The organism is Oribacterium sp. WCC10, assembly GCF_900113415.1.
GTDB lineage: Bacteria > Bacillota > Clostridia > Lachnospirales > Lachnospiraceae > Oribacterium.
On record NZ_FOPH01000012.1, the window covers coordinates 57672 to 115342 of the forward strand.

Genomic DNA, 57671 nt, shown 5'->3' on the forward strand with positions numbered 1-57671 from the left:
ATCATATGCAGCATTGACGTTTGGCTTATTTGAAAATGATGCCCCAGGACCGTAGTTTCTGTATTCGTAAAATCGCACGGTGGATTCTGCGTCTTTCTTATTCCAGTTATGGAAACCTTCCTTATTTATTTGTGAACCTATGAAACTGTTCATTATAACTACAGATGCGTAATTACGCCATGGACGTCCAAGATAGCAGGTTCCGTCAGGACAATCAGAATCAAAATGGCAATCATCAAATACATATCCATAGTCCTGTCCTTCCGGGGTCGAGGATGCTGTTACGTAGCTTTTGATGACTCTTGTTTCATCTGAATCAAAAATACTATTTAAATCTTTCTGAGAAAAACTTTTATCGGATGAGACTATGGTGGTGTCTGAACCGCAATATGAAGTATAAGAATGCTTTCTGTAGAGAAATGCTTCTCTGTTTTTTTGGAATATTACACATTTTTCAAAATAGGCAGTTGCGGATCCGAAAATGAAGTCAATATCACCTTCTATATAGCAATTATTGTAGTATTGATGTCCGTTGATCCTTGGCGAGAATTGCTTGGGACCGATAAAACCGTTTTTTTCTATCTCCTTTGGAGGAAGAGGGCCTGTAAACAATGTATCCTGCCAGCCGAGAAGACGGATATTTTCGAATCTGAGCTTATCGCCATCTGCATAAAGCGCTATGGCTTGTCCTATATCAGGGCCTGCACCGGCAGAATTTTCAATGGTCATATTTTTTAGAGTTACGTCATCTGCATCTATGATCATAGTGTAGGTTCTGAATGTTCCGAGTTTACCTATATCGCTGGATGGCATTTTAGCATAATTACCATAGGAAATAATTGTATTATCGGAGGACAGGAATACGTTTGCTGATTCATTGGCGGCACAACATGATGTGCCTGAATCACATAACTCGGATTCATTTGATGAGATTCGGGATCTGAGATACTCGGCATTAAAATCTGTGTTGCTTCCTATGATAGTGAGATGGGGGGTCTTTACGGTAACTACTTCTTTATATATACCCGGTGCAATGGAAATGGTGTCTCCGGGTAAGGCATGGTCTATAGCCTCCTGTATACTTGTGAAATCACCGGTGCCGGATTTTGAAACTGTAATCATAGGTATGAATTCCTTTCAACTTTATATAGTTAGTGCTTAACAAGTGTAAATTAACAGCATATGTCAAAAGCGGTGCGACCCGTTAATGACACATGGCACACATCTGTGTGCAATAATTACATATTATAATGTAATAACTGAGGAACTGAATTATATAATCGGCTACATTTATACTATCGGCTACGTCCAATTTTCCTGTTTTTGAAGTTTGAATGTTGTTTTGGTGAAATTGTTTATTCAAAACAATGAGAAAAGAAATGGATGTTAAATATGGCATCATTAAGCGCTTACAAATCCTGCGTGATTATATAATATGACGATGACAAATGCACGAAAATGCATAAGACTCGAACTGATTCAGATGCACCTCTTATCATAACGGATATTTAAATACGTATAATATGGGCTAAAAAAGGAAAAATCAGCGCTAAAAAGTATCCGATAAGATAATAATCCGATAAATAGGGTCGGAATTTGTAAGTTTTTTGCTTTTTATACTGATATAATCACTAATGTCAGTAAGAGAGAGGGAAAAATCAACAAAAAAGATTTGATTTCGAAAAGAGGAATTATGGATTTTGTAATAAGATCCGTTTTTAAGCGGAGTGTAACGATTGAACTGGAAAATGATACTATATGCTACACACCGGAAGAGTATATCATTTCAATAGATGGAAAAGAAATACTGAAAACAAATCTTAATGTAGTGTCTGTTGAAGGACTTAGTCCTGATAAAGAATATACCATTACACTTACAGATTCAAAGGGAAGCACAGAAAAGACTTTTCAAACAGAAAAAGAGTCGGTGCTTTTGGATGTTAAGGCATTTGGGGCTGTTGGAGACGGACTTCATGATGACACAGGATTTTTACAGGCTGCGATAAGCGCCTGTCCCAAGGATGGAACAGTATATATACCGGAAGGAAAGTACCTGACGAGACCTTTATTTCTGAAAAGCGACATGACCTTTTGGGTTTCTGAAGGAGCTGTCATTCTCGGAGATACAGACAGAAGTCATTATCCTGTATTGCCAGGTATGACGGAAACAAGTGATGGTAAAGGTGAATATAACCTGGCAAGCTGGGAGGGAAATCCTGAAACATCCTTTGCATCACTGATAACCGCGATTCATGCAGAAAATCTTGATATTGTAGGAAAAGGAATCATAGACGGAAACAGTGACAAGAGTAACTGGTGGGTTGATCCAAAGGTCAAAAGGACAGCCTGGAGACCGAATGCGATATTCCTTAACGGATGCAAACACGTAAGGATGCAATCGCTGACAGTGAAGAATTCCCCTTGTTGGGCGATACATCCATACTATACGGATGATATCGGAGTATTTAACCTCAATATATGGAATCCTTCCGATTCGCCTAATACTGACGGATTTGATCCTGAAAGCTGCGACGGTGTGCTGATACTCGGAACCAAAATATCAGTCGGAGATGATTGCATAGCCATTAAGTCCGGAAAGTATTACATGAGCGAGAGACATCATAAGCCTGCGGATCATGTGACTGTACGAAATTCCTTCCTTGAAAGAGGTCATGGAAGTGTTACAGTAGGTTCCGAAGCTGCGGCGGGTGCAAAAAACGTTGAAGTTTCAAGATGCATTTTCAAGGAAACAGATAGAGGACTGCGCATAAAGACAAGAAGAGGAAGAGGTCCTCACGCGGTTTATGACAATATTTTCTTCCATGACATCATCATGAAGGATGTTCATATGCCGTTCACGCTGAATATGTTTTATTTCTGCGATCCGGATGGCCACAGTGATTATGTGCAGGATCAGAACGAAAGACCTGTTGATGACAGGACGCCGTTTATCGGAACTATCAGGGCTGAGAACATCGAGGCCACCGGGGCGGATGAATGTATGTTTGTGGCTTACGGACTTCCGGAGAGATACATAGACAACATCATCATGAGAAACATCAATGTATCATTCCTTCCGAAAGAGATCAGAAAACCCGGGCAGACCATCATGATGGACAACTTCCCTGAAATGACCGGAAAGAGTGTATATGCCAGAAATGTAAGGCATTTTGTGATGGAAAACATCAGGATAAAGGGATGCGACGATTCGGATACAGAACTGATAAATGTTACAGATTTTGACAGATGTAACGTTATTTACACATAAGTATATTACGGGCGCGAGCCCGATTAAATCAGGAACACAAAAGTTCCTAAGGAGGCAAAAAATGAGAAAAATGGTTACTAAGATTCTTTCAGGAAGCTTGGCTGCATCCATGGTTATGGGTCTTGCAGCATGTGGCGGATCATCAACCGCTCCTACAGAGGCGGCAAAGGCTGAGGCTACTACAGCAGCAACTACTGCTGCTGAGACAGTTGCAAATGCAGCAGCTGAAAACGGTGGTGATGTAAACCTCAGAATTTCATGGTGGGGCGGCGATTCAAGACACAACGCAACACTCAAGATGCTTGATGAGTATATGGCAGCAAATCCAAACGTTAAGGTCGAGTCTGAGTATGGTGCATGGTCAGGCTGGCAGGATAAGATCGCTACACAGATCGCCGGTAACTCAGAGCCTGATCTTTTCCAAATCAACTGGAACTGGTTATGGCAGTTCAGTGCAGACGGAACAAGATTTGCAGATCTTAAGGATCTCACAGATTTTGATCTTTCACAGTATGATCAGTCACTTCTTGATCTCATGACAATCGACGGACATGTACTCGGCGTTCCTGTATCTTCAACAGGTAGAGTATTCTACTGGAACAAGGCAACATTCGAGAAGGCGGGCCTTGAAGTTCCTACAAGCTTTGCTGATATCCTTGCAGCAGGTCCTGTATTCAAGGAGAAGCTTGGTGATGATTATTATCCGCTTGCAGCAGGAACTTATGACCTTGTAATTCTTCTTACATACTATATGCAGGAGAAGTACAACAAGCAGTGGGTTGTTGACGGACAGCTTAACTACACAGTAGACGAGCTTGCAGACGGCTTTGATTTCCTTAAGAGCCTTGAGGAGAATCACGTTATCCCTACACAGGAAAAGCTCACAGGCGACGGTGCTGATTCTCTTGATAAGAACCCTAACTTCATCGACGGACATTATGCAGGTCTTGTTGAGTGGGACAGCTCTATCAAGAAACTTGTTGATGCACTTGACAGTGATCAGGAACTTGTAATCGGAGAGTATCCTGCAGACTACGGCACACCTGCTACAGTTTATAAGGTATCTATGGGATTCGCGATTTCACCTAACTCAGCAAACAAGGAAGAGGCTGCCAAGCTCCTTCAGTACATGTTCAATGGTGATGGTGTAGAGACTCTTGCTCTTGAGAGAGGCGTTCCTGCTTCTAAGGCAGCTCAGGAGAAGCTTTCTGCTTCAGGCGCTCTTTCAGGTCTTACATATGAGGCTAATCAGGCTGCATCAGCCAATGCACCATTCCAGCTTTCTCCATACTATGAGGATGCTGCTCTTAAGGACAGTGCAGAGGGCGCATATCAGGAAATCATGAATGATATGTCTTATGATGGAGTAGATTCCAAGGAACTTGCCCAGTCACTTATCGATGCGGTTAATGAGGTTGAGAGCAAGTAATCTGTAGTAACAGATTGAAAGTGATTTAATCCCTGATCCTCCTAATGTTAAGGGTTTAAATATTGTTTGTACGATTCGGGCCTTCGGTTCGGGGGCCCGATTCATATGCAGAAATTTACAAGGAGTAGACAAATGTCAAATACAACAACAAAAAGCGCTCCGAACAATTTTTGGAAAGAGAATAAAGGCTTTATTTTCATCATTCCTTGGTTGGTAGGATTTCTTGTATTCAAAGGATATCCATTCCTTTCTTCACTGGTATACAGCTTCAGTGATTATTCACTTTTTGAAGGAATATCCAAGTGGGGTATCTTCAACTATCTTGATGTATTCACTAACAAAAAGATTCAGACAGGTTTCATCATTACATTTAAGTATGCGTTTATGACTGTACCACTCAAGCTGGTATTTGCATTATTCGTAGCTTACATTCTTAACTTCAAGATCAAGGGAGTTAAGATGTTCAGAACAGTCTATTACATTCCTTCGATTCTTGGCTCATCAGTTGCCATCGCTGTACTTTGGAAGGCGATCTTTAAAGATGACGGAATCATCAATATGCTTCTTGGATTATTCGGCATAGCAGGACCACACTGGTTATCAAATAAGTCAGCAGCACTTTTTATTATCTGTCTGCTTCGTGTATGGCAGTTCGGTTCTACCATGGTTATCTTCCTTGCAGCATTAAAGGGCGTTTCACCTGATCTTTATGAAGCGGCATCTCTTGATGGAGCAGGAAAGTGGAGACAGTTCTTCACAATTACTGTACCAATGATAACACCGGTTATTTTCTATAACCTTGTTACACAGCTCGTTCAGGCATTCCAGGAATTTAATGGACCATACATTATCACAGCAGGCGGACCACGTGGAGCAACAACACTTGTTTCACTGCTTATCTATAACAACGCATTTAAGAAGTATGCTATGGGACTTGCAAGTTCACAGGCCTGGGTACTGTTTATTATCCTTATGATCTTCACTGCAATCTTACAGTACAGCCAGAAGCACTGGGTATACTATTCTGATGAGGAGGCTTAAACAATGACACTTGAGAGAAGAAGGCAGATAGCGACAGTTTGCAAATATGTCGTACTGGTTCTGGTAGGTATCCTCATGATCTACCCGCTGGTCTGGATGATAGGTGCTTCATTTAAAACAAATTCAGAGATATTCTCCAGCATAGGATTCATTCCGAAACAGCCTACATTTGACGGTTATAAGGCGGCCATGAACGGATACGGCGGAGATATTGATATCTGGAAGTCAATGCTTAATACATACAAGATAGTTATTCCTAAGGTTATTCTTACGATAGCATCATGTACAATTACAGCCTACGGTTTTGCAAGATTCAAGTTCAAGGGACATGATTTTCTCTTTGCACTTCTTATGGCAACACTGTTCCTTCCAAACGTAGTACTTAATGTGCCTCAGTTCATAATGTACAACGGCTGGGGCTGGGTGGATTCACCTTTGTATCTGCCTCTTATTGTTCCGACAATGTTTGCCCAGGATACATATTTTGTATTCATGCTTATACAGTTCCTGAGAAACATTCCTAAGGAGCTTGATGAGGCAGCAAAGATTGACGGATGTACAGCCCTTGGAACGCTCTGGCACGTAATCGTACCTGTTCTCAAGCCGGCAATGACATCAGCAGCACTGTTCCAGTTCATGTGGTCATCCAATGACTTCATGGGTCCATTGCTCTATGTTTCAACACCAAAGCGTTATCCTGCAGCCATCTTTGTAAAGATGTCAATGGATGCAGATACAGGATTCTCATGGAATAGAATCCTTGCACTTTCACTTATATCTATTATCCCGTCACTGGTAGTGTTCTTCATTGCACAGGATCAGTTTATCGATGGTGTAACAGCCGGATCGGTTAAGGGATAAAAGAATTTTTCTGAGGAGCAGTGACTATAAATGAGTAAATTAAACCACCTTGAAGGTGGAAGAGAGTCTACTGAAAAACTGCTGAACGAATATATCGATTATCTCATGGAAAACTCGGATTCCGCGCATCCTGCGTGGAATCTTGAGATAATCAGAAGTGGTAAAGAGAATAAATGGAATTATATCGACGGCTGTATGATAAGAGGTATCCTCAGTCTGTACGATATCACGGGGGATGAAAAGTATCTGAACTTTGCATCGGATTTCGTGAGCGGATTTATAAGTGACGATGGTACCATCAGAACATATGATGTTGAAGAGAAGAATCTTGATAATATAAATCCTGCCAAAAATCTTTTTACTCTTTATGATAAAACCGGTAAAGAAAAGTATCTTAAAGCAATTAAAACAGTACGTTCGCAGGTAGATAAAATGCCGAGAACCAATGCCGGAAACTTTTGGCATAAAAATATTTATCCATATCAGGTCTGGTTGGATGGATTGTATATGGCACAGCCGTTTTATATTGAGTATGAGAAACGGTTCAATGATTGCAGGAATGCAGAAGACATTTACAACCAGTTCTGTAACGTGGAAAAGTATATGCGTGACAGTAAGACCGGACTTTACTATCACGGGTATGATGAGACAAAATCCATGTACTGGGCAGATCCTGATACAGGCTGTAGCAGAAATTTCTGGTTGAGAGCGGAAGGATGGTTCATAATGAGCCTGGTTGATGTTCTTGAGATAATGCAGGGCATGGATATGAAAACTGAATTTGAACATCTGAAGAATATGCTTATCGATCTTTCGGAAGCACTTTTGAAGTATCAGGATGAAAGTGGTCTTTGGTATCAGCTCATAGCTTTACCTGACCTTGAGGGGAATTATCTTGAAACTTCAGGTACTGCACTTATCAGTGCAGCAATGCTGAAGGGTGTCAGACTCGGTTTTCTTCCGGGAAAATTCAGGAGTATAGGACAGAAGGCTTTTTATGGAATAATAGATCATCGACTGTCTAAAAATGAAGATGGTTCGCCATGTGTCACAGGTATATGTCTTGTTGCAGGACTGGGCGGACAAAATCACAGAGATGGTTCGGTTTCTTATTATTTATCAGAGCCTATAGTGAAAAATGATGCCAAGGGTGTCGGCCCGTTATTTCTTGCTTATACTGAGATGATACGATAAAATATGGGATGTGTGTCCAATCTGATAAGTTCTGATATGGCACACATCCTGTTTTTTATATTGAAGGTTACATGTGAGGATGCTGTATGCCTGATGGTAACAGGATTTAACTGAATTAACCGTGTTGATGATCATCATTTATGTTTATGATCATTGTTATACTATTAGATATTAGAGGGCCTTATGTCAGAGAAAGATATACACAATTCCAGGCTGGAACTTGTTTTTGAAAAGCGTATACCGGGATTAAGGGTTTCGGAAGCCGTAAGACACCAGAAGTTCATCATGAGAAACAGACATTTACATGAGACTATAGAGCTTCATATCATCATATACGGTCAGAGACTAATGTTTGTTGACCAGGAAACCTACAGACTTGTACCGCATACCGCAATAGCTGTCAATCATCATCTTATACATAAGACTTCTACGGCACCAAACATGCCTCCTGATCATCACAATTTTATTCTGCAGCTTGACAAGGCTGTATTTGATGAAAAGTTCAGAGAATTCGGACTAAAGGGTTTTGATGAATTCGGTGATTTGTACGGGGGACTCGCAAAGTTCAATGATACAGAGTGGAGTCTTATCATGTCGGTGATAGAAGAATTCAAGGCGGCCTGTGATGATGAAAGAAGAGGTATGACTTCTTCAATGGAGGATCTTCATTCATTTCTGTATCTTCAGGCCATTGAGCTTGCCGGCATTTTTGCAAAGAGCAGAAGACGCGATATGCAGAGTAAGCTTCAGGAGCAGGGCATAGAGACGGCTGAACAACAGTCGGTTGTTAAAACAGGTGTACATCAGAAAGTGAGAGATATCGCCATATACCTTCAGGGACATACAGGTGAAAATGTCACTCTTGATGATCTTGCCGGGAAGTTTTATATGAGCAAATCGTATCTTACAAGAGTATTCAGAAATGTAACAGGTTTTTCTGTTGTTGAATATATGACCTATGTAAGAGTTCGTAAGGCGCAGCAGCTGCTGAGAGACTCTGATACAAGCATCACTGAAATCGCAGCTATATGTGGTTTTGGAAATATAACTTATTTTGAGAAAGTATTTAAACAAATGACAGGGCATTCGCCCGGAAAATATCGTAAGAATCCTGAAAAGGATATTATGATCAGACTAAAAAATGTGGAGAGATAACTATGATACAGTTTGGAATGAGAGTTCATGACATATGTAAAAAAGGCACTGTGACGGAGGTTCTTGATAAAGTCAAGGAACTTGATATACATTATGTTCAGCTTGCCATGTCCAAGAGTTTTTCGGATGTGGATACTTCGGTGGGGCACTACAGCGCAGGACTTGGTGATTATGTCGGAGAGGAACTTAAGAAAAGAAATATTCATGTGTCTATACTCGGATGCTATATAAATCCGGCACATCCGGATGAGGAAAAGAGATTGCTTGAGGTGAAAAGATTTATTGAGCATCTTAAGTATAGTAAAAGGATGGGCGCGGATATGGTCGGAACAGAAACAGGACGGGCTGATCCTTATATGAAGATAGTTCCTGAGACGTATACTGAGGAGAACTATCAAAGAGTACTTGATTCCTTTAAGCGTATCAGGGATGCTGCAGAAAAGCTTGGTGTGATGGTTGGTGTAGAAGGTGTGTTCAATCATACCATTCATTCGCCGGAGATCATGAGAAGATTTCTTGATGATATAGACTCTGTGAATTTTGATGTAATTCTGGATTCCGTAAACCTGATCACACCGGATCTCGAGAATGATCCAAAGGGGCAGAATGCGGTTATTAAGAAGGCATTTGACTTATACGGAGACAGGATAACGACACTGCACCTGAAAGACGGTGTTTTTGAAGGAAATGATCAGAGATTCAGACATCCCGGAGAGGGTTTCTTCTGCTATGAGGAGTTGATGAGACAGGTAAGCATGTATAAGCCGTATATCGTTGGTACACTTGAGAATTCTACTCCTGAAAAGTACCGGGAGGACTGTGAGTATTTACAGGCTCAGTATGACAGATACAAGGTATAAAGAACACTTTGACCGGTATTTGGTTATGATATGATACTACAGGAAAGAAAAGATCACATTATGGATGAACGCAAAATTTGACAAAACACTGCAGTTCAGATAAACTTGAGTCATTGTCTGATAGATGGCATATGCATGTACGGCTGTGTGACCACAGGCCGGTACGTATTTAAGCGTTTGAAACACATATTTTTAAGGGAGATTTTAACTCATGGATGACGGAGGGGCGGCGGATAGCATGACCTCACTTTATATATGGTTAAATTAAAGGCGTAGTTGGCAGAGTGGCTGCTGATTAGGCCTTTTTCTCGTGTTTTGCGGATGTTCCGCGTTTACCGCTTTGGAGGGCGGCTTTTGGATTTATGGTTGAACGACTTGTTCTGCTCATTGTGTTGATATTGATAAATGGTTTCTTTTCCTGTGCGGAGATAGCAGTGCTCCAGGTAGGAGACACCAAATTGAGAAAACTTGCTGATGAAGGAAACGGGAATGCATTAAAGCTTCTTAAACTTACGGAGGATCCGTCCAGATTCCTGTCTACCATACAGGTAGCCATCACTTTGGCAGGTTTTCTGTCATCTGCATTTGCTGCAGACAGTTTCGCGGTACCTGCCACAGAACTTCTTTTAAAGATAGGAGTTCCGATAAGTCAGGCAGTATTGAGCCCGGTTGTCATCGTAGTGATCACACTTATTCTTTCATATGTCAATATAGTTTTCGGAGAACTTGTTCCGAAACGTCTTGCCCAGGCATATACAGAGAAGCTTGCCCTTGGCATGGCCGGAATACTGCAGTTTGCATCCATGGTATTCAGACCTTTCGTATGGCTTCTGACTATCTCAACCAATACTGTTATGCGTCTCATAGGCATTGATCCTTCGGATGTGGAGGATGTGGTCTCCGAAGAGGATATCAAGATGATGCTGGATGAAGGTACTGAGAACGGAACTATAGAATCTCAGGAAAATGAGATGATTCAGAATGTGTTTGAGTTTAATGATCTGACAGTTGAAGATGTCTGCACACACCGTACTGATGTAGCCATGCTTTATAAAGAGGATAGTGACGAAGAGTGGCGTAAGATAATCTATAACAACAGATTTGCAAACTATCCTATATGTGATGAAGACGATGATGATGTCATCGGAATCCTTGATACAAAGGATTATTTCCGCTTGGAGGATCAGTCCCGCGACAATGTCATGAAGAATGCTGTAGATAAGCCGTTCTTCGTGTCGCAGAACATGAAGGTTTCAGATCTTTTCCAGACTATGAAGCGCGAACGTAAGTACTATGCTGTAGTCATTGATGAATACGGCGGAATGACAGGTATTGTCAGTCTACACGATATCATTGAAGCCCTGGTTGGAGATCTGCAGGAGGAAGATGCAATGCCTGAGCCTGAACCTATTGAAGCAATAGGTGAAAATGAGTGGATTGTACTCGGTATCGCTGATCTTGAAGATGTTAATGAAGCCCTTAAGGTGGATATCCCGACAGAGGATGCGGATACATTTGGCGGATATATCATGGGGATAATCGGTGCAGTGCCGGATGACGGAAGTTCATTCCATGTAGAGACCGATGAACTCAATATCGATGTAGCCTATATCAAGAATCATCGTATAGGAAAAACTATCGTACGAAAGAAGATGAATGAGGATAATACGTAGGGAAACGCTGATATAATCGGCATTGCCCCGGAAATCAGCATTAAACTGCCCTTGCATAACCGGATTCAATATAGTAAATTATAGGTCTTTGACACCGGGCAGATGAAATATGGTATAATGCTGTTTTGCGTGAGAAGCACGCAGGAGGATGATTTATGTTAAATCAGGATAATGCAGAAAAACCGGTCAGGCTTATAGAAAGAAAGCTTGCATATAAAGGTAAAGTAATCACAGTTTATGACGATTATGTTGATGTGGGAGGTCATAAGACTCATTGGGACTTCATTCATCATATGGGAGCTGCCGCAGTTCTTCCGGTTCTTCCGGACGGACGTATACTTATGGTCAGACAGTACAGACATGCTCTCGGACGTTATACACTGGAACTTCCGGCAGGAAAAAGAGACGCAGAGGATGAATCCTTTGAAGTATGTGCCATGAGAGAACTTGAAGAGGAGACCGGATACAAGACCGATCATCTTGATTTTCTTCTTTATGTAAACACTACTATAGCGTTTCTTGATGAAAAAATAGGAATATATGTTGCGGATAAACTTACAAAAGGAAAAGCACACTGGGATGAGGATGAAGAACTTGGTGTTGAGCCGTGGAAACTGGAAGATCTTAAACAGCTTATCTATGAAGGAAAAATGACCGATGGTAAGACTGTGGCCGCTATCATGACATATGCTGCAAAGTATGGAAAGTGATGCCCGGCGTTTATAGAATCAGTAAATATGGCGACATTTCTTTTGGAAAAGGAATGAAGCTTAAGTATCTTATTTAAGAGGATTTTATATGAAGAGAGAAAGATTAGAAGATTATGTATTGACTATTCCTGATTTTCCGGAGCCGGGTATCATGTTCCGTGATATCACATCACTTATTCAGGATCCGGATGGGCTTAAGGATGCCATTGACGGGCTAATAGATGCACTTAAGGATGTGGAATTCGATACTGTTATGGGACTTGAATCAAGAGGATTCATTTTCGGAACGCCTGTAGCCTATGCATTAAAGAAGGGATTCGTTCCGGTACGTAAGAAAGGCAAGCTTCCGAGAGAAACCGTATCGGCAAAGTATGATCTTGAATATGGTCAGGCAGAGATTGAGATTCATAAGGATTCTGTCAAGCCGGGAGATAAGGTGGTTATCATTGATGATCTTATCGCAACAGGAGGAACTCTTGAAGCTGCATGCAAGCTTGTAGAAGAGCTTGGAGGAGAGGTTGCGGAGATCGCGGTTGTGATGGAACTTGCAGGTCTTGAGGGTCGTAAGAAGCTTGAGAAGTACAATGTGAAGTCACTTATCACTTACGAGGGAAAATAAGAGTTTAAGAGCGTCAGCCTAATGTGAAGTAAACACATTGGCTGACGTTTTATAGTAATGTATCGAATAATACGTATCGGACACATGATGTGATTTATGCATCACGTTAAATACGATCAGAGAAACGCAGTGTTTTAATGAAAATATGAGTGTAATATAAGGTGAATAGAATGGGACAGGAATTAACTAAGTCGGATGTTAAGAGAATTCAGGAAGAGATAGATCATCGCAAGCTGGTTCTGAGACCGCAGATAACAAGAGAAATCGCTGAGGCAGCTGCTCAGGGAGATCGTTCGGAAAACTTTGAGTATTATGCTGCGAAAAAGGCAAATCGTGAGAATAACGGAAGAATCAATTATCTTGAGAGAGTTCTTCGCTTTGCACGCATCATAGACGATTCTTCCAGAGAAGATGAAGTTGGTCTTAACAATACGGTTACACTGTATTTTGAAGATGATGACGAGGAAGAGGTTTATCGTATTGTTACATCTATTCGAGGCCACAGTCTTGAAGGACTGATATCAAACGAGTCACCGATCGGACGTGCCGTGATGGGACACAAAGTAGGAGACAGATGTGAAGTTACAACAGAAAACGGTGCAAGCTATTATGTTGTTATCAGAAAGATAGAGAATACAGGTGAATCAGAGGACGACTACATCAAGTCTTTCTAAAAGATGTTATAAGCATAACTAAAATGCCAAATTATGAGCGTTGCAGGAGATAGTAAGTGTAGACACTTATAAGTGGCAGGAGGATGTTGATGATTTATTCATCGGACAATAAATGTGTGCTGAATAGTCTTTGCATCTGTTGTGTTATCGCATGTTGAAATTAATCCGGCCGGTTACAGTATGAAAATACTGAACCGGCCGGATTTAAAATGGAAAGATTGATGTTTATTTAAGCGAGTTCACGAAGATCTGGCAAAAGCGCTTCATAAGCCTGTCGTTCGTTTGACACCTCATTCATTGATAGAGATGAATGAGCATAAAGGTAATTTATAAGTTCCTTTCTTCGTATGATACCGATAAAATGTCCCATATCATCAACAACAGGTACAAAATTCTGCTTGGATGCCCGTTCCATAAGATCTTCCATAGATGCTTTGACATCTACAGGATCGTAATGATTCTTCATAGGTACATCTGAAACTCTGACCTTCTCGATGTAGTTGAGATCCATGTTGAGATTGTTTTTGATCTCCCAGAGAAGATCCCCTTCTGTCATGGTTCCGAAATACTTTCCGTCCTTTGTGAGAATCGGAATAGTAGAGTAGCGATGGTACTCCATTTTCTCAAGAGCCTGTCGCAGTGTAAAGTCTTCCTCAAGATAAGCAACATCACATTTGGGCGTAAGGAAGAATAAAATATTCATGAAATGCCTCCAATATTTGGGTATATCAGCCCGTTAGGATTTTGTTTTCAATGGGCTGAAGCCGCAAATTGTTAATCGTGTCCGACCGAACATATAATAGCACATTTTGCATAAAAGGTCTTTACAAACAGGTGATTTGATTATTAAATTTCGCTAAATAATATTATGGTGAAAATTAAGAATTATTTTTCTTGATGCATTTTTACGAAGAAAACTCAAGTGCTTATTTTTGACAATCCGGACAGGGGATAGTAAAATTAAGTTTTGTTTAATAAAAATAAGAAATCAACCGATTTTAAAGTTAGGGGAATTTTTTTATTTAAAGAACCATGTGGACGAAACCACCGGAGATAATGATATGACAGAAGAAGTAGTATTGGAAAGACCAAAGGATAATACACCGCCGGAAGAACTTTATAAGAGTCTCATAAAGACAATAAAGGATTATCATCCATCAGATGATCTCAGTATGATAGATAAAGCATATAAGGTGGCGACACTGCAGCATAAGGATCAGAAACGCAAGTCGGGTGAACCATATATCATTCATCCTATTTGTGTTGCCATCATACTTGCTGACCTTCAGATGGACAAGGAGACTATAGTGGCAGGTCTTCTGCATGATGTAGTCGAAGATACCGGAATGACACTTCAGCAGGTTTCAGATGAATTTAATCCTGATGTAGCGCTTCTGGTAGACGGTGTAACAAAGTTGACTCAGTTGAATCTCAATACCGATAAAGTTGAGATGCAGGCAGAGAATCTTCGAAAGATGTTCGTATCCATGGCCAAGGATATACGTGTCATCATCATTAAGCTTGCCGATCGTTTACACAATCTTCGTACACTCGAGTATCAGACACCCGAAAAGCAGCGAGAGAAGGCGAGAGAGTCTCTTGAGATTTATTCTCCTCTTGCAGAGCGACTCGGTATCAGTAAGATAAAGATCGAGATGGATGACCTTTCTCTTAAGTATCTTGAGCCTGATGTATACTATGATCTGGCTGAAAAGGTCAATTTAAAGAAGGAAGCCAGAGAAGAGCGTATCAGAAACATTGTAAAAGAGGTATACACTCATATCACAGAAGCCGGAATCGATGCAGATATTAATGGACGAGTTAAGCATTTCTTCTCAATATATAAGAAGATGGTTAACCAAAACAAAACCATCGACCAGATATACGATCTTTTTGCTATCAGAATAATCGTTGATACAGTGAGAGACTGTTATGCATCATTAGGTGTGATACATAAGATGTATACGCCTATACCCGGTCGTTTCAAGGATTATATCGCTATGCCCAAACCCAATATGTATCAGTCACTTCATACGACTGTCATAGGACGAGACGGTATTCCTTTCGAGATTCAGATAAGAACCTTTGAGATGCATCGTACCGCAGAGTTTGGTATCGCAGCGCACTGGAAGTATAAGGAATCAGGCGGGTCAAAGGAGAGCATCACTCAGGGTGAGGATGTAAAGATGAACTGGCTTCATGAGATTCTGGAATGGCAGAAAGACGAGTCTGACTCCAAGGAATTCATGAATATGGTCAAGTCTGACCTTAACCTGTTCAATGAAAATGTTTACTGCTTTACGCCGTCAGGAGATGTAAAGAATCTTCCTGCCGGTTCATGTCCGATTGATTTTGCTTACGCAATTCATTCAGCAGTAGGAAATAAGATGGTTGGAGCCAAAGTAAACTCCAAACTTGTTCCGGTAACTTACAAGCTTCAGAACGGCGACAGAGTAGAGGTTATCACTTCACAGAACTCTCACGGACCCAGTCGTGACTGGCTAAAGATATGTAAGTCCACACAGGCTAAAAACAAGATAAATCAGTGGTTTAAGCATGAGCAGAAGGATGAGAATATAGATCACGGTAAGGAACTTCTTTCAAGCTATGCCAAATCAAGAGGATATAATCTCAGCGAACTTACAAAGCCGGAATATATAGAAGGTGTTATCCGAAGATACAGCTATGTAGACTGGGAGGCAATACTTGCATCAGTCGGTCGTGGCGGTATCAAGGAGTCACAGGTCATTGCCAAGCTCATTGAACTTAAGAATAAAACCGAGGAAACCAATCTTTCCGACGAGGACGTTCTTCAGAATCTCGAAGGCATGACAAAGAAACCGGAAGTTATACGTAAGTCAAAGTCCGGTATCGTTGTTAAGGGAATCCATGACCTTGCGGTTAGATATGCAAAGTGCTGTTCACCGGTGCCGGGAGATGAAATCGTTGGATTCGTCACACGAGGGAGAGGCATTACCATTCATCGTACTGACTGTATCAATATGATGAACCTTCCTGAGGATGAAAAGCTTCGTCTCATCGAAGCGGAGTGGCAGAAGGATCATGTTGGTGAGACATACGCAACGGAACTTGAGATATTCACAAATAATCGTGTCGGACTACTTGTTGATATATCAAAGGTGCTTTCTGACTCCAACATCGATATAAAGGCTCTAACTTCACGTGTGGGAAAGAATGACAAGGCAACCATTACTGTATCATTTGATATTCACAATAAGACAGAACTTCAGACACTTGTGAGTAAGATTCACAAGATCAGCGGCGTAGTGGATATCGTAAGAGCACAGGGATAAAAGAAACTCTGGGGTGGATGATCATAGTTGAAACATAGACTATTGATTTGAAGAGGGACATACAGTTATCTGTATGTCCTGATTAAAGCAGATAGTTTTTATGAGCGGATTGGACTGACGTCTGTATTATGAGATAAAAGCTCTTAAGCTGTATCACAGAGCCGGTTGGATATGCATCATTGTGCCAGAAATTGCGGCATAAGGTCGTTAACAGATGGGGAGAATAAATGCTTAGAATATCTAAATATGCAACTGGAATGCTAGAGACCAATGTTTACTTCTGTTTTGATACAGATACGCGTGAATGCGTCATCATTGATCCTGCAGACAATGCAGATCATATCATCAATATCATTGATAATGAATTGGAAGTTCAACCTGTGGTTATCCTTCTTACACACGCTCACTTTGATCATATGACTGCAGCAGGGGAGGTTGCAAAGCACTACGGTATAAGGATTTATGTTAATGCTTTGGATTCAGAGTTTATGGCTGATGCAAACAGGAATCTTAGTAATCGCTTTACATTTCCTGTCACCTACTCCCGGGATGATTATGATACCTTTAATGATGGAGATACACTGGAGCTTATCGATAGAGAATGGAAGGTACTGGGGACCCCGGGACATACGCCGGGTTCCACATGCTTCTATATAGAAGACGGTTTAAAATATATACCAAACGGCGCATCTGAAGAGCATGTCTGCCCGGTGCTTTTTTCAGGAGATACTCTCTTCAGAGGATCACATGGAAGAACAGATTTTCCGGGTGGCTCGCAACGTGCCATATCCGAAAGTATCAGAGAAAAGCTACTGGTACTTCCTGAGGAAACATCCGTATTTTCAGGTCATGGGCCACAGACAAGCATTGGCATAGAGAAGAGATACAATCCTGTTGCAAGAGGTATATTATGATGTATTCATCGGAAGTATTACTAATGCGTTGTCAGTATTAATGCACATACATTCGTATCAGGTACAGTCACATTTTCAAGTCATTTCAGAAAGGCATGATTAGGAAATTTTGACTGTTAAATCGCTAATGGTAGATTTCAGTCAGGGGTATCACTCCTGACTTTTGTAATAATGAAAGATTTGAGGTAATGAATTGATTCGACTGATTTTGGATAATAAAGCCGAGAGCTTTGAGGCTGATATAAGAGAACTTGTTCAAGAGTTCTATCCAGGTGAGGATTTCGAAATACATACGTCAAATGGCGTACATTTCACTAATACTACACAGGAAGAGAAGAATGCTTTAAAACAGGCCAAGGCGACAGGTGAAGTTGCAGAGGTCAATAAAAAGTCCACAAAGAACAGAGCCCGGATGGCATCAGAGATAACCCCTGAGGGTGTCGAAGAAGCAAAGATAAGACTTTCTTTTGAGGTTTCAGCTTCAGAGATGCCGCTTACAGGCGTAAGGAAAGAGGACAAGTCCGTTATCAAAGCTGAACTATACGACACACTTGTCGGCATGACGGGAAAAGAGCTTCCATGGGGTGATCTGACCGGTATCCGTCCGGTCTCACTGGTTAGTCCAATGGTTGAGCGTGCTATTGAGAAAAAACTGTTGAATGATTCAGATGCAGATAGAAAAGATGGGAAGCAAAGAGGCTTGAGAAAAAAAGATCAGTTTTCTGATTTAGGTACAGAGTGTGGTGCATCATCAGAAAACTCTTCTTTGCCATCATTTTGTGAATTGACAGATGATGAAATACAGGATATCAAGGATGACCTTACAAAAGAATACTGCATTAAGGGCGAGAAGCTTGATCTTATGACTGATATTGCTTTAAGAGAGCATCGTATACTTAATCGTATATCAGATATTACCGGAAGAAACTATAAAGAAGGTTGGAGTCTGTATATCGGAATACCATTCTGCCCGACGAGATGTCTTTACTGTTCATTTTTAAGCAACACAATAAATGTCTGGGAGAAGCGGCTGGGTGAATATATGGAGAATCTCCGCAAAGAAATCAGATATACAGTTTCTGAGATGTGCGGAAGATTCAGAAAACCTCTGCAGACCATATATATTGGTGGTGGTACACCTACGGCTCTTGATAAAAAATGGCTTAAAGTTCTTATGGATATGGTTCATGAAGAGTGTGGCAGTGCAAATGTGCCGATTCTCTGTGAAGGAAGATCTGCAGCATTTGACTGGAGGAATACACTTACAGGGATGCCGGGTATAGTTGAGTTTACTGTTGAAGCCGGGCGTCCCGATTCCATAACAAAAGAGAAACTCAAGATACTGAAGGATGCGGGAGTTGACAGAATATCCGTAAATCCACAGACTTTCAATCAGAAAACACTTGATCTCATAGGGCGTAAGCATAGTGTTGAATCTGTTATTGAAAAATATCTTCTTGCAAGGGAAGTGGGGTTTGATAACATAAATATGGATATAATTCTCGGTCTTCCGGGAGAAAAGCTTCCTGAGGTTACCCACACACTTTGCATGATTGCAAAGTACAGACCCGACAGTATGACAGTTCACAGTCTGGCTATAAAGCGTGCTGCCAGACTTACACTTGAGAGGGACTTTTGGGCAGGAATCTACCGCGCAGGTGATGAAAATGAAATCGTGGCAGAAACAAGACTTCAGGAGGAGGCGGAGAAGTGTACAGTAAAAACAGACGGAACACATGGCGATGTGTCCGGCGATTCTGAAAGCCTCGATAAAAAAACCGAGTTCAGATATCCTGAGATAACACGTATGATGATGGCATCTTCCTACACTGCAGATCTCCTTGGACTTAAGCCTTATTATCTGTACAGACAGAAAAATATGGCAGGCAATCTTGAAAATGTAGGTTACTGTGTGGAGGGAAAAGAGTGTCTATATAATATCCTTATGATGGAGGAGAAACATACGGTCATCGGATGCGGAGCAGGGTGTTCAAGCAAGGTGGTTCTTCCTTCAAAGGATGGTGATCCAACTCATAAGAGAGTTGAAAGATGTGATAATGGTAAGGATATCAGATCCTATATCGAAGATGTTGATAAATTTATTCAAAGAAAAGCGGTTTTATTTGAACTGATATGATGACGTGAGTGTCAAAAGTATTTGTCACTCACTTATTAGCGCTAACGTACACATACGTGTTCGGACGGCGCATTAAGTCTCAAGTCAACGTGAAGGCACGTGATTTGAGACTTTTGACCCGCTCATTATATGATTATTACCGGTGGCCTTAGGCCACCGTTTTTTGTTTGGATATTATTTATGATATCACTACTTTTCAACGAAATAAAAGGTAGTAAGTGATATATAGAACCGGCACATTTGATACAGCAAAACATTTGTGCTATAATATTTAAGATTTAAAAAAATGAAGGAAGAGAGGTATTGTTTGAAGTACGAATATTGGAGAATTGCATTTGCATTTATAGGAGTTATAGTTGGCGCAGGACTTTCAAGCGGACAGGATCTGCTTCAGTACTTTTTGTGTTTCGGAACGATCGGTCTATTAGGAGTTGTACTTCTGGGAGTACTTAATGTTATCTTTGGGAAAATCATGGTGACATTGGGATGCTATTACAGAGCTGACAATCATGAAGAGGTATTTTCACAGATTACCAATCCTCTATTCACCCGGATTCTTGATATAGTTCTGGTTGTGGGAAGTTTCGTTATGGGCTTTGTTATGGTTGCCGGTGCGGGTTCTAATCTGAATCAGCAGTTCGGCATTCCGTCGTCTGTTGGTGCATTGCTCTGTTCATTTCTTATCGTAGCTGTATCTTTTATGGATTTTGATAAGATCACCAATGTGCTTGGAATATTTACTCCTGTGATCATAGTTATGATACTTTTTATCACAGCCTATACATTTATCGGAAAGTCATATGATTTCAGATATCTTGATATCTCGGCCAAAACCATAAAACCTGCAATGAATAATGTGTTTCTGTCGGTTATCAATTATTATGCACTATGTGCCATGACAGGCGTCTCAATGGCATTTATTCTGGGAGGTGCCATAGTAAGGATTGGTGTAGCCGAAAAGGGCGGTACATACGGAGGGGTTATGGTAGGAGTCATAGTTCTTGCTGCATCCTTATCGATATTTGCCAATATTGATAAGGTTAAGGACGCCGATATGCCTATGCTTGCCATAGTAAACAATATTCATCCGGTGTTTGCCCTTATGTATGCATTTACAGTATTTGCACTTATATTCAATACAGCATTCTCGCTTTATTATTCAATTGCAAGGCGTTTTTCGAACGGAGATACCAAAAAGATGCGTGTGTTAATGATCGCTGTTGCAACGGTAGGATACGTATGCAGCTTTGGCGGTTTCAAGACACTTATAGGAGTTATGTATCCTGTTCTCGGATATATGGGCGTAGTACTCCTGGTCATCCTATTTGTGGCCTGGACTCAGAAACGAAGAGATATCATCATGGAGAAGTTCTTCAGGAGAAAGATGCTTCGTATCTCATTGAAAAAGCATTATCCTGAAACGGACATCACAAAAAAGGAAAAAGAACTGTTTCATAATTTAGGTGAGATAAGTCCGGCGGATACTGAGACTTTAAAACAGGATATACATGAAACTGCAAAGAAGATCATCGAGGATACTGATGATGTTGAGAAATATCTTGATGAACATCTATTGGTGGATGATGACAAATTACATAAAAATGTATCCGAAATGATGGACAATCAGTAGTTGGAGCAAAACTATTTGCAAAGAGTAAATGAAAACATGAAAAAAATATATGACAAGAGATTTATAATGATTGGTAAATAATACGAGTTTACTAGTATAATGATTTGTGAAAGCCGTAAGTGTACTTTTGATTCTGATAATTGATAAGTAGAGGGGATAAAAACTATCTTTTTTTAGGAGAAGGCACATGGCTTTGTACAGTTCAATATCTAAATGATGTAAATTCTATTGAGGAAAGGATCTTGCTTTATGAGGAAGATACTAAGACTCATATTGATCATAGCGGTATTTGTCGGTGCTATAGGAATTGGTACATATTATTTCAAAAAAAACGGTATGTTTATCAAAGTACTTGATAAAAAAACTCTTGAAAGTATGGCATCAATGTCGGAGCTTCCTGATGAATCAGGACAACAAAAGCAGTCATTCAACGGACTTGTGGAAACAGACAGTGTCTACAGTGTTTCATCTTCTGTTACCGGAAAAGCGTTTGAGATATATGTTAAGAATGGACAGACCATCCATAAAGGTGATTCTATCATACTTATAGATAACAAAGAAGAAATAGAGCAGTGCGGGAAGCTTTGGGATGATACTGTATCGGAAGTATCTGCTGCGAAAGAAATGGCAAAAGAAGCGATAGATGAACTTGAAAGTATGACACCTTCGTTTGAGTCCGGAAGCCTTGATGCAAAGGTTTATCAGCAGGCGGTGGATAAAGCGGACAGGGCCAGGGAAGCCCTTGATATTGCTATTAACAAATCAAAATCAGCAAAGCTAAAATATGATATTGCCTTAAATAACAGTATGGTTACAGCTCCTTTGGACGGCAATATCAGAAACTTGAGCATCAAAAGAAATAAGGACATCAAGGCAGGAGACAAGCTTTGTGACATTACAGACAGTTCCTTCACCTCTGTATTGTTCCGAACAGACAGAATTTCGGAAACACGGATATATCCGGGTGAAAATGTCACAATCACAGCATATGACAAAACATTTAAAGGTTTTATAATCGATATAGCAGATATGCCTGATGAAAATTCTAGGTACGTTATCAAAGCGTACGTTGAAGATGCGTCTGATTTGAAAGATGGAAGCGATGTCAGTGTTATGCTTCAGGAGGATTAAACATGTCCAATGTCTTTATCGGGAAAAGGTACCAGGATGCCATGCAGTTTGCGGCTCATGCTCATAGAAAGCAGATGAGGAAGGGAGCCGACATCCCCTATATCGTTCATCCGATAGAATGTTCAATGATCGTATCATCAATCACGGATGATGAAGATGTGATCATAGCAGCTCTTTTGCATGATGTAATCGAGGATACCGAATACGGATATGACGATATATGCGAGCGTTTCGGAGTACGGGTGGCCAATCTGGTACAGAATGAAACAGAGGACAAGAGGAATGAACTGTCGAGAAAGCATACCTGGTCTGTGAGGAAAAAAGAAACCATAGATCACCTCAGCCGGTCTGACAGAGATTCCAAGATCATCTGTCTCGGGGATAAGCTTTCAAATATCAGAGCATCCATAAGGGATTATGAGAGCAACAGAGAAGAATTCTGGCAAAGATTTAATCAGACTGATCCAGATCTGCAGGGATGGTACTATGAAAGTATCAGAGATATCCTTTCAGAGGAACTGTCAGAAACTGATGCCTGGAGAGAATATGACAGGCTTTGTACTCAAATGTTTGGAAAACTGGATTTACAGGCTATTGAATCAAGACTTGATCTGATGCCATAGGTAATCGCTGATTAAAGCATTTTTCTGGTGGGATATTCGATGTGAAGCATCAATTTCCTTTGAAAATCAGTGTTTCCTCAGATATACCGTTTTCAGGTTATGATGAAAAGGCTAAAAAGCAGTTATTCACTTAATCAGTGGATGGCTGCTTTTTTCTGTATCGTATAGGAATTATAAGAACGTAAGTTGAGAAGTGTTTAGTTATTTGAATCGTGATATAGATTTCTAGATATATGATGAATATTTTAGGGTTGCCGGAGGCTTAGGGAACCTCCGGCGGAGTAGTATGAAAAAACTTCATTTGCCAAGGCAATGAACACCTGACAGCGCATATAATACAATCCCAAACTGAAATGAAACTGAAACAGATTCAATAATCAATGTACTCGAAAAATCAGGTTAAGTAATTCTAAAAACGGTCGTTAAAATATATAGTGATATAAGATACTGTCTGCCCTGCGTCATGTTTGAATTCATAGGAGATATTTCCATGAAGGATTGTATATATTCAATTAAAAAGAAGAATTTGACGATAACTTTAATACTTATGTTTTTCATAGCAATTGTTATGGCAGGTGATGTTTTTGCTGAAGAAAACGTAATCTCAAATAACGAGTGCGGTACCATTAACAGAACGTTGTCAGTCGATCCTACGGTAGACGAAGGCGGATTTTCTGCCGTGATGTACAATAATACAAACGGACTGCCCACATCTGAAGCTAATGCCATCACTGAGACAAATGAGGGATTCATATGGATAGGGAGCTACAGTGGTCTCGTTCGATATGATGGAAATACTTTTGTGCGCATCAATTCATCAACAGGTATATCCAATGTCATTAGTCTCTTTGTTGATAAGAGAAACAGACTCTGGATAGGTACAAATGACGCCGGACTTGCCATGATGGAAAATGATGAATTCCGCCAGTGGGGTGAAAAGGAAGGTCTGGATGTACTGCGTGTTAATGCCATAGCAGAGGATTCCAATGGAAACATTTATGCGGCTACAGGTTCGGGAATATTCATGGTGGATTCCGATATGAAGATGCATTTTCTTGATGACTCCCGTATTTCAGATATCGCCATACAGCATCTCAGGAACGGGTATGAGGGCCTGCTTTACGGTGTCACTGATTCCGGAGATATATTCACCATTAGAGACGGTGCTGTAGTCAGTTTTCTGAGTCATGAAAAATTACACATCAAAGGATTGAAATATGTACTTCCTGATCCTGAGAAGCCGGGATACGTTTATCTTAGTACTGACGGATCCTCGATATATTATGGAAATCTTCGTAATAACCTCAATGATGTGGTCTCCTATGATATTTTTCCTCTTTCAAGTACATCAAGCATGGAGTATATAGGTGGACATATATGGCTCTGCACTCAGCATGGAATAGGCATGTTGGATGACAGCGGTATTCATATTCCGCAGCATCTCCCCATGAACAACTCTATTGAAACATTAATGACTGACTACTCCGGTAATTTGTGGTTTACGTCTTCACGACAGGGCGTAATGAAGATAGTTCCAAATCATTTTTCGGACCTTTTCGCACGTTATGACATTCAACAGGAAGTTGTTAATTCTACCTGTTTATATGATGATAAGCTTTTTGTTGGAACGGATAACGGCCTTATAGTGTTGGATAAAAACGGATTAGTACCATCTGTTCATCTGAAAAAGGCGGAAAGTGCATCGGGAAACAGGATTGATGCAGATGACCTGATTGAACTGCTGGATACAAAGCGGGTCAGATCGATAATTAGAGACAGTAAAGGAAGACTTTGGATATCAACATGGTTTAGTGACGGGCTTCTTTGCTATGATAAAGGAACACTTCTTTCTTTTACAGAAGAAGACGGACTCATGTCCAGCCGTATCCGTACAGTCTATGAAAAGAAGGACGGATCAATACTGGTTGTCAATACCGGCGGAGTGAGTGTCATAAAGGATGACAAAGTCATAAAGAACTATGACAAGGATTCAGGTATCTCTATGGCTGAAAATCTCACAGTGACGGAAGGACCTCATGGGGAGATAGTATTAGGTTCAAACGGTTCGGGAATCTTCATCATTAAAGATGATGGAGTCAAGCACATAACTACCCGCGACGGTCTTTCATCCGGCATTATCATGAGGATAAAGCGTGATGAAAAGAGAAAACTGTACTGGCTTGTCACAGGAAATTCCATCTCCTATATGACCGATGACTATACAGTACATACCATTAATGGTTTTCCGTATTCAAATAACTATGATCTCTATGAAAACAGCAGTGGAGACATGTGGATACTTGCCAGCAACGGAATATATGTCATTCCTGCAGATGATCTAGTTAAAAATGAAAATATAGATCCGGTGTTCTATGGTTTGGATAATGGTCTTCCATGTATCGCAACAGCCAACTCCTACAGTGAGCTGACTTCAAATGGTGATCTGTATATTGCGTCCAGTGTGAGTGTGGCTAAGGTAAACATTGAAACACCTCTTCAAAATGTCAGTGATTTGAAAGTGGCGGTTCCCTTCATAGATGCGGATGGAAAACGTATATACCCGAATGCAGACGGAAATTTCACTTTGTCGCCGGATACATATAAGGTTACAGTGAACAGTTTTGTTTACAATTATTCTCTTATCAATCCGCAGGTAACCTATTATCTTGACGGATTTGACAGAAATGGAAAAACCGTTGACAGAAGTGATCTGGTGCCTGTTGATTATACAAATCTAAGAGGCGGAACCTATAACTTTGTCATGCAGATAAAGGACTCAATGGGAAGAGGTGACAAAGAGGTATCCATAACCATAACCAAGAAAAAAGCATTTTATGAAGAGCCCTGGTTCTATGTTGTGGCAGCACTTGCTTTCATCCTGATGGCTTTCCTGTGTGTAAGACTTTATATCCGTGGAAAACTTCGCGCTCTTGAAAAGAAGAATAGAGAAACCATGACACTTGTTAAGGAGATAACGGAAGCATTTGCCAAAATGATCGATATGAAGGACCGCTACACAAACGGTCATTCAACAAGAGTTGCGAACTATACAACGATGCTTGCTAAGGAACTTGGATATGATGATGAAACAGTGGAAAAGTATTACAGTATCGCATTGCTTCATGATATAGGAAAGATAGGTGTCCCTTCAAGCGTACTTAATAAAGACGGAAAACTGACAGACGACGAGTTTGAACTGATAAAATCCCACACCATAAAAGGTTATGAGGCTCTGAAAGACATCAGTATCATGCCGGAGCTTGCGGTAGGAGCTCAGGCACATCATGAACGGCCTGACGGAAAAGGGTATCCATATCATCTTAAGGGACAAGAGATACCGAGAGTGGCGCAGATTATTGCAGTAGCGGATTGTTTTGATGCCATGTATTCCAAACGTCCATACAGGAACAGGATGAACTTTGAAAAAGTTGTGTCCATCATAAAAGACGGTGCAGGTACTCAGCTTGAAGCGGATGTTGTGGATGCTTTCCTCAGGCTTGTGGCAAAAGGAGAGTTTCGTGCTCCGGATGATGATGGCGGCGGAAGCATGGAGAATATTGAAAATGTCAAAAACTAAGATACGAAAAATCCGTTCTTAAGATGGCATCAAAAAGAAAGTGAGTTTTCTGTAAGCCGGCATTCTGCAGGAAAGAGAGGAGGGAGCAATGAAAAAAACAGCAGTATTGACACACGCCCTATGCATTACCATGCTGATGATCTCTTTGGTTTATTTTGAATCAAATGCATATGAAGTAGTGGGTAAGGGATATATACAGCCGGATGAGGTTTCCACGTTCAATGGAAGGCAGAGTACTGAGGTGACGGGTGTAGATGCTTCAACTCTGACTCTCCAGCAGATTGAGGATTCAAAAGGTAACTGGGCATGGATAGATACGGATGGTGATGGTCTGGCAGAAAGATATTATTTACTGAATTCACATTCATATCTTACAAATGGAATAACTCCGGACGGACTGACTGTTAATGCCTCAGGTCAGTGGACTGTTGACGGAAAGATACAGTATCGCCAGGGTAATGATACAAATGCAGTCTCTCTTGCGATGCTAAGAGCAAAGGAACTTCATGGCAACAGTTATACCGGGATATATGCCGGAACAGTACAGTTTAAAGGGGATAAAAAGAAATCCTATGGCATAGAGGTGACAGAGGATACCAATGCTTCACTAACGGTTACCATCGGAGATGATTCCTGGGCCACAAGTTCAAAGTATGAGTACAGCGGTCTGAGTGAAGCCCATCCGGGAGTGACCATTTGGAAATCAAATGGTAAGAGAACCGATGAGGATCTGTTATTCTATGGATATGATGCCATAGTTTTCTATAATTATGACGGAAGCATTGCCGGACAGCTGACAAAGATCGGATGATAGGGTCCATGTCAAGGGATTTTTAATGGACTTATGTTTCCAGAGGGAGAGAAAAGATATGAGAGCTTTGACAATATTTATCGACGAACAGTGGCTTGCTGCAATATCTGAAAAGGATATGAGTGTTCCGTCAGAGATGATAGCTCAGGATATGGTGGAACAGCTTCCGGTGAAGGTGCAATATCTCGGTGTGACCAAGACAACGTATCTGTATGATGAAGCCGAACTAGATGAAGAAAAAGCTGTTTACTATCTAAGGCAGATCCTCCAGAACAGATTTGATATGAGTTATGATGTTCAGGAAGCTATAGTGAATTACAGAATCAGCAGTGTGCCAACGGAAGAAGCTGAAGATGAAGAGGATGCTGACACTGATGATGAAAAGACTGATAATAAGCCTGCCGTTAACGAGTCTGAAAAGAAACGTCCAACACATAAAAGAATGCGTACAGCACCCGATACTTCTTCCAAGGATGATGAAGAACCTGATACAGAGCCGATAACTGTAGGAGAAGAGGGCGGTAATGCAGGTGGAAAGCAGTCAAAGAAGGGAAAGGAAACAGATACATCAAAACAGAAAAAGAAGGATAAAAAACTTGGTCAGGATCCTATTTCCTTTGGTAATAAGCGTGATGACAGTAAGGATGTTGCCCCGACTCTTCAGAAGATAAAGCAGTTGAAGGGCAGCGACAGCCTCATAGGACTCTGCGAACGTCTGAATCGCATGGCACCCGCACTTCAGTCAGAAGAATTCATAGATGTTCTTGAAGACAGGGCATATCTTTTCTCGGTTGAGCAGGATATAGGTATAAATGCAAGAGTATCCATGTTCTTTGACTTTCTGCAGGATGAACAGTTGCTGCCGTCAGAGTATGGCGGCTGTGAGATACAACTTGCCTGCGGACGTTCGGTAGGATTGCCGCTTGCGATGGCAAAGCAGTTCATAGCTCAGACTGAGGCCAGTATGTTCTGTATGGACATAAGTTCCTGGATAGGGCAGATCGATGATCCTGAATTCAGGGATTTTCTCCTCTTTCTTTACAGTCAGAAGGATATGTACAGATTCGTGTTCAGAATTCCCTATGTGGAGAAGAAAGTGCTGAATCAGGTGGCAGATGTAATAGGTGATATTTTTACTGTGGAAATAGTGACATTACCTCCTTTGAATCAGAAACTTCTCGAGGAAACGGCCATTTCACAGCTTGAGAACTATGGATATACCATAACAGAAGGTGCATTAAAGCTTTTCAGAGATCGTATAGCGGAAGAGAAATCCGACGGTCGATTCTACGGTATGAATACCATTGGAAAGATTGTTAAGGAAATGGTTCTTAAAAAGCTTGAGAAGAGTATAGACACAGGAGAAAAAGTCGGGGAAACCAAAGAAAAAAGAAAGGGCAGGTCTTCGTCGAAAGAAACTGACAGTGATGAATGCAGGACATATGAAAAGATAACTGAAAGAGACATTTCCGACCTTGGTTTCAGACATGATCATGATACTTCACCTGAGGATGAACTTTCTGACATGATAGGAGTGACTGAGGTCAGAAGTCAGATGAAGAAGCTGGTTGAAGAAATGATAAGCTCCGGAAAACCGAAAAATATCAGATTTATCGGTAATCCCGGAACAGGAAGAACTGTCATAGCAAGAATACTCGGTGAAATACTGAGGGAAAAAGGAATCCTGAAAAAAGGTGAGATAATAGAGCACAGTATGAAGGATCTCATGGGGACTGTGCCCGGTGAGACGGTTCCGAAAACGCTTAGTATATGCAGAGATGCAACGGATTCTGTTCTTTTCATCGATGAACCATATCCGGAGATAAAGGAAATGGTAGCTGAACCGGAGGATACAGGTGAGGATTACGATGACCATGATGATGAAAATGTACCTGATTATGATTTTCATAAGGAAGCATTGGAGACACTTGTGTCCGAGATGGAGGCCAATAAAAATATCCTGGTTGTATTTGCACTGACCGAGGAAGAACTTGAGAAGGTCAGAATGGATGCACCGGATATAGACAGCGCAATGCCGTGTGAAGTTGAATTCAAGGATTTTTCAAGAACTGAGCTCGGTGAAATATTTCTCAGGATGGTACGGAGAAACAAGTTCCAACTGGAAGACGGACTTGATAAGGAGATAATGAACTACTTCGATGAACTTCCGGAAAAAGTCACAAAATCCGGAAAGTTTACCAATGCAAGATACGTCAGAAATCTCTTCGACAGAACCTGGTCAAAGACACTTCTTCGTTCTGAAATCGACCATGACAACGGAAGAAAGATCACAAGGCAGGACTTCAGATTGGCAGCAGCTGAGAGTGCTGAGATATTGAACAAGAAGGAACCACGTAAGTATCCTTTGGGATTCAGACTTCAGTCTGATGATTAATGTAAATCTTTATCATTTATTCATATCTGAAAAGTCACAGAATATGTGCTATAATTTTCTGACAATTAAAAGATGTGAGTGTCAAATGCCTTTGATACTTACAGACCGGCACAATAGCGCACAATCGTGTGCAACGTGCATTTGAATATTTGAGATAAAGGATTATTTATGGCAGACAAAGATTTAAAAAAACTTATAGAAAAGGCGCTGGATATGCGTGAGCTTTCATATGCACCTTATTCACACTATAGAGTAGGGGCTGCCCTTGAGTCAGAAGACGGACAGATCTTCGGTGGCTGCAATGTGGAAAATTCAAGTTATGGTGCGGCCAACTGTGCCGAAAGAACAGCGTTTTACAAGGCAGTAAGTGAGGGTATAAGCAGGTTTAGACGTATTGTTATAACAGGCGGCACGGATAATGAAGAACTTCAGTACTGCTCTCCATGCGGCATTTGCCGACAGGTTATGAGAGAGTTTTGTGATCCAAAGACATTTGAGATCATTCTAGCCAGAACACCTGACGATTACAGGATTTATACCTTGGAGCAGTTGCTTCCCGAGAGCTTCGGACCTGAAAATCTGCTCTAAAGGAACTCCGTGTATGTAGTCTGTATAGACCCGGTTATCATGAAGTGCATATGCACAAAACTGTGCAGCTTTCTGAAAATCCACGGAAGCCGGCAGCATTTTATCGTATACAAATGGATTGTGTCAGCCCGTTAGTGAAGCGAAATATAAATGGGCTGATATTATAAGAATGGAGGAAAATATATGTCAACACCACACAACAAAGCGGAATTAGGAGAAATCGCAAAGACAGTACTTATGCCGGGAGATCCTCTTCGCGCCAAGTACATTGCAGAAACATATCTTGAGAATCCGGTATGTTTCAACACTGTAAGAAACATGCTTGGATACACCGGAACCTATAAAGGCAGGAAGGTTTCTGTTATGGGAGGCGGTATGGGTATCCCGTCAGTAGGTATCTATACTTATGAACTGTTCAATTTCTACGGAGTTGAGAACATCATCCGTATAGGTTCAGCCGGAGGATTACAGGAGGATGTCAATGTTAATGACGTAATCATCGCCATGGGTGCCTGCACTGATTCAAACTATGCAGCACAGTTTGAACTTCCGGGAACATTTGCACCTATTGCGGATTACGGACTTCTTTCAAAGGCTGTTTCTGCAGCAGATGACCTTGGAGTGGATGTACGTGTAGGAAATATTGTTTCATCAGACGTTTTCTATGACGGACGTAAGGAAAGAAATGTAAAGTGGAGAGATATGGGATGTCTTGCATGTGAGATGGAAGCTGCGGGACTTTATATGAATGCTGCAGCTGCACATAAGCGTGCTCTTTGCATCCTAACCATCTCTGATCATCTGTTCAAGGAAGCTGCACTTACTGCTGAAGAAAGAGAGAAGACATTCAATAATATGATGCGTATAGCATTGGAGCTGGCATAATATGATCAATTACAGTGAAGATAAAAGAATGTATCATATCGGCGTGGCACCCGGACAGGTGGGAAGATATGTCATCCTTCCGGGAGATCCAAAGCGATGTGAGAAAATTGCGGCATACTTTGATGAGCCGGTCTTTGTAGCGGATAACAGAGAGTACGTGACATATACAGGAAAAATCGATGGAATACCGGTATCAGTCACTTCCACAGGTATAGGCGGACCTTCAGCTTCCATAGCCATGGAGGAACTGTGTATGTGCGGTGCGGATACATTTATCCGTGTAGGAACAGCAGGTGGTATGGATCTTTCGGTTGAGGCCGGAGATGTAGTCATAGCCAACGGAGCTATCCGTATGGAGGGGACTTCAAAAGAGTATGCTCCCATAGAGTGGCCTGCAGTAGCTGACTACGGGATCACAAAGGCTCTGGATCAGGCTGCTGAGAATCTCGGATTCCGACATCATGTGGGAGTGGTTGAGTGTAAGGATGCATTCTACGGACAGCATAAGCCGGAAGATCTGCCTGTAAGCTATGAACTTTTGAACAAGTGGAACTCATGGCTTAAACTTGGCTGTAAGGCATCAGAAATGGAGTCGGCGGCACTTTTTACAGTTGCGGCATATCTCAAGGTGAGAGTAGGTTCTGTTCTATTTATCATGTCCAATCAGGAACGCGTAAAGCAGGGACTCAGTAATGTTATCGAACATGACACAGACAAGGCAATACGAACAGCCATCGAAGCATTGAGGCTGCTTATCAGACAGGACAATGCGGTTAAGTGAAGAGCGGAACTCTATGATAATGTTAACTCAGGAAGAAAAATATATGAAACTGGCCATACGTGAGGCTCGTAAGGCCGGAAAAAACGGTGATGTACCCATTGGGTGCATCATCGTTTATGATGGGACAAATCCGGACAGTAAAGCGGATAAAAATGCCGAGGCTCACGGAATAAAACCGGGAACCATAATAGGTCGCGGATACAACCAGAGAAATAAAAAGCATAATTCACTTATGCATGCAGAAATCATAGCGATAAAAAAGGCGTGCAAAGCCTTTGAAGACTGGAGACTTGAGGATTGCACCATGTATGTCACACTGGAACCTTGCCCGATGTGTGCAGGTGCCATAGTTCAGGCCAGACTACCGAGAGTCATCATGGGTTCAATGAATCAAAAGGCGGGCTGCTGCGGATCGGTACTTGATATGATCCATGAAAGCAGATTCAATCATCAGTGTGAATCGAAAAAGGACATTTTGCAGGAAGAATGCACGGCCCTGATGACTGATTTTTTTAAAAATCTGAGAAAACACTGATTATATAAGTGTTTCCTCTTTTACTAATTGTTGACGGAGACCAGATGGATACCCATAAGATGAATACTAATGAAAAAAAACGTACCGGAAGATGCATAATAACAGGTGCCGGTGACTTTTTTGGAATGCCGGTTAAACCACAGGAAGGAGATTATGTTATCGCCGCAGATGGCGGATATGAAAATCTGAAACAATGTGGCATTGTACCTGATCTTTTAGTAGGGGATTTTGATTCCATGCATATAGATGGTGTGAAAGGTACCACCGGGCCGGTCAAAGATCTGGATATATATGCGGATGCCGAAAAAGCAGAGTATATACATCATCTTACGAAGATGAAGCATGAAGGAGTGGAAACCCGGGTTATAGATCCTGTGAAAAATGATCCTGATATGATGGCATGCGTGAGGATAGGACTTGAAATGGGCTATAGTGATTTCAGAATTATAGGCGGAACCGGAAAAAGGATGGATCACAGCATTGCCAATCTTCAAATTCTCGGCTTTCTTGCAGAACATGGTTGTCAGGGATATATGTACAATGAGAAACAGGTGGTAACTGCAATAAAGAACAGAACCGTACGTTTTTCTTCTTCCATGAAGGGATATTTTTCGGCAATGTCTCTCACAGATTATTCTTATGGTGTAACCGAAAAAGGCTTCAAGTATATCGTTAATGATGTCACTATGAATAATCATACTCCTACGGGCCTAAGTAACGAATTTGTAGGGACAGAAGCGGAGATAAGTGTTAAAGACGGTATTCTGCTTTTGATTTATGATATTGTTGCTGAATTATGATAAAAAAGTGGAAATTTTTTTGTTTATAAATTTTCTATGACGGGAAGATACTTTGCTTGAATAGATAAAGATGCTTTGATATAATCCGATTAGAAGTAAATAGCTGGAACGTTCGAGGCCGCACAAATTGAACCTACAAATAAGACCTACGGGATTCCAACATTTGAATACATAATATAATGCCTTCCTTCGGGTTAAGGACTATAGTGGTATTCGTGAGGTCTCCCACCTAGCATACAGGCTAGGAGTCAAGCGTGTGGTACGGCGTTTTGGTGTTACTCCAAAAATCGTATGATTTTAGACCGGTGATTTTTTCACCGGTTTTTTTAATGTTTGAGTCCGGTAGCATTCATCAGTTCAGACCTGAAGCAGGAGGGTAAAGATAAACAGGCACTTTATGTCTTATTTTCAGTTTTTCATTATTTCTTGAAGATATTATGGTATTATTTTAAGTATATAAACAAGAAACAGACAGCATATCTTACGCGCGTGGCATATGATGGTTTACAGGAGGATAGTTTTGAAAAAAGATAAATGGGACATTCAGATACGCTGGGGTGTTACAGTGTTTTTGACTCTTAGCTGTACGGCACTCGTTATTATGGCAGTGCATAATTTTTCCACAGTCAGGGAAGGTTTTTCTAAACTGTTTGATATACTGACACCTATTATATACGGAATAGTGATGGCTTATCTTCTTAATCCGGTCTATGATTTCATATTCAGATATACAAAGAAAATTCTGGATAAGATTCTGGATAAAACCAAATTAGAAAAGATGTCAGACAGGATGGCAAAAACAGCCGGATCCATAGCAGCAGTTCTTCTTCTGCTTTTATTGATCATTGGTTTGGTGGCTATGATCATCCCTGAGCTTCATAAATCACTGTTGACACTGTCATATTCACTTCCTTCCAACCTGAATAAAATATATGCCAACATCATGAAGATACTTGATGACAATCCGGAGATTGCAGGTTATCTCAGTCAGTCGTTCAGTGATGCCTATAAGTTTATTAATAACTTTTCTTTTGAACAGCTGATGCCGAATTTCAGAAATCTTGCATCATTACTTGCATCCCTTGCACCTCTGGGATCCGGAATCTGGTCCATGGTTAACTGGGTGAAGAATATCATAATTGGTGTCATCGTAATGATATATCTTTTAAATACCAAGGGAACTCTGGCTGTAGGGGCCAAGCATATTATCTATTCGGTTTTTTCGAAAAAAATGGGAAAGACCATGCTTGATACCTTTCATGAAATAGACAAAATGTTCGGTGGCTTTATACTTGGAAAGATCATAGATTCTCTTATTATCGGTGTGATATGTTTCATAGCTCTTTCCATCATGAACATGCCGTACACCATGCTTGTATCCGTGATTGTAGGTATCACCAATATCATTCCGTTTTTCGGACCTTTCATCGGAGCGATACCGTCCATTATACTTATTCTGATATCAAGCCCTATACAGGCGCTGTATTTTGCTGTTTTTATCCTGATACTTCAGCAGGTAGACGGTAATATCATTGGCCCGAATATTCTTCGTGAGTCCACTGGTATCAGCAGCTTTTGGGTACTGTTTTCAATCCTGCTCTTTGGCGGACTATTCGGTTTCATCGGAATGATAGTCGGTGTTCCTATATGGGGGATTATCCTGAAGATGACAGAACGTCTCACCGATTTTCTTCTTTCCAAAAGACATTTGAAGCTTGATGAAAATGGAGATCCGATAGTGGAAAATACTCAAGGGGAATCTGTTTGTGAAAAAGATGCGCAAGAAGAAATTTCTTGTGAAGCAAATGTTCATGAAGAAAGCATTAATGAAGAGAGCAATCATGAAGCAAATGCTTATGAAGAAAACAGTCAAGAAGAATCAGTCCCAAAAACTAAAAGTTCATGAAGCCAAAAGTATTGTACCGGTGATTGGATAAGGAATTTCAAAGAGGATTGATGCATCATGTCGAAATACGGCTGCTGAAATGTTTTAGTCAGTGTTTTTCAAAGATTTTCGACAGGAATACAAGACTTGTCGTCACGTTTGCATCTTTCTTCTCATATGCGTAAGAATACTCACAATTGGTATAGTCATATTTATAAAATGTCTTCAACTCAGCCATTTGCCTTAAGATATGTATGGCTGAGTTTTCTTGTATGACAGTTATATAGGTTTCACAGACTTCATGTCACCTGTTTCATCATGTTGCAAATCATTGATTCTCATGTATAATGAATAAGGTTGTTTTGATAGATCCAGGAGGATTTATGGATATTCGTTATAGTGCTAATCAGCGTGATGTCAAGAGATATACAACAGAGGAGCTTCGCAATGAGTTTCTGATCACAGGACTCTACAAGCCGGATGAAGTAGTGGCAGTTTATTCTCATGTTGACCGTATGGTTACATTTGGATGTATGCCTGTACATGAGACGGTTCCGCTGGACAAAGGAATCGATTGCTGGCATAATTTTGGTACTCATTACGTACTTGAGAGACGTGAGATAGGTATCTTCAATATCGGTGAAGGATCCGGAAAGATCACTGTTGACGGAACAGAGTACAGACTTGGATATAAGGATTGTCTCTATATCACAATGGGAGCAAAAGAGGTATTTTTCGCTTCTGATGATGCAGAGAAGCCTGCAAAGTTCTATATGGTATCTGCACCTGCACATGTAAGCTATGAAACAAAGCTTATAACCATGGCAGAGGCAAATCACAGACCTTGCGGAGAGCCTGAGCTTGCAAATCAGCGTGTTATCAATCAGTTCATACACCCTGATGTTTTGAAGACAGCACAGCTAAGCATGGGTATGACAGAACTAAAGCCTGGTTCAGTATGGAATACCATGCCATGTCACACTCATGAGAGACGCATGGAGATATATACATACTTTGAGGTTCCTGAGGATCAGGTTGTATTCCATTTTATGGGAGAACCCCAGGAAACAAGACATATCGTTATGAAGAACTATGATGCGGTTATTTCACCTTCATGGTCTATACATTGTGCCTCTGCAACACATAACTACACATTTATATGGGCTATGGGCGGAGAAAATCAGGAATTTGATGATATGGACAATATCTATACGCCTGATTTAAAATAAACAAACATCATGGACATAAGAGCACTTTGCTGCTCTTATAAACATATAATTAAGAAAGAGCCTTTTATTGAGGCAAGGAGAAATTTATGGCAACATTACTTGAAACCTGGAGAACCCAGGCTTACGGAAACGGCCTTTCCAAGGCAGATCAGGAGAAGCTTTGGCAAGAGTATTTTGCACTTGAGAAGGGATTCTATGAGGAAGTTCTCAAGGATCCGTCACATGTGTTTGAAGGAACAGTAAAAGAACTTGCTGACCACTTCCATATCGATGTTTTCCACTTTACAGGTGTTCTCGATGGTATTGATGAGTCACTCAAGGGATATCACAACCCTATCGATTCAATGGATGAGAATACACAGGTTAAGATTGAGATCGATCCTGAGAAGCTTTACTACAACATGGTAGAGGCAAAGGCAAGCTGGCTCTATGGACTTCCTGAGTGGAACAGCATCCTTACAGAGGATAAGCGCAATGAGCTTTATCGTAAGCAGAAGGCTTCAGGAACTATCCGTCGCGAGGGCAAGAAGATTTATCCTAATGACCAGTGCCCATGCGGATCAGGAAAGAAGTACAAGAAGTGCCATATGCGTATAGACCAGGAAAATGAGCTCAAGGCAATGGCTGCCGAGGCACAGCAGTAATGGCTGAAAAGATACGTTCAAATACAGGTGCCGGTGTGAAGGAAACTTCCGCCGGCACCTATCATGATTATGTGGTCAGAGCTACCGCTGCAAACGGTCTTATACGTGCATTTGCATGTACAACAAAGGATCTTGTTGAAGAGTGTAGGAAAACCCACAATACTTTTCCTATATGCACAGCAGCTATCGGAAGGCTTATGAGCTCAGCACTGATGATGGGTGTGGATTTAAAGGGCGCAAGATCTGTGATCACATTAACTGTTAAGGGTGATGGTCCTATAAAGGGAATTACAGCAACTGCTGATAACCTTGGTAATGTTAAAGGCTTTGTATCCAATCCAAATGTGCTTTTACCTCCAAATGAGGCAGGTCATCTCAATGTTGGCGGTGCTCTTGGACACGGAAAGTTAAGTGTCATCAAGGATATCGGACTCAGAGAGCCTTATATCGGCTCTGTAGACCTTCGGACAGGTGAGATAGCAGAGGATCTTACGTATTATTTCGCTGTATCTGAGCAGATTCCTTCGTCTGTCGGTCTTGGTGTTCTTATGAACAGGAATAATACTGTCAGACAATCCGGTGGATTTATCATTCAGCTTATGCCTGATGCTACTGAGGAAGTTATTTCAAAACTTGAGCAGAAGCTTTCCAATGTTAAGCCTGTTACTCATATGCTTGACGAGGGTATGACTCCGGAGGAGATGCTGCGGTTCATCCTGGGAGATATGGAACTGGAGATAAATGACCATATACCGGTTCGGTTCAAGTGCAACTGTAGTCGTGATAAGGTGTCTCAGGCTCTTATATCTTTGGGCAAAAAAGAACTTGAACAGCTCATAGATGAAGGTAAGCCACAGGATGTATTCTGTGATTACTGTGAGAAGCATTACAGCTTTTCGACTGCCGAACTGCAGAAGCTTTATGATGAAGCCAGGTAATATTATCGGATATTAATTTTAATTATAACTAAATCAATAAAAAATGTATGACAACCCTGATGACATTTGATTGACCTTGATTTTGCTTTATGCTAAGATTTACCATGTTGCAGAAATAATTCTGCGGGGACTTTATGGAGGTATACACAATGAAGGGTACAGTTAAGTGGTTCAACAATCAGAAGGGTTATGGTTTCATTTCTGATGAGTCAGGAAAGGACGTTTTCGTTCACTATTCAGGTCTTACAGGTGATGGTTTCAAGTCACTTGAAGAGGGCCAGAATGTAGAGTTCAACGTTCAGGACGGCGCTAAGGGACCTCAGGCAGTAAACGTAATTAAGCTTTAATTTTTAGATTTCCGTGTACCTTAATTGTAATTAATATATTATTTGCAAGAAGAGTATAGAGAACTAAACAGAAAAGCAAAGCGGTATCCGGTTGGATACCGCTTTTACTTTTTTATTGCATCAGATCAAACTGTTGCTTATAATAGCGGTTATGAAAATGACAACAAAGAAAACAAGTTTATATGGCATGCTTCTTGCGTTGGCTATGATACTCAGCTATATAGAAGCAATTATACCTATCAATATAGGAGTTCCGGGAGTTAAACTCGGCCTACCCAATATAGTTACAGTTATCGGACTTTATTCACTTGGTCCGGTACCGACGTTAATCATCAGCTTTTTGAGAATTATACTTATCAGTATATTGTTCGGCAACACCATGACACTTGCATACTCATTTGCAGGTTTTGTGCTTAGCTTTCTATGCATGGTGGTTCTTATGAAGATCGGCGGATTTCATATGACTGTGGTCAGCGTCACCGGCGGAGTTATGCACAATGTAGGACAGCTTATTGCAGCTGTTTTGCTGTTGCACAGTGATGTTCTTTTCTACTATCTGCCTGTTCTTATGGTAGCCGGAGTTGTAGCAGGAACAGTTATAGGATTTGTGTCGGGACTTGTGACAAGACGTATACAGCTGTATCTCAGGGGTGTCGGTTAATGAAATTTTTATATATTAAAAATCGAAACATACATTCGTGTTATTGATTTTAAAATATGGTCATGTTACAATTACTCAGCAAACATTTGTTTGCTGAGTTTTTTATATCAGTTTTTATCATCTTAGTTATTGATTGTAGTCACACTTCTTACATAAGTGGTTATGATTTTATCCTTGTTTATATGGAGTCGTCATGGGAAAGAATTATATAAAGATTCGAGGTGCAAGTGAGCATAATCTTAAACATATTGATCTTGACATACCAAGGGAAGAACTGGTTGTTATGACAGGTCTTTCGGGATCAGGTAAGTCATCTCTTGCATTTGATACTATTTATGCAGAGGGACAGCGCAGATACATGCAGTCCCTTTCTTCATATGCCAGACAGTTCCTTGGACAGATGGAAAAGCCCAAGGTGGATATGATAGAGGGACTCAGTCCTGCCATATCTATAGATCAGAAGTCTACAAACAGGAATCCTCGTTCGACTGTAGGTACAGTTACTGAGATATATGACTATATGAGACTTTTGTATGCCCGTGCAGGTATTCCCCACTGCCCGAATTGCGGTAAGGAGATACGACGTCAGACTGTTGATGAGATTGTAGATCAGTTGCTTCTTATGAATGAAGGAACGCGAATACAGCTGCTTGCGCCTATAGTAAAGGGCAAGAAGGGTATGCATGAGAAGGTCCTGGACAGTGCCAGACGTTCAGGATATGTACGTGTACGTATTGATGGGAATATGTATGAGCTTTCCGAAGAGATCAAGCTTGAAAAGAACATACGTCACAATATCGAGATAGTGGTAGATCGTCTGGTTATTCGTGAGGGTATAGAAAAGCGTCTTGCAGATTCTATCGAGCAGGTCATGCAGCTCAGTGACGGTCAGCTTACTGTTGACATTATAGGTGGCGATCCGGTCAATTTTTCAACCAGCTTTGCCTGTCCCGATTGTGGCATTTCGATAGAAGAGATAGAGCCGAGAAGCTTTTCGTTTAACAATCCTTTCGGTGCATGTCCGGAGTGCTCAGGAATAGGTTATAAGATGGAATTTGACGTTGCACTCATGATTCCTGATGAAACTCTTAGTATCAATGATGGAGCTATCTCAGTTATGGGGTGGATGAACTCAAAGGATGAGGGAAGTTACACTCACGCTATGCTTAAGTCGCTTTCCGAAGCATATGATTTCAGTCTGGACACTCCCTTCAATGAGCTTAGTGATGAGGCGAGAGATGTTATTATCAATGGAACTAAAGGACAGAAGGTAACGGTATACTATGAGTCACAGTTCGGAAAAGGAAATGTTCATCATGTAGAGTTTGAAGGTCTTCTTGCCAATGTAAACCGTCGTTACAGAGAATGCTTTTCAGATAAGATGAAGGCTGAATATGAACAGTTTATGCGTATTACACCTTGTGTCAGCTGCCATGGGGCAAGATTAAAGCCTTCAAGTCTTGCAGTGACTATAGGTGACCTTAATATTTATGAAGCCACTACACTATCAGTAGAAAAGTTCTATAACTGGATAGAATCACTTGAACTAACACCTATGCAGCATAAAATTGGAGATGAGATAGTAAAGGAGATAAGAAACCGTATCAAATTTATGCTGGATGTAGGACTTGATTATCTTACACTGGCCCGTGCTGCAGGAACACTGTCCGGAGGTGAAGCTCAGAGAATACGACTTGCTACACAGATAGGTTCCGGACTCGTAGGTGTTGCCTATATATTGGATGAACCTAGTATAGGTCTTCATCAGAGAGACAACGACAGACTTATAGCTACACTTAAGCGTCTCAGGGATCTTGGTAATTCGGTACTTGTGGTAGAACATGATGAGGATACTATGAGAGCAGCTGACTATATCGTTGATATAGGTCCGGGAGCAGGATCACTTGGAGGTGAAGTAGTCGCAACAGGTAATGTGGATGAAATCATGGAAAATCCTCGAAGTATCACAGGTCAGTACCTTAGCGGTAAATTGAAGATAGCTGTTCCGAAGACCAGACGTAAGCCTAACGGATGGATAAAGGTAGTGGGAGCGGAGGAAAACAATCTTAAGAATGTCGATGTGAAGTTCCCATTGGGAGTATTTACCTGTGTGACCGGAGTATCAGGGTCGGGTAAATCATCGCTTGTTAATGAAATACTGTATAAGTCTCTGGCTAAACAGCTAAACAGGGCAAGAACCATCGCCGGCAAGCATAAAAAGATAGAAGGGATGGATCAGCTTGATAAAATCATAGCTATAGATCAGTCACCTATCGGGCGAACTCCGCGATCTAATCCTGCAACATATACTGGTGTGTTTGATCTTATTCGCGACCTTTTCGCGGGAACAACCGATGCAAAGGCTCATGGCTACAGTAAAGGACGTTTCTCGTTTAATGTCAAAGGTGGAAGATGTGAGGCTTGTCAGGGAGATGGAATCGTAAAGATAGAGATGAACTTCCTTCCGGATGTATATGTGCCCTGTGAAGTTTGTAACGGGAAGAGGTTCAACAGAGAAACGCTGGATGTAAAGTACAAGGATAAGAACATTTATGATGTACTGGAGATGACGGTTGAAGAGGCACTTGAATTCTTCAAAAACGTGCCTACTATAACCCGTAAGATACAAACGCTTTATGATGTCGGACTTGGTTATGTGAAGCTTGGTCAGCCAAGTACAGAGTTAAGTGGAGGAGAGGCACAACGTATAAAACTTGCTACAGAGCTCAGTCGTCGCCCGACAGGAAAGACGATTTATGTTTTGGACGAGCCAACTACAGGACTTCATTTTGCTGATGTACATAAGCTTGTAGTGATGCTGGATAAACTTGCTGAAACTGGTAATACAGTCATCGTTATAGAACATAACCTGGATGTTATCAAGTGTGCAGACTATATCATTGATATGGGTCCTGAAGGAGGAGACAAGGGAGGCGTGGTTATCGCTCAGGGAACTCCTGAAGAGGTGGCAAAGGTAAAGGAATCATATACAGGCTATTATATTAAGAGATATCTGAAGAAGTAACGGATTTATATGAAGACCAAAATAGGAGGGAGTGATCTCCCTCCTATAGTTTTAAGTATAGTTGTTATTGTCTTCAGCGATGTTACGCTTGGGACTGTTATAACCGATATGTTTTAGTCCGAGAGGCTTAGGTGTATTTCTTCTGTCATTTTCCTGAGCACCCTTATAAAGCTCAGACTTATAGATTTCTGCACGTATGTTATCAATAAGTTCAAGCAGGTTTCTGTCGGTTTTAGTCATTGTAGCAGTATCAATATTGCCGTTATATATTGCATTGGCATCCATCTTAAGCGCATGCATCAATATAACCAGCTGACTGTTGTTTGGATGTTTGCCGCTGAGATTATTCTCAAACTGCGATATCATAACAGATGGAATACCAGTGATATCAGAAAGATCCTGCTGTGTATATCCAAGCTCAAGTCGACGTCTTGCAATATTCTTTCCTACGATTTTCCAATCAAATCTATAACTGAGGTTGTTATATATAGGATCTTCTGTGTAAGTTTGTTTATGTTTAGCTCGTCTCTTTATGATTCCCATAGTCAATCTCCTTTTATGTAGGAAATTGTAATAGTAAAAGTAAAGATTAAACATTCCTATATTAGTTTACATATATACCGATTAGTTAAAGTTAAGATAATTTTATTTATAAACAAAGTTAAAGAAAACGTGTCTATATTTACTGAAACAGTATACATGTTCGAAACATAGATTATATTGCGTACAAAATATATATTTCCGGAAAATATCATCGTCAAGGTCAATATAAAAAGGCGGAAACCTCTAGGGATTTAGTCATCCTTTGAGGCGTTCCGCCAATTTTTATAAAATGGACCAGACGGGAGTCGAACCCGTGTCCGAAAACGAATTCCCTCTCCTTCTACTATCATAGTACACTTCTAAGATTCCCCATCATAACTAAGATGTGTACGTCTTGTTAAGACCGGTATCCTCTGATACGCCCTTTAGGAGGAGGAACTCCTAAAGTCGTTTCTCACATAGATGAGGCCAGGTTCTCAAAGTGTGAGTGCAATGAGGCTGACCACGCAGCGCTTAGGCTGCGTATGCGTAACTTGTATCGTTAGCGTTTATATTTAGGTTTGAAGTTTAACGCAACTGTCTTTCGGATAGCTTCTAAAGCTGCATCGTCCCCGTCGAAACCGGTACTAGCCCTTATTCCTAGATATAATAACGGATAGATAAGGTTTTGTAAATAAACTCATAGTTTAATTACTATATTTTTGGGTGTTTATTATTTTGTGCAATTATATTAGAGATAAAAATAACCTATATTTAATTATAATATAATATGCTTTTATAAATAGTTTACAAAGTTGTAAGAAGTGAACGTTTTAATAAGACTTCTAAAATTCAATGTGTTAGAATCAATAGTGTTTTCGAACAGAGAGTATGCATTGTTTTAATTGCCAAACTACCAATGCATATCAGTACCATCTCTCAAAACAAGGAGGCTAATTTTTATATGGAAAAGTTTTTCAAACTTAAGGAACACGGTACCAATGTAAAGACCGAAGTTATCGCAGGTATCACAACATTTTTGACCATGGCGTATATACTTGCGGTTAATCCTAATATCCTCGGATCAGTAATGGATAGGAGCGGTGTATTTGTTGCAACAGCTATCGCATCAGCTTTGGCAACATTTATTATGGCATTCTTTGCAAATTATCCTATAGCTCTTTCAGCCGGTCTTGGACTTAATGCATACTTTGCATACACTGTATGTCTCGGAGAACTTCAGGGTGAAGAAAATCCATTCACTATAGCACTTACAGCAGTATTGGTTGAAGGTCTTATTTTTATCATTCTTTCTATTTTTAAGGCAAGAGAACAGATGATTAACGGAATACCACAGAATCTTAAAAATGGTATTTCAGCCGGTATCGGACTTTTCGTAGCATATATTGGTCTTCAGGGCGCAAGTATCATCACTTTCACAGCAGGTGACAGTGGTGTTAGCATTGGACTTGGAAGCTTTGCAAAGCCTGAAGTTGCTCTTGCACTTATCGGTTTCCTTCTCATCATTGTTCTTGTGAATTACAATGTAAAGGGTGCTGTACTGATTGGTATTCTTTCTACATGGATACTTGGTATAGTTGCTGAGATGACAGGATGGTACAAGGTTGATATAGATGCAGGTGTATACAGTCTGTTACCAAACTTCTCACAGGGCTTACAGCTTGGTGGAATCGCAAATACAGCATTTAAGTTCAACTTTGGATGGGTAGCAACTCATTTTGTTCAGTTTGTAGCTATTGTTTTCTCATTCCTCTATGTAGACCTTTTCGATACTGTTGGAACAGTAGTTGGTGTAGCTGATAAGGCGGGTCTTCTTGATAAGGATGGTAAACTTCCACGTGTCGGTAAGGTTCTTATGGCAGATGCAGTCGGAACAGTTGCAGGCGCTTGTCTTGGTACATCAACCGTAACATCATTTGTAGAGTCTTCTGCAGGTGTAGCTGCGGGCGGAAGAACAGGACTTACAGCGTTTACTACAGGTTGCATGTTCCTTATTTCAATACTTCTTTCACCTATTTTCCTTGCTATTCCGGGATTCGCTACAGCTCCTGCACTTCTTTATGTAGGTATGCTTATGGTATCATCAGCAAAGAAGATAACATTTGACGGCGATATCGCGGATACAGTTGGTGCATATATGGCTATGCTTATGATGCCTCTTTCATATTCAATTGCTACAGGTATCATGTTCGCAATCCTTGCCTGGGTTATCATCAAGACATTTGAAGGTAAGTCAAAGGACGTTAGCCCTATCATGTGGGTAGTGTTTGTTCTTTTCTGTCTGAGAATAGTTACTCTCATTACCAATTTCCAGTAAGATAAATGGGTGATCATGCTTGATAAAGCATGTCGATATTATACTGACATTAGGTGATAATGTTTCTACTAAGACATTATCATGAATATCAAGGCCCCGAAGATAAGTACATAAGTGTACTGCTTCGGGGTTTGATTTATAATATGGTGTAAATACTAAATGAATTTGCCATGCACGGAGTAAGTGTAAAGAATCGGTTTGTGTTTGACAGGTCTTAGATTAGACTATTTATTCTTTTAGCAGAAAACCAAGGAATTAAATCAAATAATTATGTTATATGCATATTGATTTATTTTCGCTTTTTTTATAAATTGATTTAAAGTATCATATTGTATTAATGATTTGGAGGAAAAATGGCAAAAGAACTTGTTGTGGTACTGGACTTCGGTGGTCAGTACAACCAGTTGATTGCAAGACGAGTACGTGATCTCGGTGTTTATGCCGAAGTTTACGCTTCATCCATCGGTCTTGACAAGATCAAAGAGTTAAATCCAAAGGGTATTATCTTTACAGGCGGACCTCAGTCTGTATATAAGGAGGAGTCCCAGCATATTGACCCTGCTATTTTCGATATGGGTATACCTATTCTTGGTATCTGCTACGGTGCGCAGCTTATCGCTTATGAGTTGGGCGGTACAGTAAAGACAGCACCCGTTTCTGAGTATGGTCGTACTGATGTAATCATTGACAGACAGGATTCGGTTCTTGCAGGTACATCTGATAACACAATCATGTGGATGTCTCACACAGATTACATAGCAGAGGTTCCAAAGGGATTTGAAATCATTGCACATACAGCCAACTGTCCCGTTGCGGGTATGGAGGATGCTGAGCGTAAGATATACGCTGTTCAGTTCCATCCCGAGGTACAGCATTCCGTTGAAGGCAGCAAGTTATTCCATAATTTCCTTTATAATGTCTGCGGCTGTACAGGAGACTGGAAGATGGAAACATTTGTCCAGGACAAGATCGAAGAGATTCGCAAGACTGTTGGAGACGGCAAGGTACTTCTTGCACTTAGCGGAGGGGTTGATTCTTCTGTAGCGGCATCTCTTATGGCAAAGGCTATCGGAAAGCAGCTTACCTGCGTATTTGTTGATCACGGTCTTCTTCGAAAGAATGAGGGAGATGAGGTCGAGGCTATCTTTGGAGACAAGGGGCAGTATGATCTCAACTTTATCCGTGTAAATGCAGGTCCTGAGTATTTTGAGAAGCTTCAGGGAGTTGAAGAGCCTGAGAAGAAGCGTAAGATCATCGGTGAGCAGTTCATCAGAGTTTTTGAGCGTGAAGCAAAGAAGATTGGTGCTGTAGACTTCCTTTGCCAGGGAACTATCTACCCTGATGTTGTAGAGTCAGGTCTCGGAAAGAGTGCAGTTATTAAATCACATCACAATGTTGGAGGACTTCCGGAGAAGGTGGAATTTAAGGCAATTATAGAGCCGTTACGTCTTCTCTTTAAGGATGAGGTTCGTAGGGTTGGTTTACAACTTGGGCTTCCTGAGTATCTTGTGTATCGTCAGCCATTCCCGGGTCCGGGACTTGGTGTCAGAATCATCGGTGAAGTTACTCCTGAGAAGGTACGTATCGTTCAGGATGCCGATGCCATATACCGTGAGGAGATTGCAATTGCCGGTCTAGACAGAAAGATCAGTCAGTACTTTGCAGCACTTACTAATGTTCGTTCCGTAGGTGTTATGGGCGACTTCAGAACTTATGATTACGCCGTTGTTCTTCGCGCAGTTGAGACAGATGATTTCATGACTGCTGAAGTAACAAACATTCCGTTTGAAGTACTTGAGAAGTGCATGAACAGAATCGTAAATGAGGTTAAGGGAGTAAACAGAGTATTCTATGACCTTACAAGTAAACCGCCAGGGACGATAGAGCTCGAGTAATTAAAGGATCTTGAAAACCTCAGTATCTATGCGGGGTTTAAGGACTTTAATTAACGATTTGATAACAAAATGATAACACTGTGATAATTTGCACTATTCATTGAATATTGCAGGTGGTTTACATGTGTTGATCCAATAAGACTTAAAAAGGTCTTGTTATGCTAATGAAAATTTAGCATAGCAAGGCCTTTTTCTTTTGTCTATTTCCTGCCACTGGATCGAACCGGAAACAGAAGATTCGCTCCCATACTTGTCCATCATGAAAGAATGGAAAAGCACATCATTGAGGATGAAGAAGAATCGAGAGCATATATCGACCAGCTTTGGGCAGAAATATTTGTAAACGCGCTGTGTAAACGGGCTTTCAAATATTCCGGTGAAGATGCACTCGATTCCTTTGAGGCAATCATCTAATCAAGGTATCAGATCAATACCGAGTACTCAAGGAAATCGTAGCCCTCCGCAGGAGTCCACCGGAAGGTCTAAGCTCCGCTTTAGCAGGAGCTATGTAAAGGTCCACCGGACCTGAAGCAACCCTCGGAGAGCGCCTGAGTTTTGATACAAAGTGACAAAACTAATAAGGCGTTACTCTTGGAAAGAGTAACAGAACCCGGCAGAAACGCTGGCCCTAAACATTGAAAGAAAACAACAATGAAAGCGAGGTGAGGAACAGTGGCAAAGACATTATCATTTGTAAAAGGCAAAGGAAGTCTCCGACACAATAACAGAGATTTTGTGGCAAGCAACATCAATAAATCTCGACTAGAGTGGAACAGATATTATATCCAGCAACCATTGAAAGAAGCCGTTCCATTCCGGAGTATAAACAGGCCATGCGAGAGAAAAATCTGCCGAGGCAGAGATAGAGATACTTAAATCTGAGAAGATTGAAATAGCCGAAGCTATCGCTGGCATGGATTCGGAGCTGGAATCCGGCAAGAAGGAGATGATAGCGGATAATGATCGAAAACAAACGAAAGTTAAGAGCATAAGCGAAAGGAAACGGGATATCGCAATCTAAAAACTAACATAAAATAGCGTGGTCATCTGCAGAGTCAAGTGACCACGGTTTTTATATACTCTTACAATAGTGTAAAGGACATGACGAGATAATCTATTCACTATGGATGTGCGTTTAATAGCACATTCCTTTTGCTATTCTGTTTATATCCAATATTTTCCATAAATAGATCAGAGAAGAACAAACAAGAGTAGGTATTTGAACGATTAGTTTGATATTGATGGTTAAGGATTCAAATGATGATTAAACAAGAGATTGAAGTTGAAATAGATTTAGTAAATTTTGATATGTACATGGAGTATTTAAGCATTGAAGCTGAAATGACTAGCATGCATGAGAAAGCTAATGAAATCTGTGTAGAATCCATGCATTCAGCTTTATTTGATGAAAAATACCAAATGGCATACAAATTAGCAAAAAAACTGGAAGAAAGTAGTGTATTTACAAATCGAGGCGAAATAGAAGAATGCTATAAGATATGTGCGGAGCATGGAATACTGGAAGCTCTAATTTATCAAATGGAAAAATACGTTGCTGTAGATAAAGAAGAAGTAAAGCCTGAAGCCTTTCCTTATCTTTATCAGCTTGCCAGATTGGGGTACACAAAGAGTTTTAGATGGTAGGCGGATTGTTACAGTCAAGGCATTGGATGTGATCGGGATTTATATAAGTCAGAATGCTTATATCTGGAAGGGATGATTTTTGACTGTGATGAATATTGCCGTAAGACCTATGCTAATCTGAATCCGGAAATAGAGGAGTATTCTGGTGAAGACCCATTAATGCTTGCTATAAAGACCATTGTCTGTAGCATAAACGAAGAAAAAGTAGATTATAAACGTACAGAGATTGCAAAGCTCATTTTGGAAGGAAAACTTAAAGAGTATATGCCTGAATCAGCAATCGCAATATTAAAGAGCACAGACCTTACCTACAATGGAATAACGGAATATCTGACGGGACAATGCGTATTATATGGAATCGGCACCAAAAAGGAGCCGCTTGTGGCGGAATATATACTTAAAGAAGCGGTTAATTGTCTTGAGTATGAACTAAAGCATTGGGACGATTTTATGTCGGTCAATAATCGCATAAGACGGTATGCTTTTAAAAAGGATTTTTATATCTATGCACTTGATAGCGCTAAAATCTTTCTGAATCAGGCGATAATAAATATAACAAAGCTGGATACTGGGTATATAGATAGGGTTTATAACGGAATACTGGATGATTTGACAATCCAAATAGCATTTAATGAATGGAGTAAAACTAAACCACTTTTCATTAAGAGAGCAGTGAACTACCTGAGAAATGAAACTTCCCATGAATAGACGAATTATAAAGAAAAAGAATCAGCCGATATTGCCTAGAGGTAAATGTGCTAAAAAACGCACATTAGATCGTGGTATAAAGAAAATACGTACCACGAAATATTATCAAGCCGAGGAAAGCAATATGTACGGTACCGGAACAAAGAAGATGTTAAACATGCTTATACTGGATATTCTGAGGGAATACTCTGACAGTGACCACAGACTAATACAGCAGGATATCATAGATCTGTTGAAAACAAACTATGGTATGGACTGCGAAAGAAGAGCGATAAAAAACAATATCGTTTCTCTCATAGAAATGGGATATGACATAGCTGCTGAGAAAGGATATTTCCTTAAAACGAGGGAATATACGGATGCAGAGCTAAGGATCCTAATAGACAGTATTTTTACTTCAGGAGCCATAACCGATAAAGAGGCTCATTCTCTTGTAAAGAAGCTTGAAAAGCATTCAAACAAGTACTTCAAGTCCCATGTAGCGCATATACATTGTACGTCCAGCGGAAAAAATGCAGAAAATGATAATGTCATGACTTCGATAGCAGTGATAGATACTGCGATTTCAAAAGGCAAAAAGATTAGTTTTTCTTATCTCCAATATGGAATCGACTTTAAGCTGCATCCAAAGCGGGATATCAAGTACGTTGTTAACCCATATCAGATGATCAGTAACAAAGGGAAGTATTATCTTCTGGGTAACTACGATGAACATGACGGGATATCTCATTACAGACTGGATCGTATAGCTAATGTTGAGATACTTGATGATAATCGGAAACCTATGAAAAAAGTCAAAGGACTGGAGAACGGCCTTGATATTTCGAAGTATATTGCGGAGCGTGTTTATATGTACTCTGGGGAAAGTGAGCATATAAGATTACGGACCAATGAGAAGCTTATGGATGCACTTATAGACAGTTTCGGTAAAACATTCCGGGTAGAGCTTGGTGAGGGCAGTGATATCTATGTAGACCTAAAGTGCAATCCGGAGGCATTTTTCTATTGGGCGATGCAGTTCGGGCAGAATATAGAGGTCCTGGAGCCGGAAAGCATGAGATCCCGAATAAAGCAGGCATCACTAAGTGTTTACAAGAAATATAAGGACTAGAACCCGGCATAAAGTAAGAGAAAGAGTGTAGAAGGATGATTAAAGTAATACCACACAGGGGAATGAGACAGATCGGCGGAGTATGCACGGAAGTCGCCACAGATGAAGCAAGGATACTTTTTGATTTTGGTTCACCTCTAGAAGATGAGGGCGACCAGAATCCTTTGAGTATTGAAGGAATAACAAAAGGTGAAGTCGATTGTGACGCAATATTCCTGACACACTATCATGGTGACCATGTGGGGGAAATACCGAGTATAAAAGCCGGGATACCTGTGTATATGCAAAAAACAGCAAGGAAACTGCTTCTCGCACAGCAACAGCATATGCAATGCCATGGTCAGGAGGTCTGGGCTGACAGTGCAAGGGATCTTGAATATGGTGTCCCTGTAATCATAAAAGATCTGAAGATCACGCCGATTGAGTCCGATCATTCTGCGATAGATTCTCTAATGTTCTTAATTGAAGGTCATGGCAAGAGGATCCTCATTACCGGGGATTACAGAATGCACGGTTATCATGCTGAAAGAATGGAAAAGACCTTCAGGGAAATGGGACATATCGATCTCATGATCACAGAAGGGACAAATCTCACCAATGACTATAAAGGCATTTATAAGAATGAAAAGGATGTCGAGAATAGATTTCAAGAGTTAAAGCAGAAGTACAAGTACGTCTTTCTGTTTACGTCATCCTCAAATATAGACAGGATTTCAGCTTTCTCAAGACAGGTTCCTTATGGCCAGTATGTCATCACCGATGATTATCAGAAGAGAATTCTGGAAATAGCTGATGAAGAGAGGGCGTATGAGTATAAGTCACATAAGGTATTGTACTATAGCGATTACCTTAAAGACAAAATGGAAAACTGCGGATTTGGAATGGTTGTAAGAACCGGTGACAAGTTCTACCAGATTGTTAAGAAATATTTTGACGAGTACCCAGATGATACGATTCTTATCTATTCCATGTGGAGCGGTTACAGGACGTTACCGGGAGTTAAGAAGATTCTTGATATTGCAAAAAATCAGGAGACTATTCATGTTTCGGGGCATATTACAAAAGAGGATTTAGAGAAAGTATTAAATATTATTAGACCGGATAAGCTTATTATTCATCATACATCTGTAAAATATGATGAGGAAAGAGCGCTTACAATACCAGATGACACGGTGCTTTTGCCAATAGAAGATAGCGTAATTGTAGAATTATGAAAATCGGAGGGTTGCAATGTTCAGTTTTAAAGATAAGGATGACATTAACCATAAAACTGCTGAAGAGGATAACCTACAACAAATTGCAGAAATATGTAAAGAAGCTTTTGAATCCGATAATCCGAATTACATATTAAAGAAAAGGCTGCGTAATAAGTGGGAAGAAGGAAAGGAACATATTGATACGCATGAGTTTTGCGGGAAGTGTGAAACGGATACACTCACTGAAAAACGCATATGCCGCTGCATGAATTACTATGATGAGAATTCTCAAATATGTAGTGAGGAATATTGTAAGCTGAAATTGAAATGGAAAAATGTTGGTGAAATTACAGTTTCTGATTATGAAAAACCCACAAAAAATGTAATGGAAAAGGTTGGTGGCATGGACCTGATTCTCAATAATCACTATGCTGTTGAAGTTAAACCGTACTATAGTAATGAGACATTAAGTAGGATGTTCTCTGAGATACTTACATATACTGTTGACTGCGATGGAAAGTATGAACCTGGAATTGCCATGTTTAAATATAATCACGATACAGAGACTGAAAGCTATCAGTGGAAAACATTTAAAAGAATAAAAGGGAAAGAGTACTTAAAAGAGATTACGAAGCATGTAAAGGTGTTTTTTATTGATTATAAAGTAAATGGCAACATCGCTGAGTACAAAATAGAGTTATATAATGGACCACAACCAGTTAAGTAGATGTTTATACTGTTAAGTACTTTAGGTAAGAATAATGGATAATCGAGGAATAAGTAAACCATTTTGTGAAGCATTTTTAGAAAAGGGAGCTTTAAGTCCCTTTCTAGCCAAGGTAAAAGAAAAAAATAGTGGACTACAGTTGCGATTTAGAGGAAACAATACTCCGGAAGCTGTTACCATTTATTATAATAATCATATCGTATGGAAAATATCCAGATATGCACGTGGATATAAGATCGAAGTTAGTGCCAATCATGTTAAAGGGGTGCAAAGAAAAGATTTATTAGATCAATTGCAGCAAGAACCACTTGGCTTTATTACTAAAAGTGAGCATGCGAAGTCGTATCCCTATGTGGTTAAGAATTCTTTTGATGACTACTTTGTTAATAGTACTTACAACATAATGGTAGACGCAATAAAAGAGTATTTCGGTGCCAGGAACTATCGTGAGAAGAGAATTCAACAAGAATTGTTTGAAACTTTAACCGAATCTCAGGATGGATTATATGTTTATGACTTGGAATTTAAGCAGAAAAATAATAATCTCGAAAACGAACCAGACATGCTTGCTGTCAGATATTCTGAAGGAAAACCTCAATCTATCGTATTTGTTGAGGTGAAATCCAAATGGAAGTCATGCGAAGATGAAACAAGTGGCCTAACAAAACATTTAGATGGAATGAATCATTATATAAAGAACAGTCCATATTTAAATAATAGAAAACAAGAGGCTCACGACATTATTTCAGCTTACAAAGGTTTGAAACTACACAATCCTCCAAAGAATGTTCCTGATCCTGAAGATCTTAATAAATTTGAGATGATGATTATACTTACTGATACAGCTATAGATTATTATAATGAACATGATATTATTATCCAGAAATATATACAAGAGAAACACTACAACTGCAAAATAACGGAATGGAATAATGCAAAAACATTAAATCTGTTGTTTGAAAATTAATGCTTCAAAGAACAGTTGGTGGAAGATTATAGGCGATGTGCTAAAAATAGCACATCGCTTTTTATATTATGTACTAAAGAATAAAGAATTTACAGAAAGGGCAAGCTATGAAGGACTATTTAGAGAAAAGCGTAGATGACATAACTGGATTCCGAGATGTCGATAAGATGATTTCAGGATTGCCTAACGGCAATTTGATAGTTGTTGGCGGAAGACCTAGTATGGGTAAGACTACGTTTGCTTTATGTGTGGCAAAAAATATGGCCTTAGTCAAAAGAAAGAAAGTAATATATTTTTCGTTAGAAATGTCTAGAGAAATGTTCGTAAAAAGACTTATTGCCAGTAAATTAGAAATTAATTTACAAGACTTTATAGCCGGAAGGATAAACGATAACCATTGGGATGATTTATGTAGCAATGCCACGGTATTAGCTAATTCAGGACTTATACTTAATGATACTCCAGGGATATTGGTTGATGATATTTATAAAATATGCCTTCAGTTGAAAGAAAAGAAAGGTATTGACCTGGTTATAGTGGATTATCTTCAGCTTATATCTGCACCTCATGAATTAAATAGTAGTAGACAAAAACAACTTGAGTATATTTTCATAAAACTTAAACTTTTAGCTTTTGAAATGAAAAAACCAGTAATAGTTATTTCACAATTATCAAGAGCTCCTGAGACAAGAGAAGACAAACACCCGGTGATGTCAGATTTCAGGGAAACAATAATAGGTAGAAAAGCAGATACTGTCATGATTATGTATAGAGAAGATTATTACAATAAAGAATCTATATTTCATAATCTGACTGAAATAATGTTTCTAAAACGAGGAACCGGAGGAAATGGAAAGGTGTGTTTGGAATGGGATTCCCGAAAAAATGAATTCAAGGACTATGAAGGTACAAGATCTTCAGATACAGAATAGAATCCGTTTTCAGTAAAGGATTATAGAGTGATAAACGGTATCATGAGAAGCTATCTCTTAATTAATCGATTAGTCTTAAAGGAGAACCTTTATGAAATTACGTAAAGTTGAAGATCTAAATAATCTAACAATTAATGAATCCTATGTGGTATTAGATATCGAAACCACAGGGTTTAACCCTGAAAAAGATAAGATAATTGATATCAGCGCTATCAAAATTGTAAATGGCAAAAGGATTGACCATTTTTCGACTTTAGTAAATCCAGGGATAGTAATTCCAAGAAAAATAACAAATCTGACTTCGATTACCAATGAAATGGTAATAGATGCTCCTCCCTGTGAAGAAGTAATTCGAAAATTCATGGCATTCTGTAAGGGATCTGTTCTAGTATCACATCATACTGAATTTAGTATGAGTTTTTTAAAACAAGCGGGAAAAGATTTGGATTTAGATGTAGATATTTCATATATTGATACACTGACAATGTCCAGAGAATTGTTACCCGAATTAGAAAAATACGGGCTTGATAAAGTGGCAAGCGCGCTGAATATTTCGTACGAAAGTGACAGAACCATTGATTGTGCTGAATACACGGTACAAGTATTTCTTAAACTATTGAAAATGTATGATGGTGAGCAGGATTGTCATTAATATAAGGAGAAACATTGTATGAGGATTAAGATAGAGAACCAAGTTAATATCGAAAAGGAAAATGTCGCAGAGATTCAAGAAGTGAATAATAATGGTAAAAGAGAAGAAACACTGAATGTTGACAAGATAATACAAGATTGGGAGATGATTCTTAAGGATATCAAAAAAGATCACAATCTCCTTTGTGTCTCATTTGATACATGGCTTAAGCCTTTAAAAATATACGACTTAGCTGATAATGAATTATTGGTACTAGTACCGGAACAAGGATATATCAAAATTTTAGATAAAAAATTTTCATCGATTCTGAAAGATGCTATAGAGAAACGTTACAAGATCCCCATAGATATACGTTTTATTACAAATGATTATTTAGAGAAAATAACCGTAGCTGTAAATAATAAAACAAACATAAATTCAATGTATTGCTTTGATAATTTTGTAGTATGTGACGGTAATATGTTTGCATACTTAACTGCAAAAGAAGTCGCAACAGGAGATAGAAGATTCAACCCATTATGTATTGTTGGTCCGGACGGGAATGGAAAAACACATCTTTTGCAGGCTATAGGTAATGCAATCAGTGAGACAGATCCAAATAAGAAGGTTATTTATTGTACCTCAGAATCCTTTATCAATGAATTCATAATTTCCATAAAACAAGGCTCTTCCCAAAATTTTAGAAAAAAATATAGAAGTGTTGATGTATTGTTGTTAGATGATATTCCTTTCTTTGCAGGAATGGAGGGTTCAGAAGGAGAATTTGCTCATCTTTTTGATGAACTGGATAGAATGAATAAGCAGATAGTATTATCTACCGATAAGGCTCCTAAAGATATAGAGGAAATGGATGAGCATATACGTAATTTTATCAATTCAGGTTTAGTTATTGAAATATATGCTCCAGATAAGGACATGAAAGAAAACATTATAAGAACAAAGGCTCGCGAAGCTGGGATTTTTTTACGGGATGATGTCATTGATTATATTGCTTCCAATTGTAATTCAAATGTTAGCGAGATTGAAGGATCGATTAAAAGCTTAGTTGCTTATTCGGAACTATCAAAATATATGATTTCACTAGATACTGCAAAAGATGTACTCAAATCCATCGTTTCTGAAAAAAATAATAAAGAAAAATGATAATGTATTCAAATAAGGCTCTGAAGAGCTTAAGTAACTAAAAGAAGTGGAAAGAATATGAATATCCTTAATATACATGGTTACGCCGGATCACCTGAAAACACTAATTATTCAATCTTACAAGATGCGGGATACACAGTGATCAGTTTTTCAATAGACTATGATAATTGTTCCGCTACTGACGTTGAAGATTTTCTTTTGGCAGCTGCAAGAGTATATCGAGTGGATATGATAGTTGCTACTTCCTATGGTAGCTACTTCGCAAATATCATATCAGGGAAATACAATTTGCCATTTATAGCGACTAATCCGTGTGTAAATCCCTCTATAAGTCTGAGAAATCTGACTCCGGATTATTGTTTTAGAGAAGCGAAGTATTTCAAGAGCAGGAACCGGGAATATATGAAGAATTGGGAAACCGGTATCTTTATTCTTGGGAATGCGGATGAAGTTATAGATCATTCCATCACGAAGGGAGTGGTTGGAAAGGCTAAAATATATGAGGTATCTGGCACACATCGACTTCGTAGAGAATCCTACGAGATATTGTTACTTAAAGAAATAGAGTCGCTTATGAAGGAAGGATAGAAGGTTTTATGCGAGGTGTATTTTGTCTGATAGATGAAGAACTTCTTGCAGTACCTTATGATGATAGTTCAAGTGTTGGTATCGTTAAGTCCGGTAATAACTACAATCATAAGCTTCTGTGGGGGCATGTTAAACCAAGAAAATGTAGTAAACCCTATAATTATTATCCCAGGGGCAGAGTTGAGCTTAACAATAAGGGTGAACCTGTCATTTTCATGAATCCAAATATTTCCGAGGAATATATTCCAGAGATCATGAATTTATTTGGACTTAAAGATGTTCCGAAGGTACATTATGACTGTAGTGAACATTACATATGCGGTTTTGACTAAAAGAAAAAGATACGGCTATAAGTCAAAAAAAGTCAAAGAAAAATAATGGTTTAAAGTGAGCAATGTGCTAAAAAAGGCACATTGCTTTTTCTATTATGTGATTGTAAAGAGACGTGATGAACTTAATAAATGGAAAGACTGAAAGGATATGAATCAAATGAAAGATTACTTTGATGAGATCGTAGGATATGAAGACATAAAGAGGGAATTAAGACTTATAAGTGATATGCTCAACAATCCGGACATTTATGAGAAACTCGGAGCAGGTATTAACGAAGGTATGATCCTCTGTGGGAAACCTGGAACTGGAAAAACAACAATGGCTGAATGTCTGATTAAGTCACTGAACAGAACGGTATTTGTATGTAGAAAGAAGGCGTCAGATGGAAAGTTTGTAAAAACTATTACCGACACTTTTGAGGAAGCTAAAAGGAATGTCCCATCGGTCATACTGCTTGATGATATGGATAAGTTTTCTGATCAGTACGATCCGGAATGCGAATCAGCGATAGACGCCGAGGAACTGGTTACTGTGCAATCATGTATAGATGAAATTAAGGGAATGGACATCTTTGTTATCGC

The 57671-nt window shown here is 40.0% G+C and carries 49 protein-coding genes, 1 other RNA gene and 1 pseudogene (2 of these 51 cut by a window edge); 47 read left to right on the top strand and 4 right to left on the bottom strand.

Going from position 1 to position 57671, the window contains the following annotated elements; genetic code table 11:
• On the bottom strand, positions 1-1122 hold the 5' portion of the coding sequence (locus BM294_RS09760; RefSeq protein WP_091207558.1) for a pectinesterase family protein. The gene continues 99 nt to the left of window position 1, outside the view; the window shows 1122 of its 1221 coding nt (coding positions 1-1122); it begins with the start codon at positions 1120-1122; its stop codon lies beyond the left edge, outside the window.
• 571 nt (positions 1123-1693) lie between these two features.
• Between BM294_RS09760 and BM294_RS09765 the strand changes: the two genes are divergently transcribed.
• The 11 genes from BM294_RS09765 (at position 1694) to BM294_RS09815 (ending at position 13484) form a co-directional block, all read left to right on the top strand.
• Entirely contained in the window at positions 1694-3268 is a 1575-nt protein-coding gene (locus BM294_RS09765) for a glycoside hydrolase family 28 protein (RefSeq protein WP_175494622.1), read from the top strand.
• A 61-nt stretch (positions 3269-3329) separates the two neighbouring features.
• Positions 3330-4697 (top strand): ABC transporter substrate-binding protein, encoded by a 1368-nt coding sequence (locus BM294_RS09770; protein ID WP_175494623.1) that lies wholly within the window; start codon positions 3330-3332, stop codon positions 4695-4697.
• Between the two features lie 132 nt (positions 4698-4829).
• Entirely contained in the window at positions 4830-5738 is a 909-nt protein-coding gene (locus tag BM294_RS09775) for a carbohydrate ABC transporter permease (protein WP_091207564.1), read from the top strand.
• Between the two features lie 3 nt (positions 5739-5741).
• Positions 5742-6599, top strand: coding sequence for a carbohydrate ABC transporter permease (locus BM294_RS09780; RefSeq protein WP_091207565.1), 858 nt, complete (start codon positions 5742-5744; stop codon positions 6597-6599).
• 30 nt (positions 6600-6629) lie between these two features.
• The gene (locus BM294_RS09785) at positions 6630-7793 is read left to right on the top strand and encodes a glycoside hydrolase family 88/105 protein (protein ID WP_091207568.1); all 1164 of its coding nucleotides are present in this window, start codon (positions 6630-6632) and stop codon (positions 7791-7793) included.
• Positions 7794-7976: 183 nt separating this feature from the next.
• Positions 7977-8948, top strand: a complete 972-nt coding sequence (locus tag BM294_RS09790; protein ID WP_091207573.1) for a helix-turn-helix transcriptional regulator — start codon at positions 7977-7979, stop codon at positions 8946-8948.
• Positions 8949-8950: 2 nt separating this feature from the next.
• Complete coding sequence (locus BM294_RS09795) at positions 8951-9808, top strand: sugar phosphate isomerase/epimerase family protein (RefSeq protein WP_091207576.1); 858 nt, start codon at positions 8951-8953, stop codon at positions 9806-9808.
• A 362-nt stretch (positions 9809-10170) separates the two neighbouring features.
• Positions 10171-11481, top strand: coding sequence for a hemolysin family protein (locus BM294_RS09800; RefSeq protein WP_091207579.1), 1311 nt, complete (start codon positions 10171-10173; stop codon positions 11479-11481).
• 155 nt (positions 11482-11636) lie between these two features.
• A complete protein-coding gene (locus BM294_RS09805) occupies positions 11637-12191 on the top strand; it encodes an NUDIX hydrolase (protein ID WP_091207581.1) in 555 nt (184 codons plus the stop codon).
• An 88-nt stretch (positions 12192-12279) separates the two neighbouring features.
• Positions 12280-12810 (top strand): adenine phosphoribosyltransferase, encoded by a 531-nt coding sequence (locus BM294_RS09810; RefSeq protein WP_091207582.1) that lies wholly within the window; start codon positions 12280-12282, stop codon positions 12808-12810.
• Between the two features lie 170 nt (positions 12811-12980).
• A complete protein-coding gene (locus tag BM294_RS09815) occupies positions 12981-13484 on the top strand; it encodes a GreA/GreB family elongation factor (protein ID WP_091207585.1) in 504 nt (167 codons plus the stop codon).
• 229 nt (positions 13485-13713) lie between these two features.
• On the opposite strand, the gene BM294_RS09820 is transcribed toward BM294_RS09815, so the two are convergent.
• On the bottom strand, positions 13714-14187 hold the full coding sequence (locus BM294_RS09820) for a CBS domain-containing protein (protein WP_091207588.1): 474 nt from the start codon (positions 14185-14187) through the stop codon (positions 13714-13716).
• Between the two features lie 358 nt (positions 14188-14545).
• Between BM294_RS09820 and BM294_RS09825 the strand changes: the two genes are divergently transcribed.
• The 21 genes from BM294_RS09825 to uvrA all read left to right on the top strand — a co-directional run bounded on the left by BM294_RS09825 (position 14546) and on the right by uvrA (position 42334).
• The gene (locus BM294_RS09825) at positions 14546-16798 is read left to right on the top strand and encodes a RelA/SpoT family protein (RefSeq protein ID WP_091207590.1); all 2253 of its coding nucleotides are present in this window, start codon (positions 14546-14548) and stop codon (positions 16796-16798) included.
• A 227-nt stretch (positions 16799-17025) separates the two neighbouring features.
• Positions 17026-17712 (top strand): MBL fold metallo-hydrolase, encoded by a 687-nt coding sequence (locus BM294_RS09830; RefSeq protein ID WP_091207593.1) that lies wholly within the window; start codon positions 17026-17028, stop codon positions 17710-17712.
• 193 nt (positions 17713-17905) lie between these two features.
• Positions 17906-19849, top strand: coding sequence for a coproporphyrinogen III oxidase family protein (locus BM294_RS09835; protein WP_242944501.1), 1944 nt, complete (start codon positions 17906-17908; stop codon positions 19847-19849).
• Between the two features lie 307 nt (positions 19850-20156).
• Complete coding sequence (locus tag BM294_RS09840; RefSeq protein WP_207648055.1) at positions 20157-21479, top strand: YkvI family membrane protein; 1323 nt, start codon at positions 20157-20159, stop codon at positions 21477-21479.
• 249 nt (positions 21480-21728) lie between these two features.
• Positions 21729-22610, top strand: coding sequence for an efflux RND transporter periplasmic adaptor subunit (locus tag BM294_RS09845; protein ID WP_091207598.1), 882 nt, complete (start codon positions 21729-21731; stop codon positions 22608-22610).
• A 2-nt stretch (positions 22611-22612) separates the two neighbouring features.
• A complete protein-coding gene (locus BM294_RS09850; protein WP_091207601.1) occupies positions 22613-23233 on the top strand; it encodes an HD domain-containing protein in 621 nt (206 codons plus the stop codon).
• A gap of 490 nt (positions 23234-23723) precedes the next feature.
• On the top strand, positions 23724-26810 hold the full coding sequence (locus tag BM294_RS09855) for an HD domain-containing phosphohydrolase (protein WP_175494624.1): 3087 nt from the start codon (positions 23724-23726) through the stop codon (positions 26808-26810).
• An 88-nt stretch (positions 26811-26898) separates the two neighbouring features.
• On the top strand, positions 26899-27621 hold the full coding sequence (locus BM294_RS09860) for a hypothetical protein (RefSeq protein WP_091207607.1): 723 nt from the start codon (positions 26899-26901) through the stop codon (positions 27619-27621).
• Between the two features lie 58 nt (positions 27622-27679).
• Positions 27680-30016, top strand: coding sequence for an AAA family ATPase (locus BM294_RS09865; RefSeq protein WP_175494625.1), 2337 nt, complete (start codon positions 27680-27682; stop codon positions 30014-30016).
• A gap of 168 nt (positions 30017-30184) precedes the next feature.
• A complete protein-coding gene (locus BM294_RS09870) occupies positions 30185-30604 on the top strand; it encodes a cytidine deaminase (protein WP_091207612.1) in 420 nt (139 codons plus the stop codon).
• Positions 30605-30787: 183 nt separating this feature from the next.
• Positions 30788-31489, top strand: coding sequence for a purine-nucleoside phosphorylase (deoD, locus tag BM294_RS09875; protein WP_091207615.1), 702 nt, complete (start codon positions 30788-30790; stop codon positions 31487-31489).
• A gap of 1 nt (position 31490) precedes the next feature.
• A complete protein-coding gene (udp, locus tag BM294_RS09880; protein ID WP_091207617.1) occupies positions 31491-32270 on the top strand; it encodes a uridine phosphorylase in 780 nt (259 codons plus the stop codon).
• Positions 32271-32313: 43 nt separating this feature from the next.
• Complete coding sequence (locus BM294_RS09885; RefSeq protein WP_442950778.1) at positions 32314-32805, top strand: nucleoside deaminase; 492 nt, start codon at positions 32314-32316, stop codon at positions 32803-32805.
• Positions 32806-32849: 44 nt separating this feature from the next.
• On the top strand, positions 32850-33605 hold the full coding sequence (locus BM294_RS09890; RefSeq protein ID WP_091207619.1) for a thiamine diphosphokinase: 756 nt from the start codon (positions 32850-32852) through the stop codon (positions 33603-33605).
• A 520-nt stretch (positions 33606-34125) separates the two neighbouring features.
• On the top strand, positions 34126-35511 hold the full coding sequence (locus tag BM294_RS09900) for an AI-2E family transporter (RefSeq protein WP_175494627.1): 1386 nt from the start codon (positions 34126-34128) through the stop codon (positions 35509-35511).
• Between the two features lie 362 nt (positions 35512-35873).
• Positions 35874-36719 (top strand): 5-dehydro-4-deoxy-D-glucuronate isomerase, encoded by an 846-nt coding sequence (kduI, locus tag BM294_RS09905; RefSeq protein ID WP_091207627.1) that lies wholly within the window; start codon positions 35874-35876, stop codon positions 36717-36719.
• An 86-nt stretch (positions 36720-36805) separates the two neighbouring features.
• Entirely contained in the window at positions 36806-37363 is a 558-nt protein-coding gene (locus tag BM294_RS09910) for an SEC-C metal-binding domain-containing protein (protein WP_091207629.1), read from the top strand.
• Entirely contained in the window at positions 37363-38301 is a 939-nt protein-coding gene (hslO, locus tag BM294_RS09915; protein ID WP_091207632.1) for an Hsp33 family molecular chaperone HslO, read from the top strand. Before BM294_RS09910 ends, hslO begins: the two co-directional genes overlap by 1 nt.
• Positions 38302-38450: 149 nt before the next feature.
• Positions 38451-38648, top strand: a complete 198-nt coding sequence (locus BM294_RS09920; protein ID WP_091207636.1) for a cold-shock protein — start codon at positions 38451-38453, stop codon at positions 38646-38648.
• A gap of 157 nt (positions 38649-38805) precedes the next feature.
• A complete protein-coding gene (locus tag BM294_RS09925; RefSeq protein ID WP_242944502.1) occupies positions 38806-39309 on the top strand; it encodes a Gx transporter family protein in 504 nt (167 codons plus the stop codon).
• 193 nt (positions 39310-39502) lie between these two features.
• On the top strand, positions 39503-42334 hold the full coding sequence (gene uvrA / locus BM294_RS09930) for an excinuclease ABC subunit UvrA (RefSeq protein ID WP_091207640.1): 2832 nt from the start codon (positions 39503-39505) through the stop codon (positions 42332-42334).
• A gap of 51 nt (positions 42335-42385) precedes the next feature.
• Here the strand turns inward: uvrA and BM294_RS09935 are convergent, their stop codons facing one another.
• Positions 42386-42877 (bottom strand): helix-turn-helix domain-containing protein, encoded by a 492-nt coding sequence (locus tag BM294_RS09935; protein ID WP_175494628.1) that lies wholly within the window; start codon positions 42875-42877, stop codon positions 42386-42388.
• Between the two features lie 287 nt (positions 42878-43164).
• Positions 43165-43510, bottom strand: a transfer-messenger RNA (tmRNA) gene (gene ssrA / locus BM294_RS09940).
• Positions 43511-43820: 310 nt separating this feature from the next.
• On the opposite strand from ssrA, the gene BM294_RS09945 reads away from it, so the two are divergent.
• The 15 genes and pseudogenes from BM294_RS09945 to BM294_RS10010 form a co-directional block, all read left to right on the top strand.
• Positions 43821-45194: an NCS2 family permease gene (locus tag BM294_RS09945; protein WP_091207644.1), complete on the top strand. Its 1374-nt coding sequence runs from the start codon at positions 43821-43823 to the stop codon at positions 45192-45194.
• A gap of 353 nt (positions 45195-45547) precedes the next feature.
• Complete coding sequence (gene guaA, locus BM294_RS09950; RefSeq protein WP_091207647.1) at positions 45548-47089, top strand: glutamine-hydrolyzing GMP synthase; 1542 nt, start codon at positions 45548-45550, stop codon at positions 47087-47089.
• A gap of 204 nt (positions 47090-47293) precedes the next feature.
• Positions 47294-47422, top strand: a pseudogene (locus BM294_RS16290) (VapE domain-containing protein); the annotation flags it as partial.
• Between the two features lie 924 nt (positions 47423-48346).
• A complete protein-coding gene (locus BM294_RS09955) occupies positions 48347-48733 on the top strand; it encodes a hypothetical protein (RefSeq protein ID WP_139225871.1) in 387 nt (128 codons plus the stop codon).
• A gap of 72 nt (positions 48734-48805) precedes the next feature.
• On the top strand, positions 48806-49441 hold the full coding sequence (locus BM294_RS09960; protein ID WP_091207651.1) for a hypothetical protein: 636 nt from the start codon (positions 48806-48808) through the stop codon (positions 49439-49441).
• Positions 49434-50552: a helix-turn-helix transcriptional regulator gene (locus BM294_RS09965; protein WP_242944503.1), complete on the top strand. Its 1119-nt coding sequence runs from the start codon at positions 49434-49436 to the stop codon at positions 50550-50552. Before BM294_RS09960 ends, BM294_RS09965 begins: the two co-directional genes overlap by 8 nt.
• Before the next feature lie 35 nt (positions 50553-50587).
• Positions 50588-51766, top strand: coding sequence for an MBL fold metallo-hydrolase (locus tag BM294_RS09970; protein WP_091207655.1), 1179 nt, complete (start codon positions 50588-50590; stop codon positions 51764-51766).
• Positions 51767-51782: 16 nt separating this feature from the next.
• On the top strand, positions 51783-52475 hold the full coding sequence (locus tag BM294_RS09975) for a hypothetical protein (protein WP_091207657.1): 693 nt from the start codon (positions 51783-51785) through the stop codon (positions 52473-52475).
• Between the two features lie 34 nt (positions 52476-52509).
• Complete coding sequence (locus BM294_RS09980; RefSeq protein WP_091207660.1) at positions 52510-53442, top strand: hypothetical protein; 933 nt, start codon at positions 52510-52512, stop codon at positions 53440-53442.
• 107 nt (positions 53443-53549) lie between these two features.
• Positions 53550-54374 carry a DnaB-like helicase C-terminal domain-containing protein gene (locus BM294_RS09985; protein WP_091207663.1) on the top strand — a complete coding sequence of 275 codons (825 nt, stop codon included), beginning with the start codon at positions 53550-53552 and terminating at the stop codon, positions 54372-54374.
• Between the two features lie 91 nt (positions 54375-54465).
• Positions 54466-55026: a 3'-5' exonuclease gene (locus BM294_RS09990; protein ID WP_091207666.1), complete on the top strand. Its 561-nt coding sequence runs from the start codon at positions 54466-54468 to the stop codon at positions 55024-55026.
• Positions 55027-55044: 18 nt separating this feature from the next.
• The gene (locus BM294_RS09995) at positions 55045-56169 is read left to right on the top strand and encodes a DnaA ATPase domain-containing protein (RefSeq protein WP_091207669.1); all 1125 of its coding nucleotides are present in this window, start codon (positions 55045-55047) and stop codon (positions 56167-56169) included.
• A gap of 57 nt (positions 56170-56226) precedes the next feature.
• A complete protein-coding gene (locus BM294_RS10000) occupies positions 56227-56757 on the top strand; it encodes a YqiA/YcfP family alpha/beta fold hydrolase (protein ID WP_091207671.1) in 531 nt (176 codons plus the stop codon).
• Positions 56758-56765: 8 nt separating this feature from the next.
• Positions 56766-57089 carry a hypothetical protein gene (locus tag BM294_RS10005; RefSeq protein WP_091207674.1) on the top strand — a complete coding sequence of 108 codons (324 nt, stop codon included), beginning with the start codon at positions 56766-56768 and terminating at the stop codon, positions 57087-57089.
• 157 nt (positions 57090-57246) lie between these two features.
• Positions 57247-57671, top strand: partial view of an AAA family ATPase gene (locus BM294_RS10010; protein ID WP_091207677.1) — the start only. The gene runs 847 nt beyond the window's last position; 425 of the gene's 1272 nt are visible here — the first part of the coding sequence; the start codon lies at positions 57247-57249; the stop codon falls past the right edge of the window.

Coding starts and splice junctions, on each gene's coding strand:
- BM294_RS09765 (WP_175494622.1), top strand. CDS start 1,694: ATGGATTTTGTAATAAGATCCGTTTTTAAGCGGAGTGTAACGATTGAA.
- BM294_RS09770 (WP_175494623.1), top strand. CDS start 3,330: ATGAGAAAAATGGTTACTAAGATTCTTTCAGGAAGCTTGGCTGCATCC.
- BM294_RS09775 (WP_091207564.1), top strand. CDS start 4,830: ATGTCAAATACAACAACAAAAAGCGCTCCGAACAATTTTTGGAAAGAG.
- BM294_RS09780 (WP_091207565.1), top strand. CDS start 5,742: ATGACACTTGAGAGAAGAAGGCAGATAGCGACAGTTTGCAAATATGTC.
- BM294_RS09785 (WP_091207568.1), top strand. CDS start 6,630: ATGAGTAAATTAAACCACCTTGAAGGTGGAAGAGAGTCTACTGAAAAA.
- BM294_RS09790 (WP_091207573.1), top strand. CDS start 7,977: ATGTCAGAGAAAGATATACACAATTCCAGGCTGGAACTTGTTTTTGAA.
- BM294_RS09795 (WP_091207576.1), top strand. CDS start 8,951: ATGATACAGTTTGGAATGAGAGTTCATGACATATGTAAAAAAGGCACT.
- BM294_RS09800 (WP_091207579.1), top strand. CDS start 10,171: ATGGTTGAACGACTTGTTCTGCTCATTGTGTTGATATTGATAAATGGT.
- BM294_RS09805 (WP_091207581.1), top strand. CDS start 11,637: ATGTTAAATCAGGATAATGCAGAAAAACCGGTCAGGCTTATAGAAAGA.
- BM294_RS09810 (WP_091207582.1), top strand. CDS start 12,280: ATGAAGAGAGAAAGATTAGAAGATTATGTATTGACTATTCCTGATTTT.
- BM294_RS09815 (WP_091207585.1), top strand. CDS start 12,981: ATGGGACAGGAATTAACTAAGTCGGATGTTAAGAGAATTCAGGAAGAG.
- BM294_RS09820 (WP_091207588.1), bottom strand. CDS start 14,187: ATGAATATTTTATTCTTCCTTACGCCCAAATGTGATGTTGCTTATCTT.
- BM294_RS09825 (WP_091207590.1), top strand. CDS start 14,546: ATGACAGAAGAAGTAGTATTGGAAAGACCAAAGGATAATACACCGCCG.
- BM294_RS09830 (WP_091207593.1), top strand. CDS start 17,026: ATGCTTAGAATATCTAAATATGCAACTGGAATGCTAGAGACCAATGTT.
- BM294_RS09845 (WP_091207598.1), top strand. CDS start 21,729: ATGAGGAAGATACTAAGACTCATATTGATCATAGCGGTATTTGTCGGT.
- BM294_RS09850 (WP_091207601.1), top strand. CDS start 22,613: ATGTCCAATGTCTTTATCGGGAAAAGGTACCAGGATGCCATGCAGTTT.
- BM294_RS09855 (WP_175494624.1), top strand. CDS start 23,724: ATGAAGGATTGTATATATTCAATTAAAAAGAAGAATTTGACGATAACT.
- BM294_RS09860 (WP_091207607.1), top strand. CDS start 26,899: ATGAAAAAAACAGCAGTATTGACACACGCCCTATGCATTACCATGCTG.
- BM294_RS09865 (WP_175494625.1), top strand. CDS start 27,680: ATGAGAGCTTTGACAATATTTATCGACGAACAGTGGCTTGCTGCAATA.
- BM294_RS09870 (WP_091207612.1), top strand. CDS start 30,185: ATGGCAGACAAAGATTTAAAAAAACTTATAGAAAAGGCGCTGGATATG.
- deoD (WP_091207615.1), top strand. CDS start 30,788: ATGTCAACACCACACAACAAAGCGGAATTAGGAGAAATCGCAAAGACA.
- udp (WP_091207617.1), top strand. CDS start 31,491: ATGATCAATTACAGTGAAGATAAAAGAATGTATCATATCGGCGTGGCA.
- BM294_RS09885 (WP_442950778.1), top strand. CDS start 32,314: ATGAAACTGGCCATACGTGAGGCTCGTAAGGCCGGAAAAAACGGTGAT.
- BM294_RS09890 (WP_091207619.1), top strand. CDS start 32,850: ATGGATACCCATAAGATGAATACTAATGAAAAAAAACGTACCGGAAGA.
- kduI (WP_091207627.1), top strand. CDS start 35,874: ATGGATATTCGTTATAGTGCTAATCAGCGTGATGTCAAGAGATATACA.
- BM294_RS09910 (WP_091207629.1), top strand. CDS start 36,806: ATGGCAACATTACTTGAAACCTGGAGAACCCAGGCTTACGGAAACGGC.
- hslO (WP_091207632.1), top strand. CDS start 37,363: ATGGCTGAAAAGATACGTTCAAATACAGGTGCCGGTGTGAAGGAAACT.
- BM294_RS09920 (WP_091207636.1), top strand. CDS start 38,451: ATGAAGGGTACAGTTAAGTGGTTCAACAATCAGAAGGGTTATGGTTTC.
- BM294_RS09925 (WP_242944502.1), top strand. CDS start 38,806: ATGACAACAAAGAAAACAAGTTTATATGGCATGCTTCTTGCGTTGGCT.
- uvrA (WP_091207640.1), top strand. CDS start 39,503: ATGGGAAAGAATTATATAAAGATTCGAGGTGCAAGTGAGCATAATCTT.
- BM294_RS09935 (WP_175494628.1), bottom strand. CDS start 42,877: ATGGGAATCATAAAGAGACGAGCTAAACATAAACAAACTTACACAGAA.
- BM294_RS09945 (WP_091207644.1), top strand. CDS start 43,821: ATGGAAAAGTTTTTCAAACTTAAGGAACACGGTACCAATGTAAAGACC.
- guaA (WP_091207647.1), top strand. CDS start 45,548: ATGGCAAAAGAACTTGTTGTGGTACTGGACTTCGGTGGTCAGTACAAC.
- BM294_RS09955 (WP_139225871.1), top strand. CDS start 48,347: ATGATGATTAAACAAGAGATTGAAGTTGAAATAGATTTAGTAAATTTT.
- BM294_RS09960 (WP_091207651.1), top strand. CDS start 48,806: ATGATTTTTGACTGTGATGAATATTGCCGTAAGACCTATGCTAATCTG.
- BM294_RS09965 (WP_242944503.1), top strand. CDS start 49,434: ATGAATAGACGAATTATAAAGAAAAAGAATCAGCCGATATTGCCTAGA.
- BM294_RS09970 (WP_091207655.1), top strand. CDS start 50,588: ATGATTAAAGTAATACCACACAGGGGAATGAGACAGATCGGCGGAGTA.
- BM294_RS09975 (WP_091207657.1), top strand. CDS start 51,783: ATGTTCAGTTTTAAAGATAAGGATGACATTAACCATAAAACTGCTGAA.
- BM294_RS09980 (WP_091207660.1), top strand. CDS start 52,510: ATGGATAATCGAGGAATAAGTAAACCATTTTGTGAAGCATTTTTAGAA.
- BM294_RS09985 (WP_091207663.1), top strand. CDS start 53,550: ATGAAGGACTATTTAGAGAAAAGCGTAGATGACATAACTGGATTCCGA.
- BM294_RS09990 (WP_091207666.1), top strand. CDS start 54,466: ATGAAATTACGTAAAGTTGAAGATCTAAATAATCTAACAATTAATGAA.
- BM294_RS09995 (WP_091207669.1), top strand. CDS start 55,045: ATGAGGATTAAGATAGAGAACCAAGTTAATATCGAAAAGGAAAATGTC.
- BM294_RS10000 (WP_091207671.1), top strand. CDS start 56,227: ATGAATATCCTTAATATACATGGTTACGCCGGATCACCTGAAAACACT.
- BM294_RS10005 (WP_091207674.1), top strand. CDS start 56,766: ATGCGAGGTGTATTTTGTCTGATAGATGAAGAACTTCTTGCAGTACCT.